Below are 55647 nucleotides of genomic sequence, written 5' to 3' on the forward strand. Positions count from 1 at the left end.
AACCGCAAGATCGAGAACTGGGTCACAGGCCAGCGGCTGGCGCAGGTCGTGTTCGACGACGCCCGGGCGTTTGCGAACATCAATACGCTGGATGAGCTTCGCGAGCACGAAACCGCCGGACGATCCGGCTAGACTCTCACTCAAATCCCTTCATCGCCGACGCGTGCGCGTGTCACGACCCAGACCATGCCTTCGCTGCAATCCGTCATCTCCTGCCAGTCCGACTACGACCCCACCGCCCTGCCGGTGGACCAGGCCAACGCCATCATTGCCGATGTGGTGGATCCGGTCCGTGGCATCGAGCAGCTTGCGATTCGCACCGCCCTGGACCGCGTGCTGGCCGTCGACGTGATCTCGCCGATCGACGTCCCCGCGCACGACAACTCGGCCATGGACGGCTACGCGTTCTCCAGCCTGGCGCTGGCCCAAGGTGACGCCAGTATCGCGCTGGAAGTCATCGGCACCGCCTATGCGGGCAACGCCTTTGCCGGCGAGGCACAGCCGGGCCAGGCCGTTCGCATCATGACTGGCGCCATCATGCCGGCGGGCTGCGACACCGTGATTCCACAGGAATTTGTCGAAATCCAGGCGGGCGGCAATCTGGTGCGTTTTGCGCCCGACGCGGTGCGGGCCGGCGACAACCGCCGGCTGCGCGGCGAAGACCTGACGCGCGGCCAGTCCGCATTGCGCGCGGGCCGGATCCTGACACCGGCCGACCTGGGGATGCTGGCATCGCTGGGCGTGGCCGAGGTGAAGGTACGCCGCCGCCTGCGGGTGGCGTTTTTCTCCACTGGCGATGAACTGCGCTCGATCGGCGAGCCGCTCGATCCGGGCTGCGTCTACGACTCGAATCGCTACACGCTGCACGGCATGCTGCGCAGGCTCAATGTGGAGCTGATCGACATGGGCGTGGTGCGCGACGAACCCGAAGCCATGGAGGCGGCATTCCGCAGCGCCTGCGAGAACGCCGATGCCATCATTACGTCAGGCGGCGTATCGGTCGGCGACGCCGACTATACGAAGCAGATCATGGAAAAACTGGGCGACGTCACGTTCTGGAAGATCGCGATGCGTCCGGGGCGTCCGATGGCGTTCGGCCGGATTTCGTCGAACGGCCATGATGCAATGCTGTTCGGCCTGCCCGGCAATCCCGTGGCCGTGATGGTCACCTTCTATCATTTCGTGCGCGGCGCGCTGCATCGGTTGATGGGTGCCAACGTGGCGCCGTTGCCGCGTATCCGCGTACGCACGACGACGCCGATTCGCAAGAAGCCCGGCCGCACCGAATTCCAGCGCGGGATTCTCGCGCCGGGCGCTGACGGCAATCTGGAGGTACGGTTGACGGGCCAGCAGGGATCGGGGGTGTTGCGTTCGATGAGCGAAGCCAATTGCTTTGTCGTGCTCGATCACGATCAGGGCTCGGTAGCCGCCGGCGACACCGTGCAAGTCATGCTGTTCGACGGCCTGGTCTGACGTCCGGCACCCCGACTGCGGCGCCGGTATCGGGTGATGTCCCGCTACGCGGAACACTGCCCGGGACAACATGAATCCTTCCGATTCATGCGTCACTTGCCTTGCCTGGCACTGGTCACCGCTGGCGGTGTCGTTTTTGTGCCGCATACATTGTCGGAAAGCACCGTTGCGGTCTGAAATGCCTCATCCGGCAGTGGGGCGGTCTAGGCGTCGCAGGCCCCAATCGCTACACTTGCACCACGAAAATCCGAATCCCCCAATATCTTGTCTGTCGTCATGCACCAGGAGATCGCGTACCTCCATCCCGTCAAGACTGCCCGCGCACTTGTGCTGGTCTATCTGTGCTTTTCGGTGCCGATCGTGGCCATGGGCCTGTTCGTCGCCTTCGTGCGCTACGGCGATCTGCCCGGCATCGCAGTCTTCACCGCCCTGATCCTCAACGCACTGATCGGCTTTGGCCTGCTCTGGCTGGGCTGCCGCGCCTACAACTGGGTGGCCGCGCGATTTGGCGGCATCGAGGTTCACATCCGTGAACTGAGCCCCGAAGACCGCCAGTAATTGCGACCAGGCCGGCATCCGCCCGGTCATTAGGCCATTAGGCCTACTAGACCAATCGGTCTTCTTGCTGCCCCGCGCTCTCGTCAGCCGGGGCGCTATCGGTAGCTGGATCGGTGGTTGTTTCCGCGCCCGTCATTCCTGACGTTCCCAGCAGCTGCTCCGCGATCTCGCCCGGCAGCGCCTCCACGGTGCGCAGCTTGCGCTCCATCTGTCTGGTACGGACTTCCGCCTGCTCGATATTGCGTGCCGCACGCACCAGCGTATCGCGCGTCTTCGCCAGAACTTCGCCAAATTTGCCGAATTCCGTCTTCACGGCACCCAGCACTTCCCACACTTCGCTCGACCGCTTTTCCAGCGCCAGCGTCCGGAATCCCATCTGCAGGCTGTTGAGCAGCGCCGTCAGCGTCGTGGGGCCGGCCACGGTCACCCGGAAATCGCGCTGCAGCATGTCAGTCAGCCCCGGCCGCCGCAAGACTTCCGCATAGAGGCCTTCGGTGGGCAGGAACAGGATGGCGAAGTCGGTGGTGGCCGGCGGCGCCAGGTATTTCTCGGCGATGGTCTGCGCCTCGCGGCGTACCGCCACTTCCAGCTCCCGGCTGGCCGTGTTCACGCCGTCCACGTCGCCGCGCTCCTGCGCGTCGATCAGCCGCTCGTACTGCTCCTTCGGAAACTTGGCGTCGATGGGCAACCAGACCGGGCTACCACCCACCTCGCGGCCAGGCAGGCGGATGGCAAACTCCACGCGCGCCCCGGAGTTGCGCACGGTCTCCACGTTCTTGCTGTACTGATCCGGTGTCAGAATCTGCTCGAGCAGCATGGCCAACTGCACTTCACCCCAGGTGCCTCGCGTCTTGACGTTGGTCAGCACCCGCTTGAGATCCCCTACCCCCTGCGCCAGCATCTGCATTTCGCCCAGCCCGCGATGCACCTGCTCCAGGCGCTCGGACACCAGCTTGAACGATTCGCCCAGCCGTTGCTCCAGCGTGGCGTGCAGCTTCTCGTCCACCGTGCGTCGCATTTCCTCCAGTTTGGTCGCGTTATTGGCCTCGATGTCGCGCAGCTTCTGCTCCAGCGTCGTGCGCACGTCGGCCAGCCGCCGTTCATTGGCTTCAGACATCTGCGCAAGCTGTTGCTGCTGCACCGTGGCGATGCTGGTCAGCTGTGTCGACAACTGCTGCTGGAACCGCAGCATGTGCTGCCCCGATTCGCTGCGATTGCCGCGCGCCGTTTCGGCCAGCTCGGTGCGCAGCTCGCGCTCCAGGCGCTCCAGCCCACGCGCGGTGTCCTCGCGCACGTCGTCGCGCAGGTCGCCCAGCATCGGCAACAGTTCGCCGGTGCCGGCGCGGGACTGGCGCATCAACAGCACGATCAACAGGATTACGGCCGCCACCGCGGCGGCCAGGGTCAGCAAGGGAATGAGCGACATGGAAATGAAGGCTGGCGATCCGTGCCGATCAGCGGCGGCGCGGCATGACCTCGGGATTGATCACGGTCTGGGGCTTGCCGGCCTGCGGACCCGCGTCGAGCGCGGCAATCAGGTTGTCGGCCGCCAGGTTGGCCATGGCACGGCGGGTTTTTTCCGACGCGCTGGCGATGTGCGGCGTCAGCACGACGTTGGGCACGGTCAGCAGGTCAGGATGCACGTTCGGCTCGCCCTCGAACACATCGAGCCCCGCAGCAAAGATCTTGCGATCGCGCAGCGCGGCGGCCAGCGCACCGTCGTCGACAATGCCGCCGCGCGCCAGGTTGATCAGCGTGGCAGTGGGTTTCATCAGCGCCAGTTCCGCCGCGCCCATCGCGTGATGGCTCTCGGGGCTGTACGGCAGCACCAGAATCAGATGGTCCGACTGCTTCAGCAGTTCGGTCTTGGTCACATAGCGCGCATTGAGCGATTGCTCGACATCGGCCGGCAACTGGCTGCGGTTGTGGTACAGCACCTGCATGCCGAAGCCCGCCGCACGGCGGGCCAAGCCCTGGCCGATGCGCCCCATGCCGAGGATGCCCAGCGTGCTGCCGTACACGTCCATGCCCACGAGCATGTCGTAGCTCCAGCGCTCCCACTTGCCGGCGCGCAGGTAGTGCTCGCTCTCGGTCACACGGCGTGCGGTGGCCATCAGCAGCGCCCAGCCGAAATCGGCGGTGGTCTCGGTCAGCACGTCGGGCGTGTTCGTCGCCACGATCCCCGCGGCGGTCAGCGCCGGCACGTCGAGGTTGTTGTAGCCCACCGCCATGTTGCAGACCGCCCGCAGTTGCGGCAGCGTGGCAACCAGGTCGCCGTCGATCCTGTCGGCGGCATTGGCCAGCACGCCGGCCTTGCCGGCCAGCCGCGCCCGCAACGCCGCGGCGTCGAGGACCAGGTCCTCCTGGTTGGCATCGACATCGAAATATTGCGAAAGACGCTCGATCACATCGGGAAAGATGGCGCGCGTGACAAGGACAGGGGGCTTCATGGCAGTCATACGTGGAAGAAGAGGAACGTCATCACCAGGAACAGCGGCACCAGCACGGCGCAGGACCACGCCATGTAGCCGAAGAAGCTCGGCATGCGCACGCCACGGCTTTCGGCAATCGCCTTGACCATCAGGTTTGGCGCATTGCCGATATACGTGTTGGCGCCCATGAACACGGCGCCCGCCGAGATGGCGGCCAGCGTCGACGCATCGCGCGTCATCAGCGTGGCCGCATCGCCGCCGGCGGTATTGAAGAACACCAGGTAGGTCGGCGCGTTATCCAGGAACGACGACAGGATGCCCGTGGCCCAGAAGTACATGCTGTCGATCGGCTGCCCGTTGCCGTCGCTGACCGCCCGGATCACGCCCGCGAACGCGCCATCGGTGCCGGCCTTCAGCATGGCGATGACCGGAATGATCGTCAGGAAGATGCCGGCAAACAGCTTGCCCACCTCGAGCATCGGTTCCCAGTTGAACTCGTTGCCACTGCGCGCGGCATGCGGAGTCGCCAGCAGCGACACCACGGTCACCACGATGAGCAGCCCGTCGCGCACCAGCGCGGGCAGCGGTACCTCCGTGCCCATGACGTCGAAGGCGATGCCGGGCTTCCACAGCCCGCTCATCAGCACCAGGCCCACCACGGCCACCAGCAGCACGAAATTGATCTTGCCTTCGAGCCGGATGCCCGCCGAGTCCGGCGTCGGATCTTGCGCCTGCGGCAGTTCTTCCTCCCGCTTGAGAAAGTAATAGCGGTCGATGACGTAGAACAGCGCCAGCAGCACCACCCAGATAAAGATCGTCTCGGGCAGGATGTTGCGCAGCGTCCAGGAGAACTCCACGCCCTTGAGGAAGCCCAGGAACAGCGGCGGATCGCCAAGCGGCGTCAGCGCGCCGCCGGCATTGGCCACCAGGAAGATGAAGAACACCACCACATGGGCCACGTGGCGCCGGTTGTCATTGGCGCGCAGCAGCGGCCGGATCAGCAGCATCGCGGCGCCCGTCGTCCCCATCAGGCTGGCCAGCACGGTGCCCAGCGCCAGGATGCCGGTGTTCAGCCGTGGCGTGGCGTGCAGGTTGCCCCGCACGCAGATGCCGCCCGCCACCACATAGAGCGCGGTCAGCAGGACGATGAACGGGATGTACTCGGCCAGCAGCGCATGCGCGGCGTTGGCCACGGCCGCGTGCAGGCCGAACTGCGCGGCAAACGGCACCAGGAACAGCGCCGCCCAGGCTGCGGCGATCTTGCCGTAGTGGTGATGCCAGAATTTGGGCGCGACCAGCGGAAACAGCGCGATCGACAGCAGGATGCCGGCGAACGGCACACCCCAGACGGGCGACAGCGCGGCACCATCGAAGTCGGCCGCGAATGCCACGGCCGGCGACAGGAGCAACGTGGCAAGCAGATATTGAGGAAGCAGCGTGGCAACACGACACATCAGACAGCAATCTCCTTTATCGCAACACACGCCGTCACAGGTGCAAGACACGGATTCGCGTGTGAGACAGACGACAAGGCGCACGCGTCCGGAGTGGTTACCAGGGCGGTGGGACAGCAGCACGCGGCGAAGGGCCCAGTGTAAAGCAAACCCTTTTGAGAATGGTCTGAAAGTGCCTCAATCCACCGCGCCACAGGGCGCGCCGCTCATTGCTGATCGACCAGGATCACGTGTACCCGATACGGGCCGTGGGCACCCAGCACGATGGTCTGCTCGATATCGCCCGTGCGCGACGGTCCGCTGATGATATTGGTGGCGCGCGGCAGCTGGCCGTGTTCGGCACGCATGCGCGCGAACGCCTCTTCCAGATTGGCGACGATGCGCGAGACCGGAACCACCGCGATATGGGTTTCCGGCAGCAGCGCGGCCGACGCGAAGGTATCGGGCCCCGACAGCAGCATCAGCGAGCCGGTCTCGGCAATCGCCACGAAGCAGCCCGTGATGCCGACCAGATCGCCATGCTCGCGGTCTGCCTGCGGCTCGCGCACGGGCGGGCGGCATTCCACCTCCAGGCCCTGCGCGGCCCACGGCAGCTCGCCCAGGCTGGTCCACGCCACGGCGCGGCGCGACAGCTTCAGACCGTCGAGATAATGCAGCGCGGCGCCAGGCACCTCGGCCAACGTGGCCACGCGGTCCACCGTGGACGCCATCTTCTGCGCCTGCACGCTGAACGCCGCGACGCGATCTTCGCCTACATCGGGCTGCGGCCCCTGCGGATGGCGCGTCAGGTAGTCGGCCACGGCGTCGCGCTCACCTTGCGTCACCGTCACCCCCCTGCCCTGGGCGGCACGAATGCGGGCGAAGATGCGGTCACGGGCGGCGTTCGTTTCCATGATGTGGGCCTGAAGGGTTGCGGGGCCTGGTGATTATAAGAAAACCACGATGCCCGTGGATGAATCCGGTTAAGCGGACAGCTGAACGTCAAACACCTGCCGCAGGTACGACAGGTAGCCCGGATCGTCGCACATGGTCTTTTCGGGCGTATCCGACAGCTTGGCCACCGGCTGGCCATTGCAGCGGACCATCTTGATGACGATCTGCAGCGGCGTGTAGCCAAGGTCGTTGGTCAGGTTCGTGCCCACGCCGAAGGCCAGCTTGCAGCGGCCATGAAAGCGCTCGTAGAGCTCGATGACCTTTGGAATATTCAGCGCGTCGCTGAAGATTAGCGTCTTGCCGCGCGGGTCCACGCGATTGGCCGCATAGTGCGCGATCATGCGTTCGCCCCACTCCAACGGGTCGCCCGAGTCGTGCCGCACGCCGTCGAACAGCTTGCAGAAGTACAGGTCGAAGTCGCGCAGGAACGCGTCGAAGCCGTAGGTGTCCGACAGCGCAATGCCCAGGTCGCCGCGATATTCGCGCGCCCAGTTCTCCAGCGCGTAGACCTGCGAGTCGCGCAGGCGCGGACCCAGTGCCTGGCACGCCTGCAGGTATTCATGCGCCATCGTGCCCAGCGGCGTCATGTTGTGCATCCGCGCGAAGTGGACGTTGCTGGTGCCGGCCAGCTGGTGGCCAAGGATGTCGCGCATCGACAGCAACACCTCTTCCTGCCAGTCGCGGGAAAAACGCCGGCGGGTGCCGTAGTCCGCGATCACGCAGTCCTGGTACTTCGACGCCTTCAGCAGGGCCAGCTTGGCTTCCAGCCGGCGGCGTCCTTCGTCCAGGTCGGCCTGCGGCTGCGTCCGGCGGAAGTAGACCTCGTTGACGATGGCCAGCAGCGGGATCTCGAACAGGATGGTATGCAGCCACGGCCCGCGAATCGTGATGTCGATTTCGCCGTTGCCCTTGGCAGACGGCTGCACGACCACGTACTTCTGGTTCAGGTGGAACAGGGCCAGGAAATCGACGAAATCGCTCTTGATGAAGCGCATGCCGCGCAGGTAGGTCAGTTCGTCGTCGGAAAAGCGCAGCTCGCAGAGTTGCCGGATCTCGTCGAGGATCTCGTCGACATACGGCGTCAGGTCGACCCCGGCGTTGCGGCACTTGAAACGGTATTCGACCTCGGCCTGCGGAAAGTGATGCAGCACCACCTGCATCATCGTGAACTTGTACAGGTCGGTGTCGAGCAGGGAACGGATGATCATAGCGAAGCCAAGGCTTGGGGCGCGGCGAAGTCAGGCCATCATGCTAACCGAAAGTCACGCGCGGCATAGGGATGGCCGGCTGGCACGCGGGGTCAGCCGCCGTCGAGCCCCCGCAGCGCTGGGGATGTCTGGTGGCCGGGCTGCCGCGATTGCAGGCACCACAGCCGCTGGCCCTGATCGCCATGGCAGGTGACCAGCGTGGCCTGGGTGCGTGGCACGGCGGCGGGCAGCGGATCGGCAAACGTGGCCGAGGCGACCATGATGCGCTCCTGGTAGACCGGCTGCCCCGCGCGGTCGAAGCGCAGGACCTGTATCAGGGTATCGGGCGAAGGCTGCAGATCCTTGCCGCACGGCAGGAAGCCGTCGCGGTTGCAGTTCGCCATGGCCATCCCCGCCGGCGTACGGATGACGCTGAAGCTGTCCCAGTCAAAGGCAGTCAGCGCAGAAAGCGCCACGGGCTGATCGGTACGCGCCCGCCACGCCACCAGCCGGGACACCACGCTATCGGCCATTTCCCCTGGACGCGGCGGCGCCGGCTGGGCGGCGGCGTCGGCACCCAGCAGGGCGCAGAAAAGCACCGTGGCGCTGGCCAGGCGGACCATCCGGCTACTCGCCGGGCCACCTGCCGGGCACCCCATCAAGCTGGCTGGCATGAACAAATCCCTTCGCAAGATTGCTGTCGATCAATGTGCTCGCAACGCACGGGAGCAAAACGGAAACGGCCTGCGGGCGCACCCGCGGGCCTGAAAAGCCACGCATGACACAGGGGAATAGTAGTCCGGGAGCCCGCCGCGCGGAGCCCATTCCGCCCGGAATCTGGCGCCAGAGGCCACTCAGGGGCCTATTTCGCACCAAAAATACATAAAGAAATAAGAAAACTATCTGACCCGGCTATATAGACTCACTATCCTTGCGAGAAGGCTCAGCTACAATATCGGTCTTTGAAAGGCCTCGGCCCTCGCTCGCCCCAAGTTATCCCGATTGACACGCGCGGTGTTTGGCGCGTATCGGACAACTCGCAAGAGCGACCGGCAAGAATCCGGCCTTGGACAATATCCCCATCGAAGACCGATCCGTTTTTCTGGAACCGAAATGACTCACGTTGTCACCGAAGCCTGCATCCGTTGCCGTTACACCGACTGCGTTGATGTGTGTCCGGTCGATTGTTTCCGCGAAGGCCCGAACTTCCTGGCCATCGATCCCGACGAGTGCATCGACTGCGCCGTGTGCGTGGCCGAGTGCCCGGTGAACGCGATTTACGCCGAGGAAGATGTGCCCGGCGACCAGCAGCAGTTCATTGACCTGAACGTCGAACTGGCCCGCAACTGGCCGTCCATCACCAAGACCAAGGCCCCGCTGGCCGAAGCCGAGGAATGGAAGGACGCCACCGACAAGCTGCAATACCTGCAGCGCTAAGAAAAGACTGACGCGACGGGCGGCAAATACTGCTGGCGGCACGCCGGCATTGCTTGCCCAGCGTCGCAGAAAGCCGTCCCCACGCGCTTTCCCGTAATACCGGGCACCTGCCGTGCCCACAACGTATCAGGACGAATATGGACTTGAGCATTCCAAATCCCGTGGCCGACGCAACCCAGCAGGCTGGCGGCAACACCAGCGGCCAGCCGCTGGAAATCGACGCGCTGATCGTTGGCGCGGGCCCCGTTGGCCTGTTCCAGGTGTTTGAACTCGGCCTGCTCGAAATCAAGGCGCACGTGATCGACTCGCTCAAGGTAGTGGGCGGCCAGTGCGTGGAGCTGTATCCGGACAAGCCGATCTACGACATCCCGGCGGTGCCCATCTGCACGGGCCAGGAACTGACCGACAACCTGCTCAAGCAGATCGAACCGTTCTCGCCCACGTTCCACCTGGGCCAGGAAGTCAGCGTCGTCGAGCGCCGTGAAGACGGCCGCTTCTTCGTCGAGACGTCGCTCGGAACCCGCTTCATCACCAAGACCATCTTCATCGCCGCCGGCGTGGGTTCGTTCCAGCCGCGCACGGTCAAGGTGGAAGGCATCGACAAGTTCGACGGCACCCAGCTGTTCTACCGCGTGAAGGATCCGAGCCGCTTCCACGGCCGCAATCTGGTGATCGTGGGCGGTGGTGATTCGGCGCTGGACTGGGCGCTGGATCTCCACGGCAAGGCAGAGTCGATCGTGCTGATCCACCGCCGCGACGGCTTCCGCGCCGCGCCGGCCTCGGTGGCCAAGATGCGTGACCTGTGCGAGCAGATGGAGATGCAATTCATGGTCGGCCAGATCGGCGGCTATGAAGAGAAGGACGGCGTGCTCACCGAGATCAAGGTGACCGGCGGCGACGGCGTGACCCGCCGCATGCCGCTGGACGACCTGCTGGTGTTCTTCGGCCTGTCGCCGAAGCTCGGCCCGATCGCCGAGTGGGGTCTGGACCTGGAGCGCAAGCAGATCAAGGTGGACACCGAGAAGTTCGAGACGAACATCCCGGGCATCTTCGCCGTGGGCGACATCAACACCTATCCGGGCAAGAAGAAGCTGATCCTGTCGGGCTTCCACGAGGCCGCACTGGCAGCGTTCGGCGCCGCGCCGTACATCTTCCCGGACAAGAAGATCCACATGCAATACACGACGACTTCGCCGAAGCTGCACAAGGTGCTGGGCGTCGAATCGCCGGTCTTCGATTGACCTGTCGAAGGCCAACGCAAAAAAATCGCCTCCGGGCGATTTTTTTGTTTGCACAATTAAAAAAGCTGGCTATAATGCGGCCTCGCTGTTGAACACGGCAACGCAGCAAAAGGCGGAAACGCCCAGCGCTGGCCGGTTTCAAGGCGAACCAGAGTTCCAGCAACAACTTCTGACGAAAACAAAACGTTAAAAAGTTGTTGACGAAACGAAGAGAAGCTGGTTATAATTTCTTTCTCAGCTGTTCCCCGATAGCTCAGTTGGTAGAGCGCCGGACTGTTAATCCGTAGGTCCCTGGTTCGAGCCCAGGTCGGGGAGCCAAAAAATTCAAGAGAAGGCCGATGCGAAAGCATCGGCCTTTTTCTTTGTCCGCCGCCTTCGCCACCCTTCCGTGGCCCCCCCTATCTCGCACAAACGTTCCAGAAAGCCCAGGCCGATGTGGCTATGATGAACAGCCGCATACGCCGAACCAGGAACCCGCAGTGAGCCCCCAGAGCTGGATCGACCTCAAGCAGGATGCCGACACGGGCATCGAGACGATTCGCGCCCACTTCGAGGGCCACGCGTACGATCCGCACTGGCATGACAGCTACCTGGTCGGCTACACCGAGCAAGGCATCCAGCAGTTTCATTGCCGGCGCGAGGTCCAGCGCAGCGTGCCGGGCAAGGTCTTCACGCTCGAACCGGGCGAAATCCACGATGGCTACGCAGTGGCGCCCGAAGGCTTCACCTATTCGATGCTCTATCTGGACGCCCAATGGATGACGCGCGAACTGCACGCACTGTTCGACGATGCGCCCGCGCAATGCCAGCCCGCCTTTGCGCGTACGCTGAGCGAAGACCCCCAACTGATCGAAGCCATCGGCCGTGCGTTCACGGTGCTGCAACAGCCTGAACTGCGTATCGTCCGGCAGTCCGCGCTCGATGCCCTGCTGGCACAACTCACGTCGAACCTGCACTGGCGCACGCAGCGCGCCATCGATCCGCGCCTGCCGATAGCGGCCCAGCGCGCACGCGACTATCTGCACGACCACGTTGACCAGGATATCGGCCTCGATGATTTGGCCGCCGCCAGCGGCGTGGATCGCTATCGGCTGACGCGCGCGTTCAAGATCGCGTTCGGCATCGCGCCGCACGCCTATCTGGTGCAGCTGCGGCTGGCACGCGCCCGCCACATGCTGGCACGCGGCGCCACGCCCGCCGACGTGGCCATGGCCCTGGGTTTCGCCGACCAGAGCCACCTGGGCCGCTGGTTTCGCCGCGCCTATGGCCTGACACCCGCGCACTATCGCAAGCGCTGCTCAAACCTTCCAGACGCCTAGGCAGGGCGGCCGCAACAATGGCCGCATGAACGATACCCTGCCCTTCCTGCCTTTCCTGATGTTCGCCGTCGTGGCGTCGATCACGCCCGGCCCGACCAACGTTATCGTGCTGAGCCACAGCGCACGCCGCGGCGTGGCGGCCACGCTGCCAATCATCATCGGGGGCTGCGGCGGCGCCGCGCTGCTGGTGCTGACGGTCGGCATCGGCATCGGCGACGCGCTGGCCGCCCACCCCCTTCTGCAGCGCGCCATGGCCTGGACAGGCGTGCTGTGGCTGTCCAGGCTCGCCTGGCAGATCTGGCGAAGCCCCGCCGCCGCCATCGAAGCCGATGGGGCGGGGCACGCTGGCAACGCCAAGGCCCATGACAAGCCGCTAGGCCTCGCGGGGGCCGCCGGCCTGCAGCTTGTGAATCCCAAGACCTGGATGATGGCGCTGGCCGTGGTCAGCGTCTTTTCCGGCCACGACCCCGATCAGTCGCATCAGGTGATCCTGCTGTCACTGATCTTCTTCGTCGTGTCACTGCCGTGCATGGGCGTATGGGCGGTCCTGGGGGCCGGAGCGGCGCACTTCATTCGCTCGCCCATTTACATGAAGCGCTTCGAGCGCCTCATGGCGCTGGTGTTGCTGGCATCGGCGTGGGGCAGCCTGTCGCCTTGATGCAAAAACATCGAAAAGGCGTTCTCGGGCACATTTTCTGCGGTATGATCTTAGATTGCCCTGAATAGCTTGACTCCCGTTCGGTATACCTGTAAAAGCTTACCGGCGTATTTCTTGCGCAAGATCCACGGAAACAGGTAGTCGCCAAGTTTTTACCTAGCTAGGAAAATTTGGCCCGTCACCCCTGACACAGGCAGTACGGATTTCGGTCCGCAGCAGGTTCTAGGGGGCGCACCACGGCATTCGCCGCAGCGTGCGATACCACCGTCACGGTAGGCTCCGGAGCCCGGCGTGACACGTTTCCCTCCTATGAACCCACCGCCTCTGGCGGTAATCCTGAAGGACTGAATTGACTAAGATCGTTCTGAAACCGGGCGAGCCCGTTGAAGTTGCAATGCGTCGTTTCCGTCGCTCCATTCTGCAGACTGGACTGATCGTGGAACTGAAGAGCCGCACCGCCTACGAAAAGCCGACGACCGAGCGCAAGCGCAAGAAGAAGGCTGCCGAGGCACGTCTGCGCAAGCGTCTGCGCATGCAAATGCTGCCGAAGAAGCTCTACTGATTCGGGCTTTGCCACAAGAAAAACCGCCAGTTCTCTGGCGGTTTTTTTTCGTCCCGACTCCCCACAGCCTGGCCAGGGGAGCCGTGCGGGCGATCAGGCGCGCGTGGCGATCAGCGCCCCTGCGCCGATCAGCGTGATGCCGCCTGCGCGCTGCACATTGGTCTGTGCGCGTTGCGACGTCAGGCGCGTGGCCAGCGAGCGTGCCAGCAACGCGTAGACCATGGCGTTGGCAGTGGCCAGCACCACGAACGTCGGGATCAGGACCACAGCCTGCGGCCAGAACGCCAGCTTGGCATCAATGAACTGCGGCACAAAGGCCACGAAGAACACGATGCTTTTCGGATTCAGCGCAGTCACCAGCCAGGCCTTGGCAAAGCGCTGGCGGCCGCTACCTGACTGCGACGCCACATCGAGCGAGCGCGCACGGTTGGCCGTGCGCAAGGCCTGCACGCCCAGGTACACCAGATAGGCCGCCCCCGCCCATTTCAGGCCCGTGAACAGCGTGGCCGAGGCTGCCAGGACGGCGCCCAGGCCAGCCATCGACAGCGTGAAGGCAGTGAGGTCTCCGGCCGCTACGCCAGCCACCGTGGCATAGGCGCTGCGGCCGCGGTGCGCGAGCGCATCGCCGATCACCAGCAGGATGGTCGGGCCGGGAATGATCAGCAATACCACGCTGGTCAGTACGAATGTGATCCAGTGTTCAAAGGACATCGGTTCTCCTCGCTGCGTCGTCGTTGTTCTAAAAACGTCGAGCGTACGCCTGTCCGCCCCGCCCCGCCAGCCCGCCGATATGCCCCTGCGAATGGAATTGTCTTGCTGCGATGCGCCAACAATGCGTCACGCGATGGCCGGCATAATGGCGGATATCGCTCGCAAGGACTTCGCCTTGACTGCCATCCTCCAGATGCGCAATGTGCGCAAACGCTACGGCGACCAGCTCGTCGTCGACAACCTCGACCTGGAAGTCCAGCCCGGCCAGTGTTTCGGGCTGCTGGGCCCCAACGGCGCCGGCAAGACCACCACGCTGCGCATGCTGCTGGGGCTGACCACGCCCGAATCGGGCACGCTGACGCTGTGTGGCGAACCTATCCCGCAGCGCGCCCCGCAGGCCCGCATGCGCGTGGGCGTGGTGCCGCAGTTCGACAATCTCGACCCCGATTTCTCGGTGATCGAAAACCTGCGCATCTTCGGCCGCTATTTCGGGCTGTCGTCGGCCAGGATCGCCGAGCAGGTGCCCCGGCTGCTGGAATTCGCGCGGCTCGAAAACAAGGCCAACGCCCAGGTGCGCGACCTGTCCGGTGGCATGCGCCGACGCCTGACCGTGGCGCGCGCGCTGATCAACGATCCCGATCTGCTCGTGATGGACGAGCCCACGACCGGCCTGGATCCACAGGCACGCCACCTGATCTGGGAGCGCCTCAAGTCGCTGCTTGCCGCGGGCAAGACCATCCTGCTGACCACCCACTTCATGGAAGAGGCCGAACGGCTTTGCAACCACCTGTGCGTGATCGATGCCGGGCGGAAGATTGCGGAAGGCAAGCCGCACGAACTGATCGACCGGGAAATTGGCTGCGATGTGGTGGAAGTCTACGGCGACGAACTCGAACCCCTGCGCGACACGCTGACACCGCTGGCCGACCGCTGCGAAATGCGCGGCGAGACGCTGTTCTGCTACGTGCGCCAGCCCGATACGCTGCTGGCCGCGCTGCACGGCAAGGGCGGCGTACGCTACCTGCACCGACCCGCCAACCTTGAGGACGTGTTCCTCAAGCTGACCGGCCGCGAGATGAGAGATTGAGAGACGGATGACTGAGATGAGCGAACAGGATCCACGCAATCCCGACATCGCAATTTCGCCAGGATCTGCGGCGTCGACAGCCCCCCAGCACTATCCCCAGCCCCTGCTGCCCCGCAACGGGCGCAACTGGATGATGGTCTGGTATCGCAACTACATGGTCTGGAAGAAGCTGGCCATCCCGTCGATGATCGGCAACCTGGCCGATCCGATGATCTACCTGTTCGGCCTGGGCCTTGGCCTGGGCCTGCTGGTGGGCCAGGTGCATGGCGTGTCGTACATCGCCTTCCTGGCGGCCGGCACCACGGCGTCCAGCGTGATGATGTCCGCCAGCTTCGAGTCGATGTACTCGGCGTTCTCGCGCATGCACGTGCAACGCACGTGGGAGGCCATCATGCATGCGCCGCTGACGCTGGGCGACGTGGTGCTGGGGGAAGTGCTCTGGGCCACCAGCAAGGCGGTACTGTCCGGTGCGGCGATCATGATCGTGGCGGGTGTGCTCGGCTATGCGCAGTTCCCAGGCGCGCTGGCCGCATTGCCCGTGATCGTGCTGGCCGGCATCGCGTTCGCAAGCCTGGCGATGATCGTCACGGCGCTGGCGCCGAGCTACGACTTTTTCATGTTCTACCAGACGCTAGTGATGACGCCGATGCTGCTGCTGTCAGGCGTATTCTTCCCGCTGGAACAGCTACCCGAAGGCGCACAGAAGGCGACGATGGTCCTACCGCTGGCGCACGCCGTGGCGCTGATTCGTCCGTTGATGCTGGGAAGGCCGGTAGAAAACGCCGCAGTCCATCTGGCCGTGCTGACGGCCTATGCGGTGGTGGCGCTGGTAGTGGCGCTGGTACTGCTGCGCAGACGGCTGCTGCGCTGACGCAGCGCCGGGGAAGGTGCCCTCCCCCGCGAATAGGTGCAGGTAGAGGGAGACGGAAATACAGACGGCCTTACTGGCCCAGGCTTACTGACCCAGACCGCGCAGCAGGTCGGCCTTCAGGTCTTCCACCGATTCCAGGCCCACGGCCAGGCGGATCAGGCCTTCGGTGATGCCGGCGGCGGCCTTCGCCTCCGGCGCCACGCGACCATGCGTGGTCGTGTACGGATGCGTGATCGTCGTGCGGGTGTCACCCAGATTGCCCGTGATCGAGCACAGCTTCGTGCTGTCGATCACGCGCCAGGCGTTGGCACGCATCTGTTCCGGCGTATCGCCCTTCAGCTCGAACGACACGATCGCCCCGCCACCGCTTTGCTGGCGCTTGGCCACTTCATACTGCGGATGCGACGCCAGCGCCGGATGGAACACGCGGTTCACGGCCGGGTGCGACTCCAGGAACTGGGCCAGCGCCAGCGCGCTCTGCGAATGGCGCTCCATGCGGATGGCCAGCGTTTCCATGCCCTTGAGCATGACCCAGGCGTTGAACGCCGACAGCGTCGGACCCGCCGTGCGCACGAACGGGAAGACCTTGCCCATGATGAAATCGTGCTTGCCCAGCACGGCGCCACCTAGTACACGGCCCTGCCCGTCGATGTGCTTGGTGGCCGAATGCACCACCACGTCGGCACCGAACTTGATCGGCTGCTGCAGCGCCGGCGAGCAGAAGCAGTTGTCCACCACGAACAGCGCGCCCGCGTTGTGCGCGATCTCGCCCACGGCCGCGATGTCCGACACCTCGGTCAGCGGGTTCGACGGCGTTTCCAGGAAAAACAGCTTCGTATTGGGCTTCACGGCCGCACGCCAGGCCGCCAGGTCGGTGCCGTCGACGTAGGTCGTCTCGACACCGAACTTAGCCAGGATCGTGTTGAACAGCGTCATGGTCGACCCGAAGATCGAGCGCGAACTGACCAGATGGTCCCCGGCCTGCAGCGTGGCCAGGGCCACCGACAGAATCGCGCTCATGCCCGACGCCGTGGCCATGCAGGCCTCGGCGCCTTCCAGCGCCGCCAGCCGCGACTGGAACATCGACACCGTCGGATTGGTAAAGCGCGAGTACGTGTAGCCCTCTTCCGAGTTGGCGAAGCGCTCGGCAGCCTCGGCGGCGCTGTTGAAGCAGAAGCTCGAGGTCAGGTACATCGCCTCGGAGTGCTCCATGAACTCGCCAGTGCGCAGTGTGCCGGCGCGCACGCCAAGGGTGTCAATGCCGTAGGACTCCGGCCGGAACGGTTCGCTCATGCTGCTGTGCTGCCCAATGTGACAGATTGCTGTTATTCGTTGCTGCTCGAACGCTGCAGGTGCAACTGCGAACGTTCGGTTTCGCCGCCGTTGGTGCCTTCACGCTCGGCCTGGCTGCGCGCCGTTTCCAGGCGGTCCAGATAGGCTTCGTCGATGTCGCCGGTGATGTACTTGCCATCGAAGCACGACGCGTCGAAGTCACGCAGGTTCGGGTTGATGTCGCGCACGGCCTGCTTCATCGCTTCGACGTCCTGGTACACGAGCTGGTCGGCGCCGATCATGCGCGCCACTTCCTCGTCGGTGCGGCCATGGGCCACCAGCTCGGCACGCGTGGGCATGTCGATGCCGTACACGTTCGGGAACTTCACCGGCGGCGCAGCCGACGCGAAGATCACCTTCTTGGCGCCGGCGTCGCGGGCCATCTGCACGATCTCGAACGACGTGGTGCCGCGCACGATCGAGTCGTCGACGATCAGCACGTTCTTGCCCTGGAACTCCACGCCCATCGCGTTGAGCTTCTGGCGTACCGACTTCTTGCGCACCGCCTGGCCCGGCATGATGAACGTGCGGCCCACGTAGCGGTTCTTGAAGAAGCCTTCGCGGTACGGCACGCCCAGTGCATTGGCCACCTGCATGGCGGCCGGGCGGCTCGAATCGGGAATCGGCATGACCACGTCGATCTCGCCGGCCGGCACTTCGCGGCGGATCTTCTCGGCCAGGTAGTCGCCCATGCGCAGACGGGCGTCGTACACCGGCACGCCGTCGATGCATGAGTCCGGACGGGCCAGGTACACGAATTCAAAGATGCAGGGCGTCAGTTGCGGATTCTCGGCGCACTGCTTGCTGTGGAACTTGCCGTCCAGGTCGATGAAGATCGCCTCGCCCGGCGCCACGTCGCGCTCCATGGTGTAGCCCATGCCTTCGAGCGCCACCGATTCCGAGGCAATCAGGTATTCCTTGCCGGTCGGCGTGTCGACGCTGCCGATGCACAGCGGGCGGATGCCGAACGGATCGCGCACGGCCAGCAGGCCATAGCCCGAGATCTGCGCGGTGATGGCGTAGGCGCCCTTCACGCGGCGATGCATGCCGCTGACCGCCGTGAAGATGGTCTCCGGCTCCAGCGCCTTGCCGTTGCTGGCGCGCTGCAGTTCGTCGGCCAGCACGTTCAGCAGCACTTCGGAATCCGAATGCGTGTTGATGTGGCGACGGTCGCGGCGGAACATCTCCTCGCGCAGCTGTTCCGAGTTGGTCAGGTTGCCGTTGTGGGCCAGCATGATGCCGTACGGCGCGTTCACGTAGAACGGCTGGGCTTCTTCCTCGCTGGATGCGGAGCCGGCGGTCGGGTAACGCACCTGGCCGATACCGGACGTGCCCGGCAGGCCGCGCATGTTGCGCGTGCGGAACACGTCGCGCACCAGGCCGTTGGCCTTGTGCATGTGGAAGGTGCTGCCATTGGCCGTGGCGATGCCGGCTGCATCCTGTCCGCGGTGTTGCAACAGCAGCAGGCTGTCATAAATGAGTTGGTTGACAGGGCTGGTGGAAACCACGCCGACGATACCGCACATGCCGAACTCCCAGGAAAGGCAAATTGATTCAGGGGCGCTGCTCCGTCATGTACGCGACGGAACTGCGTTGATACTGCGCCGCGAGCGCCGAACGTTCAAGCACTCGCGTCTTCGATTCAGGTCTTCACGTACTTGGCCAGGTCGGGCGGCAGCCATTGGCGCAGCTCGCCCATCGCCTGGATCACATACGGGCGCGACACTGCGTCGCGCCAGAACGGTTCCTCCGGCAGCTTCGTGAGCCCCGCCAGCACGACGACCAGCATCACGATCAGCACACCCCGCGCCAGGCCGAACACCAGGCCCAGGCCACGATCCGCCGGCTTCAGGCCGGTGGTTTCCAGCAACTGGCCCAGAATGGCTCCCGCCAGCGCCGACACGATCCACGTGCCGAAGAACACAGCCAGGAAACCCAGCGCACTGCGCGTCAGCTCGCCGCCCGGCAGCGATTCCGGCATCCATTTCGCGGCCATGCCGCCAAAGTGATAGGCCAGCACAAACGCCACGACCCAGCCCACCAGCGCCAGCACCTCGCGCACCAGGCCGCGCAGCACGCCGATCAGTGCAGACGCCACCAGAATGAAGGCCACGCCATAGTCAAAGAAAGTAAAAGCCATGCGTGCGATGCGGGTTCCTGTCAGATGGGGGCAAACTGCCGCCCTGCAATTGGTACGTAATCGGGACGTGTATGGGGACGTGATCGGCTACGTCGCTGCCCGGGACGTTACTGCTCCACCACCTTCGAGGTCAGGCCGATCGACCGCACTTTCCTGTCGGCCGCATCGGCGGCATCGCGGCTGGTGAACGGACCCGCGCGCAGCAGGATGCGGTCGCCGTCGGCCATCGTCTTCTTTTCCACAAACGCCGGCACCTTGCTCTCCTTGAGCTTGGCCAGCCAGTTCTTGGCGCGTTCCTCCGAAGAGAACGCACCGATCAGGATCAGATATTTGGTATTGGCGGCAGCCGGCTTGGCCTCGGCGGGCTTGGTCTCGGCCACCTTCGTTTCGGCCTTGGCATCGGTCTTCGCATCAGCCTTGACCTCGGGCCTGGCGTCGGCCTTCGGCTTGTCAGCGGCCGGCGTGGTGACGATTTCCTCGCCTGCATCGAGCGCGGCGTCGTTGCGGCCGGCATTGGCGGAAGGCGGCAGCGCCTGCGCCTTGCGTGCCTCGACCTTGGGCTTCTGCGCGCCCTGGCCGTTGGCCACGCTGACGGCCACGTCGTCGGAGACGGGGCGTGGCTTGTGCTCGAACACGATCGGCAGCACGATCACCGCGGCCGCGAGCAGCACCACGGCGCCGATCAGGCGGCGGCGTGCGCGTTGTTTCTGGGGAAAGTCGGGATCGAGGGTATCGTCCGCGTAGTCGTCGGCCGGACGGCGCGACGCGCCGATGCCGGCGCCGGTTTCCGCACGCGTACGGCGACCGCGTTCGGGTGCCGGGTCAGTGCCCTTGCGGGACGAGAACAGCGAAAGCAGGCCCATAGATGCCCAAAGAGTGGTGTTCGGTGTGATGCGTTCCGGCCCGGGCATTCAGCCAGGAATCCAGACTGGCATTCAGTTGGCCTGCGTGGCGCGATATGCCATCACGCCAGCCACGGTATAGAACGATCCGAAGACCAGGATTCTATCATTCTCGGTTGCTCTCTCGATGGCATCGCGATACGCCAGTTCCGGACTTGAGAAGCACGCGGCGGTGTTGTCCGGCCCTTCCCGGAAGCCCGTGGTGTCCAATGCCTCGCGCAGGTCACTGGCCGATGCGCCGCGCTCCGTGGGCAGGTCGCACAGGCACCAGTGGTCGACCTTGTCCGCCACGTGGCGCAGTACGCCGGCAATGTCCTTGTCCGCCATCGCGCCGAACACCGCGTAGGTGTAGCGGAAAAACCCCATGTTCTCCATGTTCTGCCCCAGCGTGGCCGCGGCATGGGGATTGTGCGCCACATCGAGGATAACGGCCGGACGCCCCGGCATCACCTGGAAGCGGCCCGGCAGTTCCACGAAAGCCAGCCCGTTGCGCACTTCCTGCGCGCTGACCGGCAGGCGCGGGCGCATGGCCTGCAGCGCAGCCAGCGCCGCCGACGCGTTCAGTAGCTGGTTGGCGCCACGCAGCGCCGGGTAGCCCAGGCCGTTGAGCTTGCGGTCGCGGCCGGTCCAGTCCCATTGCTGGCGCTCCTGGCCCGGCGCGGCCTGGTGGCGGAAATCGCGGCCCACCAGCCACAGGTCGGCGCCGATGGCCTCGGCATGGTCGATCAACGATTGCGGCGGCAGGGGATCGCCGCAGATCGCCGGCACATTGGGACGGAAGATGCCGGCCTTCTCGTAGCCGATCTTCTCGCGCGTGTCGCCCAGGTACTGGGTATGGTCGATGTCCACGCTGGTGATGACCGCACAGTCCGTATCGATCACATTGACGGCGTCGAGCCGGCCGCCCAGGCCCACCTCAAGGACGATCGCGTCCAGCCCGGCCGACGCGAACATATGCATGATGGCCAGCGTCGTGAACTCGAAGTACGTCAGGCTGACCGGATCGGCAAAGCTCGTGCGGGCGCGCTCCACGGCCTCGAAGTGCGGCAGCAGCTGTGCGTCGGTGGCCTGCTCGCCGTTCAGGCGGGCGCGCTCGTTGAACGTGATCAGGTGCGGCGACGTATGCAGGCCCACCTTGTAGCCGGCCTCCAGCAGGATGCATTCGAGCATCGCACAGGTCGACCCCTTGCCGTTGGTGCCGCCGACGGTGAACACCACGGCGTCGATGCGCAGTCCCAGCGCTTCCTTGACGCGCGTGATACGCGTCAAACCCATGTCGATGCCCACAGGATGGGCGGTTTCCAGGTGTTGAAGCCAGTCGGGGAGTGTGTGGAAGATGGGCATGCTGAATTACGACACGACTAAAAACAAAATGGCGCGGGTTGGTACCCGCGCCATTGTCCTGCAAATCACGCTACCGCGTCAGGCGACTGCGTCGGCAGGCTGCTTCTGCAGCAGCGCCAGCAGCTGGGCCAGCTCCGCACGCAGGCGGCGACGGTCGACGATCATGTCGATGGCGCCCTTCTGCAGCAGGAATTCGGCGCGCTGGAAGCCTTCCGGCAGCTTCTCGCGTACGGTCTGCTCGATCACGCGCGGGCCGGCAAAGCCGATCAGCGCCTTGGGCTCGGCAATCACCACGTCGCCCAGGAACGCGAACGACGCCGACACGCCACCCATAGTCGGGTCGGTCAGCACGCTGATGAACGGCAGCTTGGCATTCGCCAGCTGGTTCAGCATGGCCGTGGTCTTGGCCATCTGCATCAGCGACAACAGGCTTTCCTGCATGCGCGCACCGCCCGTGGCGGTCACGCAGATGAACGGCACCTTCTGCTCCAGCGCGGCCTGCGCGCCACGCGCGAAGCGCTCGCCCACCACCGAGCCCATCGACCCGCCCATGAACTCGAACTCGAAGCAGGCCACGACCACCGGAATCGTATGGATCGCGCCACCCACGACCACCATCGCGTCGGTCTCGCCCGTGTCATCCATGGCGGCCTTGATGCGGTCCGGGTACTTCTTCGTGTCCTTGAACTTCAGCGCGTCCACCGGCACGATTTCCTGGCCGATCTCGAAACGGCCTTCGGCGTCCAGCAGCTTGTCCAGGCGCTCGCGCGACCGGATACGCATATGGTGGTCGCACTTCGGGCAGACGTGCAGATTGGCTTCCACGTCGGTGCGGTACAGCGTCGACTCGCACGACGGGCACTTGACCCACAGCCCTTCCGGAATGCCCTTGCGGGTGGAGGGGTCGGTCTGTTGAATCTTGGGAGGCAGGAGTTTATCCAACCAGCTCATGAAAGCTCCTTTCGGATAGCTGCCGCCCGCGCATCGACGGCCCCTTTCTCGGGGGGCGGACACAGGGACGGCAGGGAATCAGGCCGCGAATTTACCACGCCCGGCACATCTCGCCTAAGCAAAACGCGCCAAGTGTGCCGCTTAAGTCTCAAACGATCGCAATCGGCGCCGTTTTTTGCAGCGTTTTTCGGCCGATGGTCACGCCTTGGACACCTTTTTCAGGCGTCCAGTGCCTGGCGGATCTCGGCGATGAACGCACGGAGCGCTTCCACCGCCTTGTCGCGCGGCGCATCTTCCAGCAACTGCACCAGGCGGCTGCCGATCACCACGGCGTCTGCCACGCCACCGATCGCGCGCGCCGTCTGCGCGTCACGAATGCCGAAGCCGACACCCACGGGCAGGTTGGCGTGCTGCTTGATCAGCGGCAGGCGGGCGGCCACGCTGTCGAGGTCCAGCGTGGCCGAACCGGTCACGCCTTTGAGCGACACGTAATAAAGATAGCCGCTGGCGAGCTTGGCCACGGCGGCAATGCGGTCGTCGGTCGACGTCGGCGCCAGCAGGAAGATCGGGTCCATCTGGTTGGCGCGCATCAGCGCGGCAAACGACTGGCATTCCTCGGGCGGGTAGTCCACCACGAGCACGCCGTCCACGCCCGCCGCCGAAGCCGCCTTGGCGAAGGCTTCCTCGCCCATGCGTTCGATCGGGTTCGCATAGCCCATCAGCACCACGGGCGTGGTGTCGTTGGTCTGGCGGAATTCCTTGACCCAGGCCAGCACCTGCGTCAGCGAGACGCCTTGCGCCAGCGCGCGCTCCGAGGCGCGCTGGATGACCGGGCCATCGGCCATCGGGTCGGAAAACGGCACGCCAAGCTCGATCACGTCGGCACCGCCCTCCACCAGCGCGTGCATCAGCGGCACGGTCAGCGCGGGCGCCGGGTCGCCGGCGGTAATGAACGGAATCAGGCCCTTCTTCTGCTGCGCGGCCAGCGCCGCGAAAGTCTTCTGGATACGGGACATGTCGTTGGCCATCGGAATCAGATAAGGCGCTGCACCGGCGACGCCGCGTCATTGGCATCGTCGTTGGCAGCAGCCGGGGTCGTTTCGGTGCCCGCGGGCAGGCTGTCGGGCTGGATCGGCGCGTAGACGGGCTGAGCCGCCGTCACGCGATCGCGCACCAGCGCGGCGTATTGCGGATTCATCTCGAAGCCGACAAAGCGCCGGCCGTGGCGCACGCAGGCCACCGCCGTGGTGCCGCTGCCCGTGAACGGGTCCAGCACCACGCCGCCCGGCGGGCAGCTCGACAGCACCATGCGTTCGACGATCTCCAGCGGTTTCTGCGTGGGATGGTCGGCGCGCTCGGGATCTTGCCGGTGGATACGCGGCACGCTCCACAGATCCTTCGGGTTGTAGCCCACCTCAAGCCACTTCTTGCCCTCGAAGCGCGGCCGGCTGCGGGCCTTCTTGGTCTCGGCATCGTACGGAATGCGCACCGGGTCCAGGTCGAAGTAGTAGTCGCGCTGACGGGCAAAGAAGCCGATGTTGTCATGCACCGACGAGAACTTGCGCGTGGTGCCGCCCATGCTGGGCACGCGGCGATCCCAGATGATCTCGTTGATCATCGTCAGCCGCTTCTTGAGCATCACGAACAGCTCGGGCGAGTACTGCCACGTGCAGAACAGGTACAGCGTGCCCTTGGGGGCCAGCTTCGGGATGATGGCGTCCATCCAGCGCTCGGACCATTCCAGATAGGCGTCGCCCGACAGCAGGTCGGAATCGTTGCCGTAGTCCTTGCCGAGGCCGTAGGGCGGATCGGCGACGATCAGGTCGACCGATCCGTCTTCGATACGATTGATGCCTTCGAGCGCGTCTTCCTGGTACAGGCGGACGGCTTCGGTGTCGAGGATGTCGAACGGCGCCGCGGCGCCGCCCTCTTCCGCTTGGGTGGTGGTGTCAGGGGGCAGCGCACGCATTACAGCTTCAAGCCTCCACGTTCGGCCACGGTGTGCATGTCCTTGTCGCCCCGGCCGGACAGGTTCACCAGCAGCAGCTTGTCCTTGGGCAGGGTCGGCGCCAGCTTGCACGCGTAGGCGATGGCGTGGCTCGATTCCAGCGCCGGGATGATGCCTTCGATGCGGCAGCAGTCGTGAAAGGCCTTCAGCGCTTCGTCATCGGTGATCGGCACATACTGCGCGCGGCCGATGTCCTTGAGCCACGCGTGTTCCGGCCCCACGCCCGGATAGTCCAGGCCGGCCGACACCGAGTGGGTCTCGATGATCTGGCCGTTCTCGTCCTGCAGCAGGTAGGTGCGGTTGCCGTGCAGCACGCCCGGCGAGCCGCCGGTCAGCGATGCCGCATGGCGCCCCGTGTCCAGGCCGTCGCCGGCCGCTTCCACGCCGATCAGCTGCACGTCCTTGTGTTCGATGTACGGGTAGAAGATACCCATCGCATTCGAGCCGCCGCCCACGCAGGCGATCACGGCGTCCGGCTGGCGGCCGGTCAGCTCGGGCATCTGCACCTTCGATTCCTCGCCAATCACGCACTGGAAGTCGCGCACCATCATCGGGTACGGGTGCGGGCCGGCCACCGTGCCGATGATGTAGAACGTGGTCTCGACGTTGGTCACCCAGTCGCGCATGGCTTCGTTGAGCGCGTCCTTGAGCGTCTTCGAGCCGCTTTCCACCGGCACCACCGTGGCGCCCAGCAGCTTCATGCGGTAGACGTTGGCCGCCTGGCGACGCACGTCCTCGGAGCCCATGTAGACCACGCATTCCATGCCGAAGCGCGCGGCGATCGTCGCCGTGGCCACGCCGTGCTGGCCTGCCCCGGTCTCGGCGATCACGCGCTTCTTGCCCATGCGCTTGGCCAGCAGCGCCTGGCCGATCACGTTGTTGATCTTGTGGGCGCCGGTGTGGTTCAGGTCTTCGCGCTTGAAGAACACCTGGGCACCGCCCAGCGTCTCGCTCCAGCGCTGCGCGTGGTAGATCGGCGACGGGCGGCCGACAAAGTGTTTCAGCTCGCGCTGGAATTCGGCGTTGAAGTCCGCATCCTGCTGGTAGTGCGCATAGGCGTCGCGCAACTCGTCCAGCGCGTGGACCAGGGTTTCGGAAACGAAGCTACCGCCATAGGGGCCGAAATGGCCTCGGGAATCGGGCAAGTCGTACATGTCCAGGCTCTCAGGTGACGTTCCGCGCACGGTAGCGGCGGAACGCATCAAATTCGGTATCGGGCGATCGGAGCGACCGGGGCAATCGGGGATGGCAGCGGAACGGTGCCGGCGTGGCGTTACTGGCCAGCCTGTCCTGCATCCGCCAAGCGCACGGCGCGCACAAACGCGGCAATGCGGGCGTGGTCCTTCACACCCTTCGACGCCTCCACACCGCTACTCACATCCACGGCATAGGGGCGCACGCGCTCAATCGCACCAGCGACGTTTTGCGCGTTCAACCCACCACTCAAAACGATGCGAGGAGCGTCGCTTGCGGGCTGGCTGGTCGGATTGGGCGGAAGCCATTGAGCAGGAATCAGGGTCCAGTCGAAGACGTGGCCGCCACCGCCATAGCCTTCCACGAAGGCGTCGAGCAACAGGCCGGCGGCGTCACGGTATTGATCGGCGAATTCTACCAAATCAAGCCCCTGCTGGACACGGGCAGCACGCACATACGGCAGCCGGCAGCGGCGCGCGATGTCGATACATTGCTGCGCCGTTTCGTCCCCATGGAATTGAAGTAGCGTCAACGGCACACGCTCAGTGACATGTGCCACTTCCTCGGCGTCGGCGTTGACGAACAGCCCGGTCACGGTGACGAACGGCGGCACCTGTTCGGCCAGCGCGGCGGCCTGGGCCACATCCACGTAGCGGGGGCTCTTGTCGTAGAACACCAGGCCGATGGCATCGGCGCCGGCGTCGACAGCCGCACGCACGTCCTCCGGGCGCGTCAGCCCACAGATCTTGATGCGCGTGCGGGGCAGCACGCGGCCGGCATCAGGCGCCATTGTCGGAACCATCGGCAAACACTCCGTGGAAGAAGCTGGCGGACGCATCCGCCGCAGGTAGCTGGTACGGCTCAGGATACTTCACGTCGACCAGGTACAGCCCGTCGGGCATGAACGTCGGGGCGGCCTTCTGGCGGTTGCGGCCGGCCAGCACCTCGGCCATCCATTCGGCCGGATACCGGCCCCGCCCCACCGCCACCAGGCAGCCCATCAGGTTGCGCACCATGTGGTGCAGGAACGCACTGGCGCGAAAGCGCAGAAATACCCAGTTGCCGTCGGCGCGAACCGTCACGTCATACATCGTCTTGACCGGCGACTTGGCCTGGCATTCGGCGGCCCGGAAGGCAGAGAAATCATGCTCGCCCAGCAGGCAGGCAGCCGCGCCGCGCATGGCGTCGACATCGAGCCGCTGGCCCGGCGGCAGCATCTGGTAGCCAGCCCGGCTGTGGATCATCGGCACGCGGTGCGGGCCGGTGTAGAGCGCGTAGTAGTACATCCGCTCGTAGGCCAGGAAGCGCGCGTGAAAGCCGTCGTCGACCGGCTCCGCCCATTGCAGCGCAATGGACGGCGGCAGGAATGCGTTGACACCGCGCACCCACGAGAATTTGTCGCGATCCAGCTCGGTATCGAGGTGGATCACCTGGCCGAGCGCGTGCACGCCGGTATCGGTCCGCCCCGCCACCGTGGTCAGCAGACGCGTCCCGGCAAAACGCTCGATGGCATTTTCCAGGTGGTCCTGCACGGTATTGCGGTGGGGCTGCGACTGCCAGCCGGAAAAGGCCGAACCGTCGTAGTGAAGTCCGATGGCGATGCGATTCATGAGTGTGGCGATGCCCAAAAACAAAATGCGCCGGAAGGGACGCTTCCGGCGCATCGCTTCGGGCTGCGGCACCCCGTGTCAACGGCGTGCCGCAAACCCTGCATCATACCGGCCTTTGGGTCGAAACCCGCGGGCCGCCCCGCATCAGGCCACGTCGCGCAGCAGCGTGCGAGCCTCGGTCTGCAACGGGTCCTCCGACTGCTCCACCACTTCCTGCAGCAGCTCGCGGGCACCTTCCTTGTCACCGATTTCGATGTAGGCGCGTGCCAGGTCGAGCTTGATCTGCATGTCGCGGCTGCCATCCATGCCCGTGGCCGACAGCGTGCTGGCCGACACCCCATGCGTGGAATCGCCATTGCCTTCGGACGTGACACGGCTCAGGTCGATCGGCTCCACCAGCCTGCCGTTCTGGAGCATCGTCGGCGCCGGCAGCGGCACGGTCGATTCCGTCAGGGACGGCGCCTCGAACGTGGCGACCGAAGCCGGCTCTGCCGCCACGGCCGCACCCGGATTCACGGCGTTCAGGTCCAGCGACAGACTGGACATGTCGAACTCCAGCGGACGCGACCGCGTCGGCGTATCGAGTGCCGGCACCCCGGCCAGGTGGCGGTCTGCCCCATCTGCCGGCAGATCCAGGCCGGCATCGTGGCGCTCGTCGAGGACGTCATCGAGACGCGCCACCGGCTCCGCCTGGATCTCGTTACCGAACACCAGCGAGGCCGACGCCGGTGCCACGATGGGCTCCCCCGGCGCGGGCGCCGGGAAAGCATCGAGCGGCAGCGCCAGGTCCGGCATGGCCGATGCCTGGGGAGCCTGCTGCATCGACTGGGCAGGGTCCTGCGTGCGCCACTGGTCCGCCACCGGCGTCGTCGTATCGGCTTCCGCCGTCGTATCGGGCGCCACCGACAGGTACAGCGCATTGCTCGGGTCGAGCTTCCGACCCATTTCCGCGACCTGTTGCCAGTCCGCGCCTTGTCCGCCTACCTGGGCGAACATCTCTTCTGCGATCACTCGGAAACCTTCCACATCCTGACGAGTGTTGTAAATCTCCAGCAGCTTCAGGCGAATGGCCTGACGCTCCGGATTCTGTTGCAACGCTTCGCGCAGGATTTCCTCGGCCTGCACGTCGCGTCCGTACGCGATGTACACCTCGGCCTCGGCAATGGGGTCGACTTCCGTCGCTTCGGGCGAGTTGTTGCCAATGCGGAAGTCGGCGCCGAACACGCTGTGCTGCGACGTGTCGACGCTTTGGCCACCGGCGGTGCCGAACAGGGAATGTCCGCCCGCCATGACCGTGCTTTCCTGGGACAGGATGCTGTCACCGAAACCGGTGTTCTCGCTCGCCTTCTGCTTCTGGCGGCGGCGATAGTACGCATATCCGCCAAGCAACGCAACCAGCACACCCGCGCCCGGCAGCAACATCGGGTTGGCCAGCAGCTCGTCGAGGAACGACGGCTCGGGAACCGGTTGGACGACAGGCTTCTTCTTCGCAGCAGCAACAGGCGTCGAGGCAGCAGCAGGGGCCGAAGCGCTGGCTTGCGGCGCGGAAGCGGCTGCAGTCGCAGCCGTGGCCGTTGCGTCCGGCGCAGAAGCGGCGGCGGCGGCTGCAGCCGGTGCCGGCTCCGGCGTGGCGGTGCTCGTGGCATCCGCGGCCTTGGCCGGCTCGGCCGGCACCACGGTCGGGGCCGGCGCGGCGGCGGTATCGGCCGCCTTGCCAGCAGCGGGCGCGGCCGTGGCTGCAGCCGTGGCCGCCGCGGCGGTAGCCGCCTTGGCGCTCTGGCTGTTCTGGTTGAGCTTGGCGATCTCCGAGTTCTTCAGCTCCATCAGGCGCTGCATGTCGGAAATGTTCTTCTCGAGATCGGCGACGCGCGATTCGGCGTCCTTCAGCTTGCGCTGGCTGGCCACCTCGGCTTCCGCCTTGGCCTGCGCGCCCTTCTCGGCCTTCGAGAGCTTCAGTTCGTCGCGCGGACCTGCGTTCGGCACCGTGGTGTCCTGCACACGCGCCGTCACGTTGCCCGACTGCTCGCGGCCCGACCCGGCTTCCACCGACTTGGCGGCGGCAGCAGCGGCCAGGCGGCTGCGGTAGCTGTCGAAGCCTTGCGTACGCGCCACCACTTCGCGGCGTGCTTCGCGCGGGCTCACCGACTGGGCCTGCTGGGCGCTTGGCACCTTCAGCACGGCGCCGGACTTGATCCGGTTGATGTTGCCGCCGATGAAGGCGTTGGGGTTGTTGCGGTACAGCGCGAGCAGCATCTGTTCCAGCGACACCGAATCGACGCCCTGCGTGGCATCGCCGGCAATAGAATAGAGGGTATCGCCTTGCTGAACCGTGTAGCCGCCATTGGCGGCAGCGCCATCGGCAACAGCGGCCGGCGCTGCGGCACGGCGCGGCTGACGGGCCGGCGCCGGGGCTGCCGCTGGCGCGGGTGCCACGGCGGCAGGCGCGGCGGCGACTGGAGCCGGAGCGGGGGCCGCGGCTGGCGACGCGTCAGGAGTAGCCGCCTGCACCACGGTGGTGGGCGAGAACGCCTGGCTGGACGGCTTGGCGCCAGCCGGGTCCAGCAGGAAGGTATAGGCACGCGTGATCTTGCCGCTCGACCAGCTCATGTCGACCAGGATGTCGACGAACGGTTCGCTGAGCGGCTGGTTGGACCGCACGGTGGCCACATAGGTACCGTTCGGACGCTTCTGCACGTCGAGCTTCACGCTCGCAATGGCCGACAGATACGTCAGCCCGGCGCGTGAATAGGCACCCGGCGCGGCCAGCTTGACAGCCAGGCTGTCAGCTTCCTCGGGCGTCACGCCGGTGATATCGATTTCAGCCTGGAGCGGTTGCCCCAGATTGGATTGAACCCTTAATTGTCCAAACCCCGCGGCATACGCGGCAGGCTGCGCAAGCAGCAGACCAGCAGCCGTGATGGCCAGCGTTGACCAGCGCTGACGGACAGTAGGCGCATCTTTCCGGCGATGTAGGCTCACACTCACCTCGTGCTCCATTTATGGTTTTTAGTAGCAGAAATTAACCCGATCCCAACAAATGGCTGGCTGGCGGGCGACGAAACGGACAGGCTTCTTGCCTGCCCTGCTGCGCGCCCATGTCGCTGCCATGCATCTCCGATGCACGGTAACGATGACCCCGTGGCCAAGCGCATGCCGGCTGTATTGTGACGCAAGCCCGCGAAAAAAAGCGTTCCGGATGCGACAACGCCGCGCTGAGGCGCGGCGTTGCTTGGAAAGCGGCAGATTCTGTTGCCTCCCTGCAACGAAAGCAGCGAGGCAATCCGGGGGTCAACCCTCGATCAGAATGCGCAGCATACGCCGCAGCGGTTCGGCGGCGCCCCACAGCAGCTGGTCGCCCACCGTGAAGGCCGACAGGTACTCGCCACCCATCTGCATCTTGCGCAGACGGCCGACCGGAATCGTCAGCGTGCCCGTCACCGCTGCCGGCGTCAGGTCCTTCATGCTGGCTTCGCGCGTGTTCGGCACGACCTTGGCCCACTGGTTGTTGGCCGCCAGCATGCCTTCGATCTCATCCAGCGGCACATCCTTCCGCAGCTTGATAGTGAGTGCTTGCGAGTGGCAGCGCATCGCGCCGATCCGCACGCACAGGCCGTCCACGGCGATCGGGCTGGCACCGGTGGCGCCAACGAAGCCTTCGCCGCGACCCAGGATCTTGTTGGTCTCGGCGCCGCCCTTCCACTCTTCCTTGGAAACGCCGTTACCCAGGTCCTTGTCGATCCAGGGAATCAGGTTGCCGGCCAGCGGCACGCCAAACTGCTTGGTTTCGTCAGCCGACAGGCCGTGCTGGGTCGCCAGGATCTGGCGGTCGATTTCCAGGATGGCCGATGCCGGGTTGTCCAGCAGCGGCTTGACTGCGGCGTTCAGCGTGCCGAACTGCGTCAGCAGCTCGCGCATGTGCTGGGCACCGCCGCCCGACGCGGCCTGGTACGTCATCGAGGTCATCCACTCGATCAGGTCGTGCTGGAACAGGCCACCCAGGCCCATCATCATGCAGCTGACCGTGCAGTTGCCGCCGATGAAGTTCTTCACGCCCTTGGACAGCGCGTCCTTGATCACACCGAGGTTCACCGGATCCAGAACGATGATGGCGTCGTCCTTCATGCGCAGCGACGACGCGGCGTCGATCCAGTAGCCGTTCCAGCCGGCAGCACGCAGGCGCGGGAACACATCGTTCGTGTAGTCGCCGCCCTGGGCGGTGAGCACGACGTCGCACTTCTTCAGTGCGTCGATGTCGTTCGCATCTTTCAGCGTGGTTTCGTTCTTGGCCATGGCCGGGGCCTTACCGCCGGCATTGGACGTGCTGAAGAAAACGGGCTCGATATGGTCGAAATCACCCTCTTCCTGCATGCGTTGCATCAGGACGCTGCCGACCATTCCTCGCCAACCGACGAGACCTACAATCATGACTTACCTCGGATGTGATGTGAACTTCCCCGCCATTTTCCTCGCCCGGCGTGGCTGCGCGGGGAAGACGGGCAGGCACGACGAACGATCTAGGGGATCGTTTTAGTAATGGTTTTAATCGTCGTTGCGGTCAGGCCGAGCGAATCCGCGCCGATCGCGCCACCGATAGCGGTGGGAGCGGTGCGAGCAGCGGAAGCAGTCAGAAGGGACTGGTGGAATCGGGCCATGACGGGAGAGTCTACACGAATTTGCGGCGCCGCCGCAGGGGAAATTCGGGTGTTTTAGTGCTTGCGAGAGGCGTTCTCCCCTCTCCGGCGTGCGGGAGTGGGGGCGGTGGAGAGGGAATTGAGCAGCAAATTGCGAATTCGCATCTTGAGTCGCCTGCCCTCTCCCCCAGCCCCTCTCACGCCTTGCGGAAGAGGGGCGCAAACCAGCGGGAGCAACAGGTGCGAGTCGCTTACAGCGCCGCCAGCACGGCGTCGCCCATTTCCTTCGTGCCAACCTGCTTGCAGCCCGGCGTCAGGATGTCGCCAGTGCGGTAGCCCTGGGCCAGCACCTTCTTGACGGCGGTCTCGATGCGATCGGCCTGCTCGGCGCGGTTCAGCGAGTAGCGCAGCATCATCGCGGCGGACAGGATCGTAGCCAGCGGATTGGCCACGCCCTTGCCGGCGATATCGGGGGCCGAACCGTGCGACGGTTCGTACAGACCCTTGTTGTTGGCATCGAGCGACGCCGACGGCAGCATGCCGATCGAGCCCGTCAGCATGGCGGCCTCGTCCGACAGGATGTCGCCGAACATGTTGCCGGTGACGATCACGTCGAAGCTCTTCGGGGCCTTGATCAGCTGCATCGCGGCGTTGTCCACGTACATGTGCGACAACTCGACGTCCGGATATTCCTTGCTGACATCGATCACGATGTCCTTCCAGAACTGGAACGTCTCCAGCACGTTGGCCTTGTCCACGCTGCACAGCTTCTTGCCGCGCTTGGCAGCGGCCTGGAAGGCCACGTGGGCGATGCGGCGGATTTCCGGCTCGCTGTAGCGCATCGTGTCGAAGCCCTCGCGGGCGCCCTTGAACAGGCCGTCCGGCGCCTCGCGCACACCGCGCGGCTGGCCGAAGTAGATGTCGCCGTTCAGTTCGCGCACGATCAGGATGTCCAGGCCGGCCACCAGCTCGGGCTTCAGGCTCGATGCGCCGGTCAGTTCCGGATAGCAGATCGCCGGGCGGAAATTGGCAAACAGCTGCAGGTGCTTGCGCAGGCCCAGGATGGCCTGCTCCGGGCGCAGCGGGCGTTCCAGGCTGTCGTACTTCCAGTCGCCCACGGCGCCAAACAGGATGGCGTCGGCCGCCTGAGCCAGCTTCAGCGTGTTCTCCGGCAGCGGGTGGCCCTCGGCCTCGTAGCCGGCGCCGCCCACCGGGGCGGTTTCCATTTCAAACTTCTCGTCAAGGGCGTTCAGCACCTTGACGGCTTCGGCAATGATCTCGGGACCGATGCCGTCGCCCGGCAGGACTGCAATCTTCATGTGTCTTCCTATATAGGTGTGATCCGGTCGGTCTGGCTCAGCCAACCACGCGGTTGCCCAGCCACGGCATCTTCGTCAGACGCTCGGCTTCGTAGGACTTGATCTTGTCCTTCTGGCGCAGCGTCAGGCCGATGTCGTCGAAGCCGTTCAGCATGCAGTACTTGCGGAACGGGGCGATATCGAACGAATAACTGTCGCCACCCGGCGTGACCACGACCTGGCGGTCCAGGTCGATCGTCAGCTGGTAGCCCGGAAACGCCATCGTCTCGTTGAACAGATGGTCGACCTGCAGATCGGTCAGCGCCACCGGCAGCAGGCCGTTCTTGTAGCAGTTGTTGAAGAAGATATCGGCAAAGCTCGGCGCGATCACCGCGCGGAAGCCGTATTGCGTGAGCGCCCACGGTGCGTGCTCGCGCGAGCTGCCGCAGCCGAAGTTGTTGCGCGCCAGCAGGATCGATGCGCCCTGGTAGCGCGGCTGGTTCAGCACGAAATCCGGGTTCAGCGGACGCTTGCTGTTGTCCTGGCCCGGCTGGCCCACGTCCTTGTAGCGCCATTCGTCGAACAGGTTCGGGCCAAAGCCCGTGCGCTTGATCGACTTCAGGAACTGCTTCGGGATGATCGCGTCGGTATCGACGTTTTCGCGATCGAGCGGCGCCGCGAGGCCGCTGTGTACGGTGAACTTGTCCATGATGTGTCCTTACTTCCGGGCGGCGTTCTCGAGCGCCTGCCCGGCAGCCTGCGTGTCCTTGCCAAAGCCGGCAATCGTGTTGCAGCCAGCCAGTTGCAGCATGCCCAGGCATGCCAGCAGTGTGATCACGATCTTTTTCATGTTCTCTCTATTCGAAAGTCGTGGTTGACCATTTGACCCGTCGCGGCCGTTCAGCCGAGCTTGCGGATGTCGACGAAATGCCCTTCGATCGCAGCCGCCGCGGCCATGGCCGGGCTGACCAGGTGCGTGCGGCCACCGGCGCCCTGCCGGCCTTCAAAGTTGCGGTTCGACGTGGACGCGCAGCGCTCGCCCGGCTCCAGGCGGTCGGCGTTCATCGCCAGGCACATCGAGCAGCCCGGTTCGCGCCACTCGAAGCCGGCGGCCTTGAAGACCTTGTCCAGCCCTTCGCGCTCGGCCTGTTCCTTGACCAGCCCCGAACCCGGCACCACCATCGCCAGCTTCACGTTGGACGCCACCTTGCGGCCCAGCTTCTGCACCACCCATGCGGCGGCGCGCATGTCCTCGATGCGGCTGTTGGTGCACGAACCGATAAACACCTTGTCGATGTTGATCGACTCCATCGGCGTGTTCGGCTGCAGGTTCATGTACTCCAGCGCGCGCTCCATGGCGTTGCGCTTGTTCGAGTCCTTTTCCTTCTCGGGGTCCGGCACGCGGTCTTCGATGCTGACGACCATCTCGGGCGACGTACCCCAGGTAACCTGCGGACGGATGTCCTCGGCGCGCAGCTCCACCACCTTGTCGAAGTGGGCGCCAGCGTCCGAATGCAGCGTGCGCCAGTAGGCCACGGCCTGGTCCCATTCCACGCCCTGCGGCGCGAACGGGCGGTTCTTCACGTATTCGAGCGTGATGTCGTCCACGGCCACCAGGCCGGCGCGCGCACCGGCTTCGATGGCCATGTTGCAGACCGTCATGCGGCCTTCCATGGTCAGGTCGCGGATGGCCGAGCCGGCGAATTCCATCGTGTAGCCCGTGCCGCCGGCCGTGCCAATCTTGCCGATGATAGCCAGCACGATGTCCTTGGCGGTGCAGCCGCGCGGCATCTTGCCTTCCACCTGGATCAGCATGTTCCTGGCCTTCTTGCCCAGCAGCGTCTGGGTGGCCAGCACGTGTTCCACTTCCGACGTGCCGATGCCGTGCGCCAGCGCGCCGAACGCGCCGTGCGTGCTGGTGTGCGAGTCGCCGCAGACCACGGTCATGCCGGGCAGCGTGGCGCCTTGCTCGGGCCCGATTACGTGGACGATGCCCTGGCGGTGGTCGTTCATCTTGAACTGCGTGATGCCGAAGGCGTCGCAGTTGGCATCCAGCGTATCGACCTGCAGCTTCGAGATCGGGTCGGCGATGCCCTGGGTGCGGTCGGTGGTCGGCACGTTGTGGTCCGACACGGCCAGGTTCGCGCTAATGCGCCATACCGGACGCTCCGCCAGCTTCAGGCCTTCAAAAGCCTGCGGGCTGGTCACTTCATGCAGCAGATGACGGTCGATGTAGAGCAGCGTCGTGCCGTCTTCCTCGACGTGGACGGTGTGGTCATCCCAGAGTTTGTCGTAGAGCGTCTTGGCCATGATGCGGGGGGGGGCAGACCGTCCGTCCGTATCCGGGGGATGCGAACGGCGCGAATCCGCACGTTGTTTGCAGGGGAATGTGTTTTCCGGATGCCTTCGCGGGCAAGCAGGCTATTTTGCTGCTTTTCCGGCGCAGCCGGTGATTGCTTGACATCGCAATCGATTATGCCATGTGGCTCCGCCGCCGAAGGGCAGGCCGGACCGCCCGGGCGGCGGTCATTGGCGAAAGGGGGATTTCGTGGATGGCGAAGGCGACGGCGCCTTGAAAACGCCGTCGCCCGCCCTGGCAGCCTCAGCCGCCCGGCTTAACCACCCAGATACGCCGCGCGGATGCGGTCGTTGGCCAGCAGGTTGGCGCCGGTATCGGCCAGCACCACCTTGCCGGTTTCCAGCACGTAGCCGCGGTCGGCCACCTGCAGCGCCTTGTTGGCGTTCTGCTCCACCAGGAAGACCGTGACGCCCTCTTCGCGGATCGCGCGGATGATGTCGAAGATCTGCGCGATGATCAGCGGCGCCAGGCCCAGCGTGGGCTCGTCCAGCAGCAGCAGGCGGGGCTTGCTCATCAGCGCGCGGCCGATGGCCAGCATCTGCTGCTCGCCGCCCGACATCGTGCCCGCCCGCTGGTTCGCGCGCTGGTTCAGGCGCGGGAACAGCTTGAACACGTGCTCGATGCCGGCTTCGATCTCATGACGGCTGGCAAAAAAACCACCCATCTTGAGGTTCTCCAGCACGGTCAGACTCGGAAACACGCGCCGGCCTTCTGGCGAAATTGCCATGCCCATGCGCATGATCTCGTGCGTGTTGCGGCGGCTGATGTCCTGTCCCTCGAACGTCACGCGTCCGCTGGAGGCGCGCGGCGTGCCGCACACGGTCATCATCAGCGTGGTCTTGCCGGCGCCGTTGCTGCCGATCAGGGTGACGATCTCGCCCTTGTTGACTTCGATCGATACGCCCGACAGCGCCTCGACAGCGCCGTAATGGGTATGGACGTTTTCCAGCTTCAGCATCAGTCCTCTCCCAGGTAGGCCTTGATCACGCGCGGGTCGTTGCGCACCTCGTCAGGCTTGCCGATCATGATCGGCTTGCCGTGTTCCATCACCAGGATGCGGTCCGACACACCCATCACCAGGCTCATGTCGTGCTCGATCAGCAGCACCGAGATGTTGAATTCACGGCGCAGCTTGTCGATCAGTTGCTGCAGCTCGATCTTTTCCTGCGGGTTCAGGCCCGCCGCCGGTTCGTCCAGCATCAGCAGGCGCGGCTTGGTGATCATGCAACGCGCAATCTCCAGCCGGCGCTGGTGGCCGTACGACAGCGTGCCCGCCTCGCGGTTGGCCACGCTGGTCAGGCCCATGCGCTCCAGCCATTCGGCAGCACGCTCCAGCGCCTCGCGCTCGGCGCGACGGAATGCCGGCGTGGCCAGCAGGCCGCGCAGCAGCCCGGCCTTCACCTGCCGGTGCTGTGCAACCATCAGGTTTTCCACGACGGTCAGCTGCTTGAACAGGCGGATGTTCTGGAACGTGCGCACCAGCCCGTGGCGCGCCACCACGTGGCTGGGCTTGCGCGCGATGGAATGGCCGTCCAGCGTCACCTCTCCCGCGGTGGGCTTGTAGAAGCCGCCCACGCAGTTGAACACGGTGGTCTTGCCGGCGCCGTTCGGGCCGATGATGGCAAACACCTCGTCGCGACGCACCTCGAACTCGATGCCGTCCACGGCCAGCAGACCGCCGAAGCGCATCTGCAGGCCCGATACTTTCAGCATTTCAGTGCTCATCGCGGCAGCTCCACATGGGGACGGCTAGCAGGCAGCAGGCCCTGCGGACGCCACATCATCATCAACACCATCACCAGACCGAAGATCAGCATGCGGTATTCGGCAAAGTCGCGCGCCACTTCCGGCAGGATCGTCAGCAGGATCGCGGCCAGGATCACGCCCAGTTGCGAACCCATGCCGCCCAGCACCACCACGGCCAGGATCAGCGCCGACTCGATGAACGTGAACGATTCCGGATTGACCAGGCCCTGGCGCGCGGCGAAGAATGCGCCGGCCAGGCCGGCGAACGACGCGCCCAGCGTGAAGGCCGACAGCTTGATGCGCGTGGGGTTCAGGCCCAGCGAGCGGCAGGCGATCTCGTCCTCGCGCAGCGCTTCCCACGCACGCCCCATCGGCATGCGGATCAGGCGGCTCGTGACGAACAGCGTGAAGCCCACCAGCAGCAACGCCAGCAGGTACAGCCAGATCACCATGTGCTGGCCGGCATACGGAATGCCGATCAGGTCATGGAACGTCTGCGCCCCTTCCACGCTGGCACTGCGTGCCATTTCGATGCCGAACACGGTCGGCTTCGGAATGCCCGACACGCCGTCCGGACCACCGGTCAGGCTGGTCAGGTTGTTCAGCAGCAGGCGGATGATTTCACCAAAGCCCAGCGTCACGATGGCCAGGTAGTCGCCGCGCAGCCGCAGCACCGGAAAGCCCAGGACGAAGCCGAACGTGGCCGCCAGGCCGGCCGACAGCGGCAGGCATTCCCAGAACGTCAGGCCGAAATACTGGTTCAGCAGCGCATAGGTATAGCCACCCACGGCGTAGAAGCCCACGTAGCCCAGGTCGAGCAGGCCGGCGTAGCCCACCACGATATTGAGGCCCAGGCCCAGGATCACGTAGATCAGCGCCAGCGTGGCCACGTCCACCGCGCCGCGCGAGCCGAAGAACGGGAACACCACGCCCACCGCCAGCAGCACCCAGATGGCCGACCGCTGCTGCTTCGCCCCCATCGCGGGCACCGACGGCAGCTTGACGGCGCTGCGCGCGCGCAGCAGGAACGGCTTGCACAGCTGGAACAGGAAGACCAGCCCCACGGCGATCCACACCGGACGCCAGTGCGGCTCCAGCACCACCTTGTAGCCGTCGAGCTTGAGTTGCAGGCCCAGAATCGGAATGGTCAGAATGGCCGTCAGTACGGCGGCGGTCACGGCATTCTTCAGCGTGTCCGAGACCGACGTTTGCGGGACGGACGTCCGCGAAATCGAAGTCGCTTGTGTCATGTCGCCCTCCCCTCAGACCTTTTCCACATCGGGCTTGCCAAGCAGGCCCGTGGGACGGAACAGCAGCACCAGCACCAGCAGGCCGAATGCCACCACGTCCTTGTACTCGGACGGCATGTAGCCCGACGCGAACGTTTCGGCCAGGCCCAGCAGCACACCGCCGAGCATCGCGCCCGGAATGCTGCCGATGCCGCCCAGCACCGCGGCCGTAAAGGCCTTGATGCCGGCGATGAAGCCGATAAAGGGATTGAGCTTGCCGATCGTCAACCCGATCAGCACGCCGCCCACGGCGGCCAGCATGGCGCCGAGCACGAACGTGAACGAGATGACGCGGTTCGTATCGATGCCCAGCAGGTTGGCCATGCGCATGTCTTCGGCGCAGGCGCGGCAGGCGCGGCCCATGCGCGAATGGCCGATGAACAGCGTCAGCGCGATCATCAGCACCAGCGTCACGCCGACGATCAGCAGGCGCGAATACGGCACGGTCACCGTGAAGTCGCCGCCCATCTGGAATTCGATGGCGCCAGAGATCAGGATCGGCACCGACACGTCACGCGCGCCCTGCCCGATCTGAACGTAGTTCTGCAGGAAGATGGACATGCCGATAGCCGAGATCAGCGGCACCAGGCGCGGCCCGCCACGCAGGGGGCGATAGGCCACGCGCTCCACGGCAAAGCCGTAGACGCCGGTGACCACAACGGCAACGAGGAGCGCCGCACCCAGCACCAGCGGCAGCGGATAGCCAGCTTGCGCGCCAATGGCGGTCAGCGTCACCAGACCCACGTAGGCGCCGATCATGTAGATCTCGCCGTGGGCAAAGTTGATCATGCCGATGATGCCGTAGACCATCGTGTAGCCGATGGCGATCAATGCATAGATCGCACCCAGCGTCAGGCCGTTGACCAGCTGCTGGGTGAACTGTGGAAGGAATTCGTTCATGCGGGGGACCTTGTGGATCGGATGAGTCCGATGCGCGATGCCGACCGCCCTTATGTGGCGGCTAACCGACATCGAACCGATACCAAAACGCCCCGCAGGCCGGTTGGCCGCGGGGCGTTTCGCCAGGATGGCGCCGGGTTTAGTTTGCGGCGGTCTTCGTGGCGTCCTTGTGCCACGTGTAGACGACGAACTTGAACGACTTCAAGTCGCCCTTGGCGTCGTATTCGACCTTGCCGATCGGCGTGGTGAACGCGTTCTTGTGCATGTAAGCGGCCACCTTGGTCGGATCGGTGCTCTTGGCACCGGCGATGGCGTCGCCGATGATCTTGACGGCTGCGTAGGCAGGCATCTGGAACGGACCGTTGGCATCACGCTTCTTGTCGGCAAAGGCCTTCACCAGCGCGGCGTTGGCCGGGTCGGCCGAGAAGTCGGCCGGCAGCGTCACGAGCATGCCTTCCGAAGCCGGGCCGGCAATCGCCGTCACGTCCTTGTTGCCCACGCCTTCGGGGCCCATGAACGTGGCCTTCACGCCCTGCTCGCGCGCCTGGCGCAGCAGCAGGCCCATTTCCGGGTGGTAGCCGCCGAAGTACACGAAGTCCACGCCCTGCGACTTCAGCTTGGTGATCACGGCCGAGTAGTCGGAATCGCCGGCGTTGATGCCTTCAAACACCGCCACGGGGATCTTGGCTGCTTCTAGGTCCTTCTTCACCGAGGTGGCGATGCCCTGGCCGTACGACTGCTTGTCGTGCAGCACGGCAACCTTCTTCGGCTTGACCTTGTTGATGATGTACTGGGCGGCGGCCGGGCCTTGCTGGTCGTCGCGGCCGATCGTGCGGAAGATGAAATTGCGCTTCTTCGTCTCGGTCAGCTGCGGCGCGGTGGCCGACGGCGTAACCATCACGATGCCTTCGTTTTCGTAGATGTCCGAGGCCGGAATCGTCGAACCCGAGCACACGTGACCGATCACGTAGTGGATACCCTGGCTGACGATCTTGTTGGCCACGGCCACGGCCTGCTTCGGTTCGCAGGCATCATCCATCAGCACGGCCTCGAACTTGTTGCCGTTGGCACCACCCGCCGCATTGATCTGTTCGATCGCGGTCAGGGCACCGGCCTTGACCATGTCGCCGTACTGGGCAACCGAGCCGCTCATGGGGCCGGCAATGGCGATCTTGACGGTTTCGGCGTTGGCCGAGGTGAAGGCAGCGAGACCGGCAGTGGCAAGCACGGCGGCCATGGCAGTGGACGTGAGACGGGACAGCGTCATCAGGAGCTCCTCGATTATGTATGGGTCATTCCGGGCAGAGTCGGCATGACTGGCGCAATCGAACAACACCCGCGAGGAAGAAGCGCCGCCTGACGTGGCGAACGTACGGCCCATAAGCGGAAACCGGGCCTGCGATGAAGACAATGAAGCGAATGCGGGGCCCGGCATGTGTCGGCGCACGCACATCTCAGGGATGTCGCGGACGCCGTAAGTTCGGAAAGACAACGTTGATGCGTTCTCTATTGCGCAAGCGCTTCGCCTGCCCCGCTTCTCCAACACGGCTGGCCGGAAGGGTGGCCCGGCTGCCGGTCGGCAAAGCAGCCCGCATTATAGGGGGAAAGTTGCACCCTGATGAAGTGATGTTGTTCGGGTTTGGGGAAAATCTGACAACTAATGCAGCCCGTTGCAACCATGCCAAGGCAGGAATCGTCGTCAAAATCGTGTTTCACAACAATTGTGCATAGCCACATTTGTGGCGTATGCCATGCTTTGCGCCACCTTGCGCAACCGCCCCTGTACCTGAATCGCATGGGGCAAAAAAAACGCCCCGGCAGGCCGGGGCGTTTTCATGCAGCACGGGACGCGGCTTAGCGCTTGGCCATGTCCGGCACGGTGCGGGCGGCGTTGCCGTTGAACAGCTGACGCGGACGGCCGATCTTGTATTCCGGATCGGTGATCATCTCTTCCCACTGCGAAATCCAGCCCGGCGTACGTGCCAGGGCGAAGATGCAGGTGAACAGCGAGGTCGGGATGCCCAGCGCGCGCTGCACGATACCCGAGTAGAAGTCCACGTTCGGGTACAGCTTGCGGCTCACGAAGTATTCGTCTTCCAGCGCGATCTTTTCCAGTTCCATGGCCAGCTTGAACAGCGGGTCGTTGTGCAGGCCCAGTTCGTTCAGCACTTCATGGCAGGTTTCGCGCATCAGCTTGGCGCGCGGATCGTAGTTCTTGTACACGCGGTGGCCAAAGCCCATCAGGCGCACGCCCGAGTTCTTGTCCTTGACCTGCTTGATGAACTCGCCGATGTGGTCGACGCTGCCGATTTCTTCCAGCATCTTCAGCGCGGCTTCGTTCGCGCCGCCGTGGGCCGGACCCCACAGGCAGGCCACGCCGGCGGCGATGGCTGCGAACGGGTTCGTGCCCGACGAACCGGCCAGGCGCACGGTCGACGTCGACGCGTTCTGCTCGTGGTCGGCGTGCAGGATGAAGATACGGTCCAGCGCGCGTTCCAGCACCGGGTTCACGGTGTACGGTGCGCACGGCGTACCGAACATCATGCGCATGAAGTTGCCCGAATAGGACAGGTCGTTCTGCGGATAGACGTACGGCTGGCCGATGTTGTACTTGTACGCCATGGCGACCAGGGTCGGCATCTTGGCGATCAGGCGGATGGCCGAGATCTCGCGCTGGTGCGGATCATCGATGTCCATCGCGTCGTGGTAGAACGCGCTCATCGCACCCACCAGGCCCGTCAGCACGGCCATCGGGTGTGCGTCGCGGCGGAAGCCGCGCAGGAAGAATTGCAGTTGCTCGTGAACCATCGTGTGGTTCATCACCGAGTTCACGAACTCTTCCTTCTGCTTGGCGTTGGGCAGCTCGCCCTTCAGCAGCAGGTAGCAGGTTTCGAGGTGATCGCACTTCTCGGCGAGTTGCTCGATCGGGTAGCCGCGGTACAGCAGCTCGCCCTTGTCACCATCGATGTAGGTGATCTTCGAGTTGCACGAAGCGGTCGACATGAACCCCGGGTCATAGGTGAACTTGCCGGTTTGACCGTACAGCTTGCGAATGTCGATCACATCCGGGCCAACGGTGCCCTTGTAGATCGGCAGCTCAACGCTGGGGGAACCATCGGAAAACGATAGCGTGGCTTTCACATCGGACGGCGTCATGTCGGTTCCTTCAAATACTGTGAATAATAGTGTTGACCAAACTCAGACCGAACGCAGCAGGCTGAGTACCCGTTGCATCGGGGGCGTGTCGAGCTCACCGTCAAGCTCCTTGCGGACAAGCAGCAGGTCCATCAACTCGTTGTCGCTGAGCTCGAACAGCTCGCCCAGCGATGCCACGTCCTCATCGGACAGGCTCTCCTCGTAACGGTTGAAGAAACGTTCGACGATGATGTCGTTCTCCAGGAGGCCGCGGCGGGCGCGCCAACGAAGACGGGCACGTTTGTGCGGGTCGGCCTGATGGGAGAAAGTGGTGGAATGACTCATGGTCAGCCTTCTTTGACCGGCGCCCAGCCCGATTTGATACCGCATCGGGCTGACGCGCCGCTTACATCAACTTGCATCACTGCAGACTGCCTGTCTGCACCGCGAACGGCGGGGGCGCAGAAGGCAGTTTATACCGGGCAATTAAACAGCGCGGCGAACCATCAGTTCCTTGATCTTGCCAATCGCCTTCGTCGGATTGAGGCCCTTCGGGCACACGTCGACGCAGTTCATGATGCTATGGCAACGGAACAGTCGGTACGGGTCGTTCAGGTTGTCCAGACGCTCGCTGGTGGCCTGGTCGCGGCTGTCCGCGATGAAGCGGTAGGCTTGCAGCAGGCCGGCCGGGCCAACGAACTTGTCCGGGTTCCACCAGAACGACGGGCACGACGTGGAGCAGCTGGCGCAGAGAATGCACTCGTACAGGCCGTCCAGCTCGTCACGCTCCTGCGGCGACTGCAGACGCTCCTTCTCGGGCGGCGGCTCGTCGTTGATCAGGAACGGCTTGATCGAGTTGTACTGCTTGAAGAAGTTCGTCATGTCGACGATCAGGTCGCGCACCACCGGCAGACCGGGCAGCGGACGCAGCACGATGCGGTCCGGCAGCTCGCGCATGTTCGTCAGGCAGGCCAGGCCGTTCTTGCCGTTGATGTTCATCGCGTCCGAGCCGCACACGCCTTCACGGCACGAGCGACGGAACGAGATGGTTTCGTCCAGCTTCTTCAGCTTGACCAGTGCGTCCAGCAGCATGCGCTCGTGACCGTCGAGTTCAACCTCGTAGGTCTGCATGCGGGGTGCGGCGTCCTTGTCCGGATCGTAGCGGTAGACTTCGAAAATACGCTTCATTTCTGTGGGTCCTGTTTTCTCTACGAGGCGGGATCAGAAGGTACGGGCCTTCGGCGGAACCGATTCCACCGTCAGCGGCTGCATCTTCACCGGCTTGTAGTCGAGACGGTTGCCTTCGCTGTAGAACAGCGAGTGCTTGAGCCAGTTGTCGTCGTCGCGGTTCGGGAAGTCGCTGTGGGCGTGGGCGCCACGCGATTCCTTGCGGGCCGCGGCCGAGATCATCGTGGCCTTGGCCACTTCCACCAGGTTGGCCACTTCCAGGGCTTCCACCAGTGCGGTGTTGAAGACCTTGGACTTGTCCTTCAGGTGGATGCTGTTGGCACGCTCAGCCACTTCGAGGATGCGCTCCACGCCTTCGTCCATCAGCTTCTGCGTACGGAACACGCCGGCATGCGACTGCATGTTGCGGCGGATGTCGTTGGCCACGTCCTGGGTGTATTCGCCCGAGGTCGTTGCCTGCAGCTTGGCCAGACGGGCCATGGCGCGGTCGGCGGCGTCGGCCGGCAGCGGCTTGTGTTCCTTCTGCTTGCTGGCGTTGGCAGCGATGTGGTTGCCGGCGGCACGGCCGAACACCACCAGATCCAGCAGCGAGTTGGTACCCAGGCGGTTGGCGCCGTGCACCGACACGCAAGAGCACTCACCGATCGCGTAGAAGCCATTGACCACTTCGTTCGGGTTGCCGTTCTTCGGCACCACGACCTGACCGTGGAAGTTCGTCGGAATGCCACCCATCTGGTAGTGGATGGTCGGCACGACCGGGATCGGTTCCTTGATCGCGTCGACGTTGGCGAACTTCATGCCAATTTCGCGGATCGACGGCAGGCGCTTCATGATGGTCTCGGCACCGACGTGAGTCAGGTCGAGCAGCACGTAGTCGCCGTTCGGGCCGCAACCACGGCCTTCCTTGATTTCCTGGTCCATCGAGCGCGACACGAAGTCACGCGGCGCCAGATCCTTCAGCGTCGGGGCATAGCGCTCCATGAAGCGCTCGCCATCCTTGTTACGCAGGATGCCGCCCTCGCCACGCACGCCTTCCGTGATCAGCACGCCCGCGCCGGCCACGCCGGTCGGGTGGAACTGCCAGAACTCCATGTCTTCCAGCGGGATGCCGGCACGCGCCGCCATGCCCAGACCATCACCGGTGTTGATGAAGGCGTTGGTGGAAGCCGCGTAGATCCGGCCGGCACCGCCGGTCGCGAACAGCGTGGTCTTGGCTTCGAGGATATAGACTTCGCCGGTTTCCATTTCCAGCGCGGTCACGCCCAGCACGTCGCCTTCTTCGTCGCGAATCAGGTCGAGTGCCATCCACTCGACGAAGAAATGCGTCTTGGCGCGCACATTGCGCTGGTACAGCGTGTGCAGCAGCGCGTGGCCGGTACGGTCAGCGGCGGCGCAAGCACGTTGCACCGGCTTTTCGCCGTAGTTGGCGGTGTGGCCACCGAACGGACGCTGGTAGATCGTGCCATCGGCGTTACGGTCGAACGGCATGCCGAAGTGTTCGAGCTCGTACACGACCTTCGGGGCTTCACGGCACATGAACTCGATGGCGTCCTGGTCACCCAGCCAGTCCGAGCCCTTGATGGTGTCGTAGAAGTGGTAGTGCCAGTTGTCCTCGCTCATGTTGCCAAGCGAGGCACCGATACCGCCCTGCGCCGCCACGGTGTGCGAGCGGGTCGGGAAAACCTTCGACAGCACGGCCACGCTCAGGCCGGCTTCCGCGAGCTGGAGGGATGCGCGCATCCCGGCGCCGCCCGCCCCGACGATGACCACGTCAAATTTGCGACGCGGCAATCCAGTCTTGACTGCGACCATTTATTACACCCTCCAGAGAATCTGAGCAGCGTAGCCCGCACAACCGACGAGCCACAGAATCGTAAGAACTTGCAGCACGAGGCGCACGGCCATCGGCTTCACATAGTCCATCCAGATGTCACGAATGCCGATCCAGGCATGGAACAGCAGCGACAGGATGGTCAGGAACGTCAGGAGCTTCATCCATTGGTTGGCGAAGAGACCCGACCAGCCTTCGTAAGAAGGATTGCCGAAGGCGAGATACACCACGGCGAGCACCACGGTGAACACCACCATGATGACTGCGGTAACGCGTTGCGCGAGCCAGTCTTTCAGACCGTAGTGCGCACCGACGACAAGACGCTTGGGACCGATATTGTTATTTGCCACGTGACTCTCCTCAGAACAGGCCGAAAAGCTTCAGCCCGAAAACCAGGGTGAGCAGCAGGCTGACGACCAGCACAGCCTTGGCCGACGTGGCCGAGGCGGGCTTCGAGACGCCGACGTGAACGTCCAGCAGCAGGAAGCGGATACCGGCGCAGAAGTGATGCAGGTAACCCCAGATCAGCGCCAGGATCACCAGTTTGACGAAGCCGTTGGACAGCAGGGCCGAGAACTTGGCGAAGCTCAGTTCGGAGGTGACGCTCTGCTCGAACAGGTACAGAACGAAAGGGAGGAGGAGGAACATCATGGCACCGCTTACGCGATGCAGGATGGATACCTTGCCGGCCCAGGGCAACCGGTAGCGCGAGATTTGCGCGATACCGATGTTCCGGAACTCCGGCCTGGCTTGTTTGGCGGCTTCAGCCATGCGAGACCCCATTTGCGATGAAAAGAAAACTGCAAAAGAACGACACTGCCATTACCCCCGATTGCATTGGCGCCGCACAGCGGTTACCGTGAATGCACCAGATTGCATCAAGCGTGTGGGTCCGCTGGATGCAAATGGATGCAGGGGAGCAAATCGACGTGATTTTAGCGCCTTTGTTGCGCGCCGCACCAATAATTTTCGACTATCACGCACCAGCGCGGCGTGCCCGACAATCGCACGCGACAATGCGCGCACCACTCCAGACACGAATTGTCCGACCATTGCATTCACGAATGACAATGGTCGGCGCATGTCCCATATACGCATGACAATAGTCAGCGTAGTGGACAGACTTTCCATGGTCATGACACTTCAGCTCAGGTCGTTCTGATAATAGTGGCGCGTCGTGACATACAGCCCACGGCGAACTTCCACCGGGCGGTCACCGTAGGTAAACGACACACGCTCTACCGAAAGCAGCGGGGACCCGGGTGCCACGGACAACAGCTCGGCAGCTGTGTTATCGGCAGCAACCGCCCGAATCTTTTCCGTGGCGCGAATCATCCGCGTGCCGAACTCGGCCTCGAAGAGCGCATACATCGGACCCTTCCACTCATTGAGCTTCTCGGCCGTCAGGCCCTTGAAGTTGGTACCCAGCAGCCAGATTTCGTCCAGCACCGTGGCTTCATTGGAAAATGTCAGCACGCGGCGGATCTGCACGACGCTGTCGCCGGTGCGGATATCGAGCAGTCGGGCGATTTCGGCCGGGGCCCGCAGCCGCTTGCATTCGAGCACGCGGCTGGCGCCGTAATGGGGTTCACCCTCGTCGGGTACCAGGCGGAGGAAGCGGAACTTGACCACATCCTCGTGATGGGTCGTCACAAACGTGCCCTTGCCCTGGCGGCGTGCCACCAGGTTGTCCGCGGCGAGTTCGTCGATGGCCTTGCGCACCGTGCCCTGGCTGACCTTGTAGCGCGCGGCCAGATCCATTTCGCTCGGGATCATCTCGCCGGGCTTCCACTCGCCGGTCTGCAGGCTCTGCATGATCAGGGCCTTGATCTGCTGGTAGAGTGGGCTGAACGTGGGGGACGGGGCTGCGGCCGCAGCATTGGCCGACGCGGGCGCGGACGACTGCGCCCCGGCACCGCTCTGTGGGACGCCAGATTCCGGCGCGCCATTGGCGGCGGCGGCGAGCGGGGACGTGGGCAGGGAAGACATAGCCCGGATTCAACCACAAAAGCGAGAATCGCGTCCAGCGCACTATGAAATGTCTTATGTCTTATATAAGACATATGAATTGACATCAATGAGGGCTCACCCTACACTCGCGCAGGTCCGCGCTGCCGCCTCTGCCAGGTCTCTTCCGGGCTACCTGCCCACCTTTTGAAGCCTTACGGATGCGGCGCACCACACAGCAGTAGTAGACTTACGCCTTGTCGCCCTCGACGCCTGCCCACGGCCCGCGCGCTCCTCGTCGCGGCCCCACGGCAGACCGCGGGCTCCCGGCGGATGCCCGCCTGCCCCGTGGCGACACGCGAACCAGCTCCCGGTGATGCGCCGGCCCGCTCCATACCCTGGATGGCCAGTTGCCACCGACCGGTTACCCCCTCTTTTCGTTTGGAGACTTACTCATGGCTAAAGCCCCAATGCGCGTCGCAGTCACCGGCGCCGCTGGCCAGATCGGCTATTCCCTGCTGTTCCGCATCGCCAACGGCGACATGCTCGGCAAAGACCAGCCGGTCATCCTCCAACTGCTCGACCTCCCGCAAGCCCAGGCCGCCGTCAAGGGCGTGGTGATGGAACTGGAAGACTGCGCGTTCCCGCTGCTGGCCGGCGTGGTCATCACCGACGACCCCAAGGTTGCCTTCAAGGACGCCGACGTCGCCCTGCTGGTGGGTGCCCGTCCGCGTAGCAAGGGCATGGAGCGCAAGGACCTGCTCGAAGCCAACGCCCAGATCTTCACGGTGCAGGGCAAGGCCCTGGACGAAGTCGCCAGCCGCGACGTCAAGGTGCTGGTGGTCGGCAACCCGGCCAACACCAACGCCTACATCGCCATGAAGTCGGCGCCGAACCTGAAGCGCGAGAACTTCACGGCCATGCTGCGTCTGGACCACAACCGTGCCCTGTCGCAAATCGCCGCCAAGACCGGCAAGCCGGTGTCGTCGATCGAGAAGATGTTCGTCTGGGGCAACCACAGCCCGACGATGTACGCCGACTACCGTTACGCCACCGTCGACGGCAAGAGCGTCAAGGACATGATCAACGATCCGGTGTGGAACAACGACGTGTTCCTGCCGACCGTCGGCAAGCGCGGCGCCGCCATCATCGAAGCGCGCGGCCTGTCGTCGGCTGCTTCGGCCGCCAACGCCGCCATCGACCACGTGCACGACTGGGTGCTGGGCTCGAACGGCAAGGTCGTCACGATGGGCATCCCGTCGAACGGCGAATACGGCATTCCGAAGGACGTCATGTTCGGCTACCCGGTGACCACGGCCAACGGCAAGTACGAAATCGTGCAAGGCCTGGAAGTCGACGCCTACAGCCAGGAAAAGATCAACATCACGCTCAAGGAACTGGAAGAAGAGCGTGCCGGCGTGCAACACCTGCTGGGCTGATCTTCGCTAGAGCTTCCCGCTCATGAAACCGGGGTCCGCATCGATCTGAAAGTCGGCGCGGACCCCGGTTTTTCATTTGGGCAGCCGTTTTGTCTTCACAATAACCCCCCGCTCCATACGTATATCAACGTGCATCCATCCGAGGTCTTGTTCCAGGGCGAAGCCATTCCGGTGCAACTGCCGGTCTGTGACCACTATGCGGGCAGCGAAAAGCTCATGCGCAAATCGCTTGCCCTGCAGCAAGCACTTGGGCCCGTGTTCGACATTACGTTCGACTGCGAGGACGGCGCCGCCGTCGGGCTGGAGCGCGAGCATGCCCAGCTCTGCGCGCAGCTGATCAACAGCGCCGACAACCAGCACAACCGCGTGGGCGTGCGGATCCACGACCCGGCGCACCCAAGCTGGCGCGACGACGTGGATGTCCTGGTGTCCGCCGCCGGCGCCCGCCTAGCTTACGTGGTGGCGCCGAAGGTCACCGATGTGGTCGAAGTGGCACGCGTGACCGACCACGTGAACCAGGTGGCCCGCGCGGCCGGCATCGCCCGCCACATCCCGATTCATGTGCTTATTGAGACACATTCAGCACTCGAACAGGTATTCGACATCGCGTCGCTGGTGCAGGTGGAATGCCTCAGTTTCGGGCTAATGGATTTTGTGTCCGCCCACCACGGCGCCATTCCGGGCGACGCCATGCGGTCGCCGGAGCAGTTCGAGCATCCGCTGATTCGCCGCGCCATGCTGGAGATCTCCGCCGCCTGCCATCGCCATGGCAAGGTGCCGTCGCACAACGTCAGCACCGACGTGCAGCAGCCGGAGCGCGCCGGCGACGACGCGCTGCGCGCCCGCGCCGAATTCGGCTACCTGCGCAAGTGGAGCATCCATCCGGGCCAGATCGAGCCGATCGTGGCCGCATTCCGGCCAAGCGACGGCGAGATCGGCGCGGCCAGCCAGATCTTGCTGGCCGCCCATGAAAACAACTGGGCCCCGATCCGCCACGAGGGGCAATTGCATGACCGCGCCAGCTACCGCTATTACTGGTCGCTGTTGCAGCGGGCCCACGCCACGGGCACGCGGCTGCCACCGCCCGTGAGCGATTTGTTCTTTGATTGAGCGTGCAACACCCCGCGATCACACGCGAAAACTGCTCATTTTTGCCAGCAAGTGGCCGATGACAAACCATCCGCGCGCGATTGTGTAACCAATATCCGACGGGCTTCGCCCAGTCAGACAAATCGTAGAGAATAGCGGCGGAAAGTTGCCGGGACGCCCCGTGACACTTGCGGAACGCCCCCCGGACTGTTCACCACAACGAGCCTCTTGACTACCCAAGCAATCCGGAAGGAACCCACATGAAACAACTCGTGCTGGCAGCCTGCATTGGCGCCCTGACCCTGACCACCGGCGCCGCGATGGCCCAGGAACCCGCCAAGAAGCCGGCTGCCACCAAGAAGGCGCCCGCCAAGAAGTCGAACGCAAAGACGGCCGCCGCCGCGCCTGCAGCCGTGCAGCCCACGGGCGAAAAGTGGCAGTGCGAACTGGGCCACGCCATCTGGATCAACGGCAACATGCAGCGCGACGAAGTGATCACCGTGCATTGGGACGGCCGCAACTACCGCCTGCCGCGCCAGAGCACCGTCACCGGCGCCGACCGCTACTTCGACCAGGCCTCGGGTCTGGATCTGGTCGTGATCCCGAGCAAGGCCATGCTGTTCAACAAGAACCTAGGCCAGCGCCTGGCTGACGAATGCCAGAACGCCGACATGCAAGCCGGTGGTTCGGCCCCGACGCAAGCCGGCGCGCTGCGCGCCCCGGTGTCCACGCCGCTGCTGATGGCCCCGGCCCAACCGGCCGCCCAGCCGGCTGACGCCGCCCAGCCTGCTGCACAAGCCGCGCCGAAGCAGTAAAGTCTCACCTTGCCTTACCCCGCGCGATGCCGCATCGGCGTCGCGCGGGCACCAGCTGCACCGAATCGTTGTAACGGTCCGCGTCCGGGTCCTTGCCGGCCGCGCCGCATGCATGGCGGCGGAACCCTTTCGCGCACCGGGGTCTGAAGAAAAAGCATCCACAAGCAGAGTCCCGCGTCATCCCTCGATTGGAGTCAGGCAATGCCCCACAATCTCAATAACACCCTCAAGGAATTCAAACTCGCCACGGGCGGCTCCGGCCAGTATTACTCGTTGCCCCAACTGGGCAAGATGCTGGGCGTGAAGATCGAGCGTCTGCCGGTCTCCATCCGTCTGGTGCTGGAATCGGTGCTGCGCAACTGCGACGGCAAGAAGGTCACCGAAGAACACGTCAGGCAGCTCGCCAACTGGAAGCCCACCGCCGACCGCGTGGACGAGATTCCGTTCGTGGTGGCGCGCGTGGTGCTGCAGGACTTCACCGGTGTGCCGCTGCTGGCCGACCTGGCCGCCATGCGCAACGTGGCCGAGAAGATGGGCAAGAACCCCAAGAAGATCGAGCCGCTGGTGCCGGTGGACCTCGTGGTCGACCACTCGGTGCAGATCGACCACTTCCGCGAGAAGAAGGCGCTGGACCTGAACATGCAGCTGGAATTCCAGCGCAACAACGAGCGCTACCAGTTCATGAAGTGGGGCATGCAGGCGTTCGACACGTTCGGCGTGGTGCAGCCGGGCTTCGGCATCGTCCACCAGGTGAACCTGGAATACCTGGCGCGCGGCGTCCACAACAAGGACGGCGTCTACTATCCGGACACGCTCGTCGGAACCGACTCCCACACCACGATGATCAATGGCATCGGCGTGGTGGGCTGGGGCGTGGGCGGCATCGAGGCCGAAGCCGGCATGCTGGGCCAGCCCGTCTACTTCCTGACCCCCGACGTGGTGGGTGTGGAACTGAAGGGCCGCCTGCGCGAAGGCGTGACCGCCACCGACCTGGTGCTGACGATCACCGAAATGCTGCGCCGCGAGAAAGTCGTGGGCAAGTTCGTCGAGTTCTTCGGCGAAGGCACGGCCAGCCTGTCCACGCCGGACCGCGCCACCATCGGCAACATGGCTCCGGAATACGGCGCCACGATGGGCTTCTTCCCGGTGGACGAAAAGACGATCGAGTACTTCCGTGGCACGGCTCGTACCGACGAGGAAATCGCCGCGTTCGAGGGCTACTTCCGCGCCCAGGAAATGTTCGGCGTGCCGCGCGCCGGCGAGATCGACTACACCAAGACCCTGACGCTGGACCTGGGCACCGTGGCACCGTCGCTGGCCGGCCCGAAGCGTCCGCAGGACCGCATCGAGATTGGCCATGTGAAGAGCACGTTCGCGTCGCTGTTCTCCAAGCCCGTGGCCGAAAACGGCTTCAACAAGGACGCCGCCGACCTGGGCCGCGAATTTGTCAACGCCGACGGCGTCAAGGTCAAGAGTGGCGATGTGCTGATCGCGGCCATCACGTCGTGCACGAACACGTCGAATCCGAGCGTGCTGCTGGCCGCCGGCCTGCTGGCCAAGAAGGCGGTGGAAGCCGGCCTGAACGTGGCGCCGCACATCAAGACGTCGCTGGCCCCCGGCAGCCGCGTGGTAACCGAATACCTGACCGCCACCGGTCTCCTGCCCTACCTCGAAAAGCTGGGCTTCGGCGTGACCGCCTATGGCTGCACGACGTGTATCGGCAACGCGGGCGACCTGACGCCGGCCCTGAACGAGACCATCGTCCAGAACGACATCGTGGCCGCGGCCGTGCTGTCGGGCAACCGCAACTTTGAAGCCCGTATCCACCCGAACATCCGCGCCAACTTCCTGGCCTCGCCGCCGCTGGTGGTGGCCTACGCCATCGCCGGCACGGTTACGCGCGACCTGATGACCGAGCCGGTCGGCAAGGGCCGCGACGGCCGCGACATCTGGCTGGGCGACATCTGGCCGACGTCGGAAGAAATCCACGCGCTGCTGAAGTACGCGATGGACGCCAAGACGTTCAAGGGCAACTACGAGCAGGTGAAGAAGCCGAGCAAGCTCTGGGCGAACATCCAGGGCACCAAGGGTCAGGTGTACGACTGGCCCACGTCGACGTACATTGCCGAGCCGCCGTTCTTCCAGGACTTCACGCTCGAGCCGAGCAACGAGACCGTGACGATCCGTGGCGCCCGCGCACTGGGCGTTTTTGGCGATTCGGTGACGACCGACCACATCTCGCCGGCCGGCTCGATCAAGGACACGTCACCGGCGGGCAAGTACCTGCTGTCGCACGGCGTGCTCAAGGCCGACTTCAACAGCTACGGTTCGCGCCGCGGCAACCATGAGGTGATGATGCGCGGCACGTTTGCCAATGTGCGCATCAAGAATCTGATGATCCCGCCGAAGACCGACGGATCGCGCGTGGAAGGCGGCATTACGCTGCACCAGCCGACCGGCGACGAGATGTCGATCTACGACGCCGCGATGAAGTACATCGCCGAAGGCACGGCCACCGTGGTGTTCGGCGGCGAGGAATACGGCACCGGCTCGTCGCGCGACTGGGCGGCCAAGGGCACCCAGTTGCTGGGCGTGAAGGCCGTGATCGCACGCAGCTTCGAGCGGATCCACCGTTCCAACCTGGTGGGCATGGGCGTGTTGCCGCTGCAGTTCAAGGGCAGCGACAGCGTGCAGTCGCTGGGCATCATCGGCAACGAGACCTTCGACGTGGAAGGCATCGAGGGCGAACTGAAGCCGCAGCAGGATGTGGTGCTGGTGATCCACCGCGCCAACGGCGACACGCAGCGCGTGCCGGTGCTGCTGCGCATCGATACGCCGATCGAGGTCGACTACTACAACCACGGCGGCATCCTGCCGTTTGTGCTGCGTCAACTGCTGGTGGCGTAACCGGCGCTGCCGGCGTACCGCCGGTGGCCTGAACCGCCGCTTCCGCTCACGCGGGGCGGCGGTTTTTTTTGTGCGTTGCTTGCCCACCTGCCGGGCGTCTTGCCGGGCGTCTTGCGGGTAATCCCCACCCCGGCGCGTAAGTTTTGCGCAAGGCTGCGCTGCAAGACTGGTCTGCACGCCTCGCGGCGTGACCTATACCTACAGACTCGGAGACAACAGATGGTCAAGATCCTGATCGCATTCGTCGTCATTGCCGGCGCGGCCCTGTACCTGCTGACCAAGGGCGGCGGCGACGTGTCGATGGGCGGCGAATCGCACACCACCGAATCGCACGCCCCCGCTGCGCAGAAGTAAGCGGCCCATCAAGGGTTCGCGACAACTGCAGCCGTCAACGCAGCGGGTAGAATACCGTTTTACGAAAAAACGGACGCTTTCTATCTATGGCAGGTTTTCGCCCCAAGTCTTCTACCCGACTCTCGCCCGACGCCGAGCGCCTGGTGGCCGATGCACTGGCCCTGGACGCCTCGGGCAGCCGCATGGAGGACGGATACTGGGAGCGCCGGCTGTCCCAGCGGCTCTATCGCCTGCTGAAGAACGGCAGCCAGACCGCCCTCGACGCGGCGCTCGAACACCTGTTCAAGCACAACGCCGATGCGTCCGACGTGCTGGCCGAACAGGCCGAGACGCTGGCCGAATCGGCAACGATCGAGATTGACGGCGTCAAGCATGACGCCCTGCTGATCGCCGCCCCGATCCTGGCCCACACCCGCTATGCCATTCCGTCCGGCGCGCTGAAGCCCGAACTGGCCCAGACCCTGGCGGTACACCTGCAGGCACACGTGCTGGCCACCAACACCAAGGTATCCCTGTCCCCCTACCTCTACAGCATCGACCAGCTGCCGCGCAGCCATAGCGACACGTTTGCGCTGACGCACAAGCTGGCGTCGGCCGCGATGGCGGGATCGATGCCCAAGGTGGATCTGCGCGACCTGCCCGAGACGGCCCCGATCCTGGCCGATCCGCGCTACCTGCTAGCCGTGGTGGTGGCGCCGCATGAGGGCGCGCTGTTCCGCTGGCAGGAAGACGCCAAGGAACACCACGCCGAGCGCTCGGTATGCCTGGAGCAATGGCGCAACCAGGTGCAGCCGACCGTGGCCGTGCTGCTGCCGGGCTGCGAGTTCGAGCTGCTGCTGCCCGACGCCTTCTTCCTGTCGTGCCGCGAATCGGACAAGAGCATCCGCCCGCTGACCGTGCGCGCCGCCGTGAACTACCTGTGCGGCACGCTCGACATCCCTGCCGGCCAGCTGGCCGCCGTGGTGGCGGGCTTTGGCGAGGAAGTGGTGGAGGAATACCGCGTGGGCTTCACGATGCGCGGCGAAAAGGATGTGATCTACGGCATCGTCTGGCCCGTGTACGGCCGCGAGTCCGGCGAGATCGACGCTGAGGAGAAAGGCAATCCGGTGGAGCAGATCTGCGAGGAACTGCGCAACGCCGGCGTCGAGGACATCTTCCGCCATGCCGCGCTGTTCGATCCGGAATACTGCGAGGATTGCGGCACGCCGCTCTATGCGGACCGCTCCGGCGAGATCGTCCACGCCGAACTGCCCGAGGATGCCCCGACCCAGCAGCCGCTGTTCCACTAAGGCGTCGCACACGCACCTCAACGAAA

At 64.6% G+C, this 55647-nt stretch carries 52 protein-coding genes and 1 tRNA gene (1 of these 53 running past the window's edge); 17 read left to right on the top strand and 36 right to left on the bottom strand.

Annotated features, from left to right (window positions below):
* The 3 genes from mobA to CYJ10_RS19695 form a co-directional block, all read left to right on the top strand.
* Positions 1-132, top strand: partial view of a molybdenum cofactor guanylyltransferase MobA gene (mobA, locus tag CYJ10_RS19685; RefSeq protein WP_101683141.1) — the 3' end only. The gene continues 480 nt to the left of window position 1, outside the view; 132 of the gene's 612 nt are visible here — the last part of the coding sequence; the start codon falls outside the window, past its left edge; its stop codon occupies positions 130-132.
* Between the two features lie 54 nt (positions 133-186).
* The gene (gene moeA, locus CYJ10_RS19690) at positions 187-1473 is read left to right on the top strand and encodes a molybdopterin molybdotransferase MoeA (RefSeq protein WP_101683142.1); all 1287 of its coding nucleotides are present in this window, start codon (positions 187-189) and stop codon (positions 1471-1473) included.
* A gap of 276 nt (positions 1474-1749) precedes the next feature.
* On the top strand, positions 1750-2031 hold the full coding sequence (locus tag CYJ10_RS19695; RefSeq protein WP_092594280.1) for a hypothetical protein: 282 nt from the start codon (positions 1750-1752) through the stop codon (positions 2029-2031).
* Between the two features lie 46 nt (positions 2032-2077).
* Here CYJ10_RS19695 and CYJ10_RS19700 read toward each other — a convergent pair whose 3' ends face one another.
* The 6 genes from CYJ10_RS19700 to CYJ10_RS19725 all read right to left on the bottom strand — a co-directional run bounded on the left by CYJ10_RS19700 (position 2078) and on the right by CYJ10_RS19725 (position 8711).
* The gene (locus CYJ10_RS19700) at positions 2078-3457 is read right to left on the bottom strand and encodes a DNA recombination protein RmuC (protein ID WP_101683143.1); all 1380 of its coding nucleotides are present in this window, start codon (positions 3455-3457) and stop codon (positions 2078-2080) included.
* 28 nt (positions 3458-3485) lie between these two features.
* On the bottom strand, positions 3486-4481 hold the full coding sequence (locus CYJ10_RS19705; RefSeq protein WP_101683202.1) for a 2-hydroxyacid dehydrogenase: 996 nt from the start codon (positions 4479-4481) through the stop codon (positions 3486-3488).
* A 5-nt stretch (positions 4482-4486) separates the two neighbouring features.
* The gene (locus CYJ10_RS19710) at positions 4487-5917 is read right to left on the bottom strand and encodes a sodium:proton antiporter (protein ID WP_101683144.1); all 1431 of its coding nucleotides are present in this window, start codon (positions 5915-5917) and stop codon (positions 4487-4489) included.
* A 206-nt stretch (positions 5918-6123) separates the two neighbouring features.
* Positions 6124-6810: a LutC/YkgG family protein gene (locus CYJ10_RS19715; RefSeq protein ID WP_101683145.1), complete on the bottom strand. Its 687-nt coding sequence runs from the start codon at positions 6808-6810 to the stop codon at positions 6124-6126.
* A 69-nt stretch (positions 6811-6879) separates the two neighbouring features.
* A complete protein-coding gene (gene pncB, locus CYJ10_RS19720) occupies positions 6880-8058 on the bottom strand; it encodes a nicotinate phosphoribosyltransferase (protein ID WP_101683146.1) in 1179 nt (392 codons plus the stop codon).
* A 92-nt stretch (positions 8059-8150) separates the two neighbouring features.
* Positions 8151-8711 carry a hypothetical protein gene (locus CYJ10_RS19725; RefSeq protein ID WP_257993427.1) on the bottom strand — a complete coding sequence of 187 codons (561 nt, stop codon included), beginning with the start codon at positions 8709-8711 and terminating at the stop codon, positions 8151-8153.
* 439 nt (positions 8712-9150) lie between these two features.
* Here CYJ10_RS19725 and fdxA point away from each other — a divergent pair, with 439 nt between their 5' ends.
* From fdxA to rpsU, 6 genes are all read left to right on the top strand, one after another.
* Positions 9151-9474, top strand: coding sequence for a ferredoxin FdxA (fdxA, locus tag CYJ10_RS19730; RefSeq protein WP_101683147.1), 324 nt, complete (start codon positions 9151-9153; stop codon positions 9472-9474).
* 137 nt (positions 9475-9611) lie between these two features.
* Positions 9612-10715 carry an NAD(P)/FAD-dependent oxidoreductase gene (locus CYJ10_RS19735; protein ID WP_101683148.1) on the top strand — a complete coding sequence of 368 codons (1104 nt, stop codon included), beginning with the start codon at positions 9612-9614 and terminating at the stop codon, positions 10713-10715.
* Between the two features lie 242 nt (positions 10716-10957).
* Positions 10958-11033: transfer RNA gene (locus tag CYJ10_RS19740), tRNA-Asn, on the top strand.
* Positions 11034-11194: 161 nt separating this feature from the next.
* On the top strand, positions 11195-12034 hold the full coding sequence (locus CYJ10_RS19745) for an AraC family transcriptional regulator (RefSeq protein WP_101683149.1): 840 nt from the start codon (positions 11195-11197) through the stop codon (positions 12032-12034).
* A 25-nt stretch (positions 12035-12059) separates the two neighbouring features.
* A complete protein-coding gene (locus CYJ10_RS19750; RefSeq protein ID WP_101683150.1) occupies positions 12060-12692 on the top strand; it encodes a LysE family translocator in 633 nt (210 codons plus the stop codon).
* A gap of 349 nt (positions 12693-13041) precedes the next feature.
* Positions 13042-13254 (top strand): 30S ribosomal protein S21, encoded by a 213-nt coding sequence (rpsU, locus tag CYJ10_RS19755; RefSeq protein WP_066731027.1) that lies wholly within the window; start codon positions 13042-13044, stop codon positions 13252-13254.
* Positions 13255-13347: 93 nt separating this feature from the next.
* On the opposite strand, the gene CYJ10_RS19760 is transcribed toward rpsU, so the two are convergent.
* Positions 13348-13965, bottom strand: a complete 618-nt coding sequence (locus CYJ10_RS19760; protein WP_101683151.1) for a LysE family translocator — start codon at positions 13963-13965, stop codon at positions 13348-13350.
* A gap of 193 nt (positions 13966-14158) precedes the next feature.
* On the opposite strand from CYJ10_RS19760, the gene nodI reads away from it, so the two are divergent.
* Positions 14159-15052 (top strand): nodulation factor ABC transporter ATP-binding protein NodI, encoded by an 894-nt coding sequence (gene nodI / locus CYJ10_RS19765; RefSeq protein WP_374703284.1) that lies wholly within the window; start codon positions 14159-14161, stop codon positions 15050-15052.
* 16 nt (positions 15053-15068) lie between these two features.
* Entirely contained in the window at positions 15069-15923 is an 855-nt protein-coding gene (locus CYJ10_RS19770; protein ID WP_101683204.1) for an ABC transporter permease, read from the top strand.
* A gap of 84 nt (positions 15924-16007) precedes the next feature.
* Here CYJ10_RS19770 and CYJ10_RS19775 read toward each other — a convergent pair whose 3' ends face one another.
* The 29 genes from CYJ10_RS19775 to CYJ10_RS19915 form a co-directional block, all read right to left on the bottom strand.
* Entirely contained in the window at positions 16008-17216 is a 1209-nt protein-coding gene (locus tag CYJ10_RS19775; protein ID WP_101683152.1) for an O-succinylhomoserine sulfhydrylase, read from the bottom strand.
* Between the two features lie 32 nt (positions 17217-17248).
* Complete coding sequence (gene purF, locus CYJ10_RS19780; protein ID WP_101683153.1) at positions 17249-18781, bottom strand: amidophosphoribosyltransferase; 1533 nt, start codon at positions 18779-18781, stop codon at positions 17249-17251.
* A 116-nt stretch (positions 18782-18897) separates the two neighbouring features.
* Positions 18898-19395, bottom strand: coding sequence for a CvpA family protein (locus CYJ10_RS19785; RefSeq protein ID WP_101683154.1), 498 nt, complete (start codon positions 19393-19395; stop codon positions 18898-18900).
* 107 nt (positions 19396-19502) lie between these two features.
* A complete protein-coding gene (locus tag CYJ10_RS19790) occupies positions 19503-20258 on the bottom strand; it encodes an SPOR domain-containing protein (protein WP_101683155.1) in 756 nt (251 codons plus the stop codon).
* 72 nt (positions 20259-20330) lie between these two features.
* Positions 20331-21641, bottom strand: a complete 1311-nt coding sequence (folC, locus tag CYJ10_RS19795) for a bifunctional tetrahydrofolate synthase/dihydrofolate synthase (RefSeq protein WP_101683156.1) — start codon at positions 21639-21641, stop codon at positions 20331-20333.
* Positions 21642-21719: 78 nt separating this feature from the next.
* Positions 21720-22592 (bottom strand): acetyl-CoA carboxylase, carboxyltransferase subunit beta, encoded by an 873-nt coding sequence (gene accD / locus CYJ10_RS19800; protein ID WP_101683157.1) that lies wholly within the window; start codon positions 22590-22592, stop codon positions 21720-21722.
* A gap of 218 nt (positions 22593-22810) precedes the next feature.
* Positions 22811-23608 carry a tryptophan synthase subunit alpha gene (trpA, locus tag CYJ10_RS19805; protein ID WP_101683205.1) on the bottom strand — a complete coding sequence of 266 codons (798 nt, stop codon included), beginning with the start codon at positions 23606-23608 and terminating at the stop codon, positions 22811-22813.
* A gap of 17 nt (positions 23609-23625) precedes the next feature.
* Positions 23626-24561, bottom strand: coding sequence for a DNA-methyltransferase (locus CYJ10_RS19810; RefSeq protein WP_101683158.1), 936 nt, complete (start codon positions 24559-24561; stop codon positions 23626-23628).
* Positions 24561-25754, bottom strand: a complete 1194-nt coding sequence (gene trpB, locus CYJ10_RS19815) for a tryptophan synthase subunit beta (protein WP_101683159.1) — start codon at positions 25752-25754, stop codon at positions 24561-24563. The genes CYJ10_RS19810 and trpB overlap by 1 nt, the downstream gene beginning before the upstream one ends.
* A 119-nt stretch (positions 25755-25873) precedes the next feature.
* Positions 25874-26596, bottom strand: coding sequence for a phosphoribosylanthranilate isomerase (locus CYJ10_RS19820; protein WP_257993428.1), 723 nt, complete (start codon positions 26594-26596; stop codon positions 25874-25876).
* Positions 26574-27404, bottom strand: coding sequence for a tRNA pseudouridine(38-40) synthase TruA (truA, locus tag CYJ10_RS19825; protein ID WP_101683206.1), 831 nt, complete (start codon positions 27402-27404; stop codon positions 26574-26576). Before truA ends, CYJ10_RS19820 begins: the two co-directional genes overlap by 23 nt.
* Before the next feature lie 144 nt (positions 27405-27548).
* The gene (locus tag CYJ10_RS19830; protein WP_101683207.1) at positions 27549-30389 is read right to left on the bottom strand and encodes a FimV/HubP family polar landmark protein; all 2841 of its coding nucleotides are present in this window, start codon (positions 30387-30389) and stop codon (positions 27549-27551) included.
* A gap of 303 nt (positions 30390-30692) precedes the next feature.
* A complete protein-coding gene (gene asd, locus CYJ10_RS19835; RefSeq protein ID WP_101683161.1) occupies positions 30693-31829 on the bottom strand; it encodes an aspartate-semialdehyde dehydrogenase in 1137 nt (378 codons plus the stop codon).
* 457 nt (positions 31830-32286) lie between these two features.
* Complete coding sequence (gene leuB / locus CYJ10_RS19840) at positions 32287-33354, bottom strand: 3-isopropylmalate dehydrogenase (RefSeq protein WP_101683162.1); 1068 nt, start codon at positions 33352-33354, stop codon at positions 32287-32289.
* A 37-nt stretch (positions 33355-33391) separates the two neighbouring features.
* Positions 33392-34042, bottom strand: coding sequence for a 3-isopropylmalate dehydratase small subunit (leuD, locus tag CYJ10_RS19845; protein ID WP_101683163.1), 651 nt, complete (start codon positions 34040-34042; stop codon positions 33392-33394).
* 9 nt (positions 34043-34051) lie between these two features.
* Complete coding sequence (locus tag CYJ10_RS19850) at positions 34052-34183, bottom strand: entericidin A/B family lipoprotein (protein ID WP_066733342.1); 132 nt, start codon at positions 34181-34183, stop codon at positions 34052-34054.
* 50 nt (positions 34184-34233) lie between these two features.
* Complete coding sequence (gene leuC / locus CYJ10_RS19855; RefSeq protein ID WP_101683164.1) at positions 34234-35643, bottom strand: 3-isopropylmalate dehydratase large subunit; 1410 nt, start codon at positions 35641-35643, stop codon at positions 34234-34236.
* A gap of 305 nt (positions 35644-35948) precedes the next feature.
* Complete coding sequence (locus tag CYJ10_RS19860; RefSeq protein WP_101683165.1) at positions 35949-36650, bottom strand: ABC transporter ATP-binding protein; 702 nt, start codon at positions 36648-36650, stop codon at positions 35949-35951.
* Positions 36650-37417, bottom strand: a complete 768-nt coding sequence (gene livG, locus CYJ10_RS19865) for a high-affinity branched-chain amino acid ABC transporter ATP-binding protein LivG (protein ID WP_101683166.1) — start codon at positions 37415-37417, stop codon at positions 36650-36652. The genes CYJ10_RS19860 and livG overlap by 1 nt, the downstream gene beginning before the upstream one ends.
* On the bottom strand, positions 37414-38688 hold the full coding sequence (locus CYJ10_RS19870) for a high-affinity branched-chain amino acid ABC transporter permease LivM (protein ID WP_101683167.1): 1275 nt from the start codon (positions 38686-38688) through the stop codon (positions 37414-37416). Before CYJ10_RS19870 ends, livG begins: the two co-directional genes overlap by 4 nt.
* A gap of 12 nt (positions 38689-38700) precedes the next feature.
* Positions 38701-39627, bottom strand: coding sequence for a high-affinity branched-chain amino acid ABC transporter permease LivH (gene livH, locus CYJ10_RS19875; protein WP_101683168.1), 927 nt, complete (start codon positions 39625-39627; stop codon positions 38701-38703).
* 139 nt (positions 39628-39766) lie between these two features.
* Positions 39767-40894 carry a branched-chain amino acid ABC transporter substrate-binding protein gene (locus tag CYJ10_RS19880; RefSeq protein WP_101683169.1) on the bottom strand — a complete coding sequence of 376 codons (1128 nt, stop codon included), beginning with the start codon at positions 40892-40894 and terminating at the stop codon, positions 39767-39769.
* 587 nt (positions 40895-41481) lie between these two features.
* Positions 41482-42783, bottom strand: coding sequence for a citrate synthase (gene gltA, locus CYJ10_RS19885; protein WP_101683170.1), 1302 nt, complete (start codon positions 42781-42783; stop codon positions 41482-41484).
* 42 nt (positions 42784-42825) lie between these two features.
* The gene (locus CYJ10_RS19890) at positions 42826-43107 is read right to left on the bottom strand and encodes an FAD assembly factor SdhE (protein WP_082926287.1); all 282 of its coding nucleotides are present in this window, start codon (positions 43105-43107) and stop codon (positions 42826-42828) included.
* A gap of 141 nt (positions 43108-43248) precedes the next feature.
* Complete coding sequence (locus CYJ10_RS19895; RefSeq protein WP_008649360.1) at positions 43249-43950, bottom strand: succinate dehydrogenase iron-sulfur subunit; 702 nt, start codon at positions 43948-43950, stop codon at positions 43249-43251.
* A gap of 33 nt (positions 43951-43983) precedes the next feature.
* Positions 43984-45762, bottom strand: a complete 1779-nt coding sequence (gene sdhA / locus CYJ10_RS19900) for a succinate dehydrogenase flavoprotein subunit (RefSeq protein ID WP_101683171.1) — start codon at positions 45760-45762, stop codon at positions 43984-43986.
* A 3-nt stretch (positions 45763-45765) separates the two neighbouring features.
* Positions 45766-46131 (bottom strand): succinate dehydrogenase, hydrophobic membrane anchor protein, encoded by a 366-nt coding sequence (gene sdhD, locus CYJ10_RS19905; protein ID WP_066733321.1) that lies wholly within the window; start codon positions 46129-46131, stop codon positions 45766-45768.
* Between the two features lie 10 nt (positions 46132-46141).
* Positions 46142-46552 carry a succinate dehydrogenase, cytochrome b556 subunit gene (gene sdhC / locus CYJ10_RS19910; RefSeq protein WP_101683172.1) on the bottom strand — a complete coding sequence of 137 codons (411 nt, stop codon included), beginning with the start codon at positions 46550-46552 and terminating at the stop codon, positions 46142-46144.
* 372 nt (positions 46553-46924) lie between these two features.
* Positions 46925-47770, bottom strand: a complete 846-nt coding sequence (locus CYJ10_RS19915) for a GntR family transcriptional regulator (RefSeq protein ID WP_101683173.1) — start codon at positions 47768-47770, stop codon at positions 46925-46927.
* 413 nt (positions 47771-48183) lie between these two features.
* On the opposite strand from CYJ10_RS19915, the gene CYJ10_RS19920 reads away from it, so the two are divergent.
* The 6 genes from CYJ10_RS19920 to CYJ10_RS19940 all read left to right on the top strand — a co-directional run bounded on the left by CYJ10_RS19920 (position 48184) and on the right by CYJ10_RS19940 (position 55621).
* A complete protein-coding gene (locus tag CYJ10_RS19920; protein WP_101683174.1) occupies positions 48184-49167 on the top strand; it encodes a malate dehydrogenase in 984 nt (327 codons plus the stop codon).
* A 129-nt stretch (positions 49168-49296) separates the two neighbouring features.
* Positions 49297-50277, top strand: coding sequence for an HpcH/HpaI aldolase/citrate lyase family protein (locus tag CYJ10_RS19925; RefSeq protein ID WP_101683175.1), 981 nt, complete (start codon positions 49297-49299; stop codon positions 50275-50277).
* A 239-nt stretch (positions 50278-50516) separates the two neighbouring features.
* Complete coding sequence (locus CYJ10_RS19930; RefSeq protein WP_101683176.1) at positions 50517-51071, top strand: hypothetical protein; 555 nt, start codon at positions 50517-50519, stop codon at positions 51069-51071.
* A gap of 201 nt (positions 51072-51272) precedes the next feature.
* Positions 51273-53978, top strand: a complete 2706-nt coding sequence (gene acnA / locus CYJ10_RS19935) for an aconitate hydratase AcnA (protein ID WP_101683177.1) — start codon at positions 51273-51275, stop codon at positions 53976-53978.
* 219 nt (positions 53979-54197) lie between these two features.
* Positions 54198-54332: a hypothetical protein gene (locus CYJ10_RS34870; protein WP_257993429.1), complete on the top strand. Its 135-nt coding sequence runs from the start codon at positions 54198-54200 to the stop codon at positions 54330-54332.
* A gap of 86 nt (positions 54333-54418) precedes the next feature.
* On the top strand, positions 54419-55621 hold the full coding sequence (locus CYJ10_RS19940) for a DUF2863 family protein (protein WP_101683178.1): 1203 nt from the start codon (positions 54419-54421) through the stop codon (positions 55619-55621).
* The last annotated feature ends 26 nt before the right edge of the window (positions 55622-55647 follow it).

Origin of the sequence: Cupriavidus pauculus, assembly GCF_002858765.1 — a bacterium.
Lineage (GTDB): Bacteria > Pseudomonadota > Gammaproteobacteria > Burkholderiales > Burkholderiaceae > Cupriavidus > Cupriavidus pauculus_B.

Excerpts from the sequence above, each read along its gene's own strand:
- moeA (WP_101683142.1), top strand. The coding sequence starts at position 187 with ATGCCTTCGCTGCAATCCGTCATCTCCTGCCAGTCCGACTACGACCCC.
- CYJ10_RS19695 (WP_092594280.1), top strand. The coding sequence starts at position 1,750 with ATGCACCAGGAGATCGCGTACCTCCATCCCGTCAAGACTGCCCGCGCA.
- CYJ10_RS19700 (WP_101683143.1), bottom strand. The coding sequence starts at position 3,457 with ATGTCGCTCATTCCCTTGCTGACCCTGGCCGCCGCGGTGGCGGCCGTA.
- CYJ10_RS19705 (WP_101683202.1), bottom strand. The coding sequence starts at position 4,481 with ATGAAGCCCCCTGTCCTTGTCACGCGCGCCATCTTTCCCGATGTGATC.
- CYJ10_RS19710 (WP_101683144.1), bottom strand. The coding sequence starts at position 5,917 with ATGTGTCGTGTTGCCACGCTGCTTCCTCAATATCTGCTTGCCACGTTG.
- CYJ10_RS19715 (WP_101683145.1), bottom strand. The coding sequence starts at position 6,810 with ATGGAAACGAACGCCGCCCGTGACCGCATCTTCGCCCGCATTCGTGCC.
- pncB (WP_101683146.1), bottom strand. The coding sequence starts at position 8,058 with ATGATCATCCGTTCCCTGCTCGACACCGACCTGTACAAGTTCACGATG.
- CYJ10_RS19725 (WP_257993427.1), bottom strand. The coding sequence starts at position 8,711 with ATGCCAGCCAGCTTGATGGGGTGCCCGGCAGGTGGCCCGGCGAGTAGC.
- fdxA (WP_101683147.1), top strand. The coding sequence starts at position 9,151 with ATGACTCACGTTGTCACCGAAGCCTGCATCCGTTGCCGTTACACCGAC.
- CYJ10_RS19735 (WP_101683148.1), top strand. The coding sequence starts at position 9,612 with ATGGACTTGAGCATTCCAAATCCCGTGGCCGACGCAACCCAGCAGGCT.
- CYJ10_RS19750 (WP_101683150.1), top strand. The coding sequence starts at position 12,060 with ATGAACGATACCCTGCCCTTCCTGCCTTTCCTGATGTTCGCCGTCGTG.
- CYJ10_RS19760 (WP_101683151.1), bottom strand. The coding sequence starts at position 13,965 with ATGTCCTTTGAACACTGGATCACATTCGTACTGACCAGCGTGGTATTG.
- nodI (WP_374703284.1), top strand. The coding sequence starts at position 14,159 with ATGCGCAATGTGCGCAAACGCTACGGCGACCAGCTCGTCGTCGACAAC.
- CYJ10_RS19770 (WP_101683204.1), top strand. The coding sequence starts at position 15,069 with ATGAGCGAACAGGATCCACGCAATCCCGACATCGCAATTTCGCCAGGA.
- CYJ10_RS19775 (WP_101683152.1), bottom strand. The coding sequence starts at position 17,216 with ATGAGCGAACCGTTCCGGCCGGAGTCCTACGGCATTGACACCCTTGGC.
- purF (WP_101683153.1), bottom strand. The coding sequence starts at position 18,781 with ATGTGCGGTATCGTCGGCGTGGTTTCCACCAGCCCTGTCAACCAACTC.
- CYJ10_RS19785 (WP_101683154.1), bottom strand. The coding sequence starts at position 19,395 with ATGGCTTTTACTTTCTTTGACTATGGCGTGGCCTTCATTCTGGTGGCG.
- CYJ10_RS19790 (WP_101683155.1), bottom strand. The coding sequence starts at position 20,258 with ATGGGCCTGCTTTCGCTGTTCTCGTCCCGCAAGGGCACTGACCCGGCA.
- folC (WP_101683156.1), bottom strand. The coding sequence starts at position 21,641 with ATGCCCATCTTCCACACACTCCCCGACTGGCTTCAACACCTGGAAACC.
- accD (WP_101683157.1), bottom strand. The coding sequence starts at position 22,592 with ATGAGCTGGTTGGATAAACTCCTGCCTCCCAAGATTCAACAGACCGAC.
- trpA (WP_101683205.1), bottom strand. The coding sequence starts at position 23,608 with ATGTCCCGTATCCAGAAGACTTTCGCGGCGCTGGCCGCGCAGCAGAAG.
- CYJ10_RS19810 (WP_101683158.1), bottom strand. The coding sequence starts at position 24,561 with ATGCGTGCGCTGCCCCCTGACACCACCACCCAAGCGGAAGAGGGCGGC.
- trpB (WP_101683159.1), bottom strand. The coding sequence starts at position 25,754 with ATGTACGACTTGCCCGATTCCCGAGGCCATTTCGGCCCCTATGGCGGT.
- CYJ10_RS19820 (WP_257993428.1), bottom strand. The coding sequence starts at position 26,596 with ATGGTTCCGACAATGGCGCCTGATGCCGGCCGCGTGCTGCCCCGCACG.
- truA (WP_101683206.1), bottom strand. The coding sequence starts at position 27,404 with ATGAATCGCATCGCCATCGGACTTCACTACGACGGTTCGGCCTTTTCC.
- asd (WP_101683161.1), bottom strand. The coding sequence starts at position 31,829 with ATGATTGTAGGTCTCGTCGGTTGGCGAGGAATGGTCGGCAGCGTCCTG.
- leuB (WP_101683162.1), bottom strand. The coding sequence starts at position 33,354 with ATGAAGATTGCAGTCCTGCCGGGCGACGGCATCGGTCCCGAGATCATT.
- leuD (WP_101683163.1), bottom strand. The coding sequence starts at position 34,042 with ATGGACAAGTTCACCGTACACAGCGGCCTCGCGGCGCCGCTCGATCGC.
- CYJ10_RS19850 (WP_066733342.1), bottom strand. The coding sequence starts at position 34,183 with ATGAAAAAGATCGTGATCACACTGCTGGCATGCCTGGGCATGCTGCAA.
- leuC (WP_101683164.1), bottom strand. The coding sequence starts at position 35,643 with ATGGCCAAGACGCTCTACGACAAACTCTGGGATGACCACACCGTCCAC.
- CYJ10_RS19860 (WP_101683165.1), bottom strand. The coding sequence starts at position 36,650 with ATGCTGAAGCTGGAAAACGTCCATACCCATTACGGCGCTGTCGAGGCG.
- livG (WP_101683166.1), bottom strand. The coding sequence starts at position 37,417 with ATGAGCACTGAAATGCTGAAAGTATCGGGCCTGCAGATGCGCTTCGGC.
- CYJ10_RS19870 (WP_101683167.1), bottom strand. The coding sequence starts at position 38,688 with ATGACACAAGCGACTTCGATTTCGCGGACGTCCGTCCCGCAAACGTCG.
- livH (WP_101683168.1), bottom strand. The coding sequence starts at position 39,627 with ATGAACGAATTCCTTCCACAGTTCACCCAGCAGCTGGTCAACGGCCTG.
- CYJ10_RS19880 (WP_101683169.1), bottom strand. The coding sequence starts at position 40,894 with ATGACGCTGTCCCGTCTCACGTCCACTGCCATGGCCGCCGTGCTTGCC.
- gltA (WP_101683170.1), bottom strand. The coding sequence starts at position 42,783 with ATGACGCCGTCCGATGTGAAAGCCACGCTATCGTTTTCCGATGGTTCC.
- CYJ10_RS19890 (WP_082926287.1), bottom strand. The coding sequence starts at position 43,107 with ATGAGTCATTCCACCACTTTCTCCCATCAGGCCGACCCGCACAAACGT.
- CYJ10_RS19895 (WP_008649360.1), bottom strand. The coding sequence starts at position 43,950 with ATGAAGCGTATTTTCGAAGTCTACCGCTACGATCCGGACAAGGACGCC.
- sdhA (WP_101683171.1), bottom strand. The coding sequence starts at position 45,762 with ATGGTCGCAGTCAAGACTGGATTGCCGCGTCGCAAATTTGACGTGGTC.
- sdhC (WP_101683172.1), bottom strand. The coding sequence starts at position 46,552 with ATGGCTGAAGCCGCCAAACAAGCCAGGCCGGAGTTCCGGAACATCGGT.
- CYJ10_RS19915 (WP_101683173.1), bottom strand. The coding sequence starts at position 47,770 with ATGTCTTCCCTGCCCACGTCCCCGCTCGCCGCCGCCGCCAATGGCGCG.
- CYJ10_RS19920 (WP_101683174.1), top strand. The coding sequence starts at position 48,184 with ATGGCTAAAGCCCCAATGCGCGTCGCAGTCACCGGCGCCGCTGGCCAG.
- CYJ10_RS19930 (WP_101683176.1), top strand. The coding sequence starts at position 50,517 with ATGAAACAACTCGTGCTGGCAGCCTGCATTGGCGCCCTGACCCTGACC.
- acnA (WP_101683177.1), top strand. The coding sequence starts at position 51,273 with ATGCCCCACAATCTCAATAACACCCTCAAGGAATTCAAACTCGCCACG.
- CYJ10_RS34870 (WP_257993429.1), top strand. The coding sequence starts at position 54,198 with ATGGTCAAGATCCTGATCGCATTCGTCGTCATTGCCGGCGCGGCCCTG.
- CYJ10_RS19940 (WP_101683178.1), top strand. The coding sequence starts at position 54,419 with ATGGCAGGTTTTCGCCCCAAGTCTTCTACCCGACTCTCGCCCGACGCC.